This window comes from Aliidongia sp. (genome assembly GCF_035943795.1).
GTDB lineage: Bacteria > Pseudomonadota > Alphaproteobacteria > ATCC43930 > CGMCC-115725 > Aliidongia.
Genome location: NZ_DASZBY010000005.1, coordinates 1 through 57,671, shown reverse-complemented (window position 1 = coordinate 57,671; position 57,671 = coordinate 1). Strand labels below are relative to the sequence as shown.

Here is a 57,671-nt window from a genome sequence, read left to right as displayed (position 1 = left end):
ACCGGTGATGCGGCGCTCGGGCGGCGGCTCCATCATCAACGTCTCGTCGACCGCCGGTCTTACCGCGCACAATGATGCCGCCTATTGTGCCAGCAAATGGGGCCTGCGCGGGCTGACCAAGACCGCCGCGGTCGAGTTCGCGGAATGGGGCGTCCGGGTAAATTCGATTCACCCCGGCGTGATCGGAGGAACGACCTTCAGCAGGAACAGCGCCCCCGGGCATGCCGAGGCAGGACGGCGAGCGGCCCCCCTGCAGCGCGAAGGCGCTCCCGACGAATGCGCGAACGTCGTGCTTTTCCTGGCCAGCGACGAGTCGAGCTACGTCACGGGCGCCGAGATCGCGATCGACGGCGGCTACACGGCCGGCGGAACGTTATGGATGAGATCGAAACTGCGCGACGCGCTCGCGGCCGGCGAGATCGTTTAGGGCGAAACCGTTCGAATTGCAGGCCGGCCCCGTTCAGCCTTCTCGCGGCCCCTGCTCTCCGAGGATCTTGTATATGTACGATCGAGAGATCCCGAGCTCTTCCGCGACGCGCTTCTTGTTCCCTCTCCGCCGCTCCAGCGCTTCGCGAATGAGCTTGAGTTCGAGATTCTCGATTGCCGCCTTCAATGTGGTCGGTTCCGGCTCGGCGCCCCGTGTCCCGGGGAATGCCATGGCATCCGAAGCCGAGGGCGGCACCGAATGGTCGGTCAGCAGGCTCATGGTGATGCGCCCGTTTTCTGCAAAGACCAGCGCGCGCTCGATCTCGTGATAGAGCTGCCGGACGTTGCCCGGCCAGCTCTGCTCCATCAGATAGGACATGGCCTCGTCCGTGATCGCCGAGCGTTGACCATGAAGCGAGGCGTATTCCCGCAGGAAGTGGTCCACCAGCAGGGGAATGTCGTCGAGGCGCTTGCGCAGCGGCGGCACGTCGATGGTAATCGTCGAAATTCGGTAGAACAGATCCAGGCGGAACTTCTCCTCGGAGACGAGCTGCTGCAAATTCCGGTTTGTCGCCGTAATGAGTCGAAAATTGACCTCGATCGCCCGCTCGCTGCCGATCGGCTCGATGACATGATCCTGGAGGACGCGGAGGAGCTTGACCTGCACCTCGATCGGCATATCACCGATCTCATCGAGGAAGATCGAGCCGTCTGACGCCTGCTCGAACTTGCCGCGCCGCCCCTTGCGATCGGCTCCCGTGAAGGCGCCGGCCTCGTAGCCGAACAGCTCCGACTCGACGAGCGTGGAAGGCAGCGCCGCGGCATTGACCATGACCATCTTCTCTTCCCGGCGCGGGCTGAGGCGATGCAGGGAATGGGCCACGAGTTCCTTGCCGGTTCCGCTCTCGCCGCGGATCAGCACGGGAAGTTCGAGCGGGGCGACCTTGATGATCTCGCGCCGCAGGCGCCGCATCTCGGGCGAGTCGCCAATCAGATCGTCCAGCCCGTAGGTCTTGCGACGCAGCGAGGCCGCCTCGCGTTTGTAAAACGCGACCTTGCTCTCGAGCGCATTCACACGGCGGCTCAGCTTCTCAACCTGCTCGGGCCCCTTGAACATGACTCGACCCATCGCCCCGACGATCTTGCCGTCGTGGCGGATCGGCACGCGGGAGACGACCCGTTGAGAGCCCCTCATCTCCTGGATGACGCCGATTTCGGCCTTGCCCGATTTGACCACCATGTCGAGGCGGGTATTCTCGATGACCTCGCGGACCGGACGGCCGTTGGCTTCGCCGTGGCCGAGACCGAAGAACTTCTCGTGCACGGGCGAGAAGTAAACGACCTTCCCGTCGGCATCGACGACCGTCACGGCTTCGAAGGGATCGTTTAGGATGTGATCGAGAATGTCGTAGGCGAAATCCACCGAGCTCAGGAACTCGAGAACGGTCCCGCTCGAGAGACGGCTGAACAGGATCAGTTCACCCTCGGGCGTCTGCGTGATGAGAGCTATCAGTTTCTGGCGATCGATGATGACGGATTGAACGCGCCGCGCACGCGCTTCGCGCAGCCAGGCCTTGTCGCTCACGAGGGCCTGCAGGCGGGGATCGGTGCCGATGCCCTGCGATAGGGTGATCCGTCCCTCGCCGTTTCGAGCGATGATGCCATCGATCGAAGTCCCTGGCCTGTCAGTCACCGGTGTGTTTCCCCGTTGGCATTTTTGTCGTTTCCATGGACATTCGCATGAGGCCCGCACCAGTGGCAACCACGGACCGCCCGGGCGGCAACCGGGTCGAAATCGAGCCGGGAGCCTGCTGGATCCACCCAGGCTGCCAATCTCCGAAAGCGGATCGTGCCCGTTACATCAGCGCCATGCCGCTGGCGGCGCGACGGCGCAGGAAAAGCGACGCCCGGTACCGGTCATCACCATAAGCGGCCTGCAGGGCCTCCAGCGTTTCGAGCACACGTCCGACGCCGATGTCTTGTGCCCAGGCCAAAGGACCTTTGGGATAGTTGAGGCCCAGTTTCATCGCACGGTCGATGTCCGACGGCGTCGCGACCCCGAGATGGGCTGCCTCGGCTGCCTCGTTGGCCAGCATGGCGACGGTGCGCAACACGACGAGCCCCGGGAGATCCCCGATCAATGACACCGTCTTGCCGAGAGACTGGAACAATCCTGCCGCGGTGGCGATGGCGGCATCCGGCGCCTGGTCCGCCTTGGCGATGGCAACGCGCTTGGCAGTGACATAGTCAAGCGCGACGTCGAACAGCACGAGGTCGGCCGCCGCGCCGCCCGCGACCCGTGCCGTCGCGGTTCTGCCATCGGACAAGGCGAGGGTCGCCCCTTCCATCCGTATCAAACCTTCGCCCGGACGACACTCGACGGGAATCCCGGCATTTGCCAGGGCGGCCGCGAGCGGCTCGGCAGGACCCAACACCCCTTCGATCACGACCGACCGAGGTGCCGGTGCCGGCGAACAGGTCCGAACCCGGGGCGGCGCGGCACCCGCCGCGTGATCGTAAAAGCCGCGGCCCGTTTTCCGGCCAAGCCAACCCGCCGCGACAAGCTCCTGTTGCACGAGCGACGGGCGAAAACGCGGATCACAGAAATTCGCCTCGAAGACGGAGCGGGTGACCGCAAAATTGACGTCGTGCCCAATCAGATCCATGAGCTCGAAAGGTCCCATGCGAAAGCCGCCGGCCTCGCGCATGATCGCGTCGAGGGTCGGCACGTCGGACGCCGCCTCTTCGAGCAAGCGCAACCCTTCCGCATAGAAGGGTCTCGCCACCCGATTGACGATGAATCCCGGCGTCGAGGTCGCGCGGACGGGCACTTTGCCCCACGACCGAGCCGTTGCCACGAGAACGTCGAGGACCTCGGCATCGGATGCGAGTCCGGAGACGATCTCGACCAGCGCCATCACGGGCGCGGGATTGAAGAAGTGCAGCCCGCAGACCCGATGAGGATGGCGCAAGCCGGCGGCAATCGCCGTCACCGAGAGCGACGAGGTGTTGGTGGCGAGGATCGTTTCTTCCGCCACCAGATCCTCGATTTCGCCGAACAGCTTGCGCTTGATTGCGAGGTCCTCGACGATCGCTTCCACGACGAGGCGCGCGCCCTTCAGTTCCATCAGCGAGGCTGCGACGGTCAGCCGGGCTGCCGTCGCGGCCGCATCGTCCGGTTCCAACCGGCCCTTCTCGACGAGGCGGCCGAGATTTGCCAGGACACCCTCGCGTCCCTTCTTCGCCGCCCCATCCCGGGCATCATAGAGCAGGACGGGATGGCCGGCCTGCGCGGCCACTTGCGCGATCCCCGAGCCCATGGCGCCCGCACCGATAACCACGACCGTTGCGTTCGTCGACAGGGCGCTCATGCTGCCGGTGTTCCGACGGTGACGACCGCCTTACCCTGGACCTTGCCATCGGCGACGAGCTCCAGTGCCTCAGGCAGCGCCTCGAACGGGAATACCCGCATGATACGCGGCCGGATGGCGCCAGTGCGCCAGAGGCCGAAAAGCTCGCTCTGGACCGCCTGGATCCGCTCCGGTGTCCGGTCGCGATAGTCGCTCCATTGCAGGCCGCTGATCGAAATATTCTTCACGAGCAGGTAATTGACCTTGACGCTCGGAATGTCGCCTGCGGCGAATCCGATCACGACCAATCGACCGCACCAGGCCATGGCGCGCAAGGCAGCGGTGAAGAAATCGGCACCGAGAGGGTCCAGTACGACATCGGCGCCCCGGCCTTCGGTGGCGGCATGCACCTGGGCCCTCAGGTCGTCCCGCAAGTTCTCGACCGCGAGATCGATCGCCGCATCGGCGCCCGCTTCCAGCACCAACGCGGCTTCGTCAGGGGAGCGTACGGCCGCCAGGACCCGGGCGCCCAGCCCCTTGGCAATCTGGATGGCGGCCATGCCGACGCCACCGGCGGCCCCGCCGATCAGGACGGTTTCGCCCTTGCGGAATCGGCCGCGCTCGACGAGGGCGAAATGTGCCGTCTGATAGACGAGCCCCATGGCCGCGCCCGCCTCGAAGCTCATCCCGTCCGGCAGCCTGTATGTTTGTCGCGGTTGAACGACGGCCTGGTCGGCGAAGGCGCCATGCTCGACCTGCGCCATGACGCGGTCGCCGACGGCATACCCCGTGATACCCCGACCGACGCTGCAGACGACACCGGCAAGATCTTTGCCGGGAGTGAACGGGCGGCACGGCAGGATCTGGTACTTGCCGGAAATGACCAGCGTGTCCGGGAAATTGATGCCGGCCGCCTTGACGTCGACCACCATCTCGCCGTGTTGGGGAACGAGGTCGGGTAAGGTATCGATCCGCATGGTCGAGGGGAGCCCATGCTCCCAGACGCGATAACTGCGCATGTGCCGGTCTTTCAGCTCTCGAGGAGCGCCGTAGTCGATGCGCCGAGCGTCGGTGCTACGGAGCGGGAGGCCTCCTCACGGAAGATGGAGGCCAGTGGGATGGGTAAAGCCGGGAGGTCCCGTCCTCCCGCCTGAAGCTTGTGAGCGAACAGGCGGCGCGCCGCGACATGCGGGTCGTTCACCGCTTCTTCGAGGGTGACGACGATGGAGCAGCAGACGTCCTGGCCCGAGAAAACCTGCTGCCATTCGGCCGCCGTGCGGGCACCGATGCGCTCGGACACCGCGGCGATCACGGCCCGCGGCTCGGCTGACGACGCGCAAAACTGGCCGGGAAGTTCGATGATCCGGGTAAAGTTTTCCCAGAACTTGTCTTCGAGCGGGGCCGCAGCAAGGTATCGCCCGTCGCTGGTGCGATAAATCTGGTAGCGGGGCGTGCCGCCGGTGACGAGTTCACGGCCGGGTACCGGCCACCCCGCGCCGGAAAAACCGTTGCCGAGCCCCCAGTAAGTGAAAGCAAACAGATTGTCGCCCATGGCAACGTCGAGATAGGCGCCTTCTCCCGTCAGATCGCGCCGGCGCAACGCCAACAGGATGTTCATCACTGCCGGCAAAGCGCCGCCGGCCACGTCCGCGGCGAGCACCGGCGGCAGGACCGGCGCGCCATCGATGCCGGCACTCAGCCCGAGCACGCCCGTCTCTGCCATGTAGTTGAGGTCATGCGCGGCGACCTTGGCCTTCGGACCGGTCTGGCCCCATCCGCTGATGGAGCAATAGATCAGCTTCGGATTGATGGTGCGCAACGCTTCGTACCCGAGGCCGAGACGGTCCATGACGCCCGGGCGGAACTGTTCGACGACGATGTCGGCCTTCGCGAGCAGCGGCTGCAATCGCGCGGCCGCGTCCGGTGCCTTGAGATCGATGACGACGCTCTGCTTGCCGCGGTTCAGCATGACGAAGTTGGCGCTGTCGTCCCCGATCTTCGGATCGTAAGTCCGCATGTCATCGCCACGCCCCGGACGTTCGACCTTGATGACGTCCGCGCCGGCCTCGGCGAGGATCAGGCTGGCGAGCGGTCCCGGGAGGAGGGTCGAAAAGTCGAGGACCAGGAGTCCTTCCAACGGTCGCACGGGATCAGCCCTCCCGCCGTTGGCCGGCTTTGGCAACCTGCGCGCGGCGTGCCGGAGCGTAGGCAGGGTCGCCAAGCGCCTGATAGACCGCCAGCGTCACGTCGTGATGGTCCGCAAGCCCGGTTCTCTCGAGCAGTTCGATCGGCCCTTCGGGATATCCGAGACCGAGTCTCAAGGTGAGATCCATGTCGGACGCGCTTGCGAGCTTCGAATCCAGCCGGTTGAGAGCGGCATTGTAGTAGGGCCGCACCAGCCTATCGACGATCCGGCCGGGAAAGTCGCCGCATACCGCCGTCTTGAGATCATAGGCTTCGAACAGGCTTCGGGCCGCATCGAGGGCGTCGGGCCTGGTTCTCGGCTGCCGCACGATCTCGACCAGGTCGGACGGGGGCGCCTTGCCAAGGCAGAAGCGGGCGAAGCCCAGGACATTGCTCCCTTCCTCACCGCGCCCTTCGCCGGTATGGACACCCAGGCATTCGGTGCCAAGCTCGACGAGGATCGCCGTATAGCGCGCTTTTTCGGCCAGCGCAGTATAGGCGAGCCCCGCCCCATGGCCGACGAGGACGAGGATGTCGCCGTCCGCGGCTGCCGCATCGAGAAGCGGGTGGGCCGCGGGGAAGGACCGGCTCGGGCCGGATCGGGTCACACTGTGCACCATGGCGTCACGCTCCGAAGATGGCCGCGGTTTCATAGGACAGGAATCCCCGTTTGGTTTTGCGACCGAGACGCTTGGCCGCGACCATACGGCGGAGCAATGGTGGACATGCGGCCCTCGGCTCGTGGGTGACGCCGTGCAGCGCCTCGCACAACAGCACCTGGGTGTCGAGGCCAACCAGATCCAGCAATTCCATCGGACCCATGGCATAGCCAAGCGCACCCTTGATCGCCTTGTCGATCTCCACCGGCTCGGCGACCCGCGCCTCCACGAGGCGGATCGCATCGTTGTTGAACGGAACCAGGAAGTAATTGAGGATGAAGCCGGGCTCGTCTTGCGTCTTGACCGGGCGTTGCCCCATCGCCTCGCACAGCTGCCAAGCCTGCTCGAAGCTCTTCGGCGACGTGTTGAGGCCGGGTGCCATTTCCACCAGCTTCATGAGTTGTGCCGGCAGGCAGAAATGCATGCCGACGAACCGATCGTCGCGGCCGGAGCGGGCGGCAATCTCGGTTATCGACAACGTGGAAGTGTTCGACGCGAACAAGGTCGTCGGCGGGCAAACCTCGTTGAGACTCGAGAAGAGCCGACCCTTGATCTCGAGCTCCTCGAAGATCGCCTCGATGACGAGGCCGCAGCGCGCCATCTGCGCGATGTCGCTGGTGCCGCTGACGCGGCTCATGATTTCGTCGACCTGGTCCGAGGTCAGCTTGCCTCGCTGCACCGACTTACCGAAGAATGCTTTCATCTGGGCGATCGACGCATCGACCCGGCTCCGTTCCACATCGAACACGATAGTCGGGAAACCGCCGCGAGCCGCGACGATGGCGATGCCGGTACCCATGGTGCCGGAGCCGGCGACGCCGACGGTCATTCTTTCGTTCATGCTTTTCTCCTCACCGCTCGATAAAGCTGCGCCCGATGAGCTGTCGGTGGATCTGGTTCGTCCCTTCCCAGATCTGCGTAATCTTCGCGTCGCGCATCAGGCGCTCGACCCGGTAGTCCTTGACGTAGCCGTAGCCGCCGAGCAGCTGTACCGCCTCGGTGGTCATGCGCATGGCGAGGTCGGATGCCCGCAGCTTGAGGATCGATGCTTCTATGCCGATGTCCGTGGCGCCCGCGTCGACCAATCGGCCGACTTGCGTCAGCCAGGATTGGCAAAGCACGAGCTCGCTGGCGAGATCTGCCAGCAGAAACTGAATGCCCTGGAACTCGACGATTCGCTTGCCCGATTGCCGACGCCCGTTGATATACGCGGTCGCGTCCTCGAAGGCGGCGTGAGCGATGCCGAGAGCATGCGCGGCCACGGACGGGCGCGATTTGTTGAGCGACGCAAGAAGCAGCTTCAGGCCTTCGCCTGGACCGCGCAGCAGGTTTGCCTTGGGTACGCGACAATCATCGAACGACAACGCGGCGGTGGACGAGCCGCGATGCCCCATCTTGTCCTCGAGCCGGACGACCGTGAGGCCGGGCGTGCCTTTCTCCAGCATCAGACAGGAGATGGCCGTCCGGGGGTCGGGTGTTTCCGCCCATTTTCCGAACACGACATAAAGGTCGGCGACGTCCCCGTTGGTGATGAACGACTTCGAGCCGCTCACGACGATATCGTCCCCGTCGGGCGTGAACCTGGTGCGCATTCCCGTAGCGTCCGAACCCGCGTCGGCTTCCGTGATGACCAGTGCCGCGAGCCGGCCGGCGGCGATGCGCGGCAGCAAGCGGTGCTTCTGCTCTTCCGAGCCGAAATCGATCAAGGGCTTCACGGCGTGGAAGTTGGTCGCCCAGATGATGCCGGTGGAGGCGCAGGCCGCGGAAATTTCCTTCACGCACTCCAGATAGACGAGGTACGAGAGGCCGGCGCCGCCGTATGCTTCCGGCACGAACATGGCATTGAGGCCGAGCGCGTTGATGCCCTCCACATTCTTCCAGGGGAACTCGGCCGTCTCGTCAGTCTTGGCGGCCCGTGCGGCGATCTCGTTTCGGGCGTAGTCGCGGACGCTGGCGAGCAGCATCCTCTCGTCCTCGGGCAGCCCCAGTTGTTCGTCGAGCCGGGCAATCACGGACATGATCGTTTCCTCAATGGGCCATGCCCTGACCGCCGTCGAGGTAGATCGCCTCGCCGGTCAGGAAGGGAATGTCTTCTTGGAACAGGCTCGCGACGAGCCGGGCGACGTCGTCAGCCTTTGCGGGGCCGCCGACGGGAATACGGGCAGCCAGAAAGGCCCGGATCTTTTCCGACGCGAGGAAATCCTTGTTGAGATCGGTCTCGACATAGCCGGGCGCGACCGTCATGACCCGGATGCCCTTGGAAGCCCATTCGACCGCCAGGCAGCGCGTGATCGCATGAACCGCCGCCTTGGACGCGCAATAAGCCGTATTGCGCCGCACCCCGAGTTTCTCGAAGAACGAACCCATGTTGACGATCAGACCGTTCCCGGTCGCTTTCAGGTAGGGGAATGCGAGCTGGCAGACCGCGAAGGTGGCCACCGCGTTCGTCCGGAGAATCTCCTCGAATTCCGACAGAGGCTGGCTATCGGACGGGCTCTCGACATGCACGCCGGCATTGTTGACGATACCGTCGATCGGGCCGCTCCTGGCATGGAACGCCTCGAGCGCGGCCCCGATCGAGCGCGTGTCCGTGACATCGCCCTTCAGTAGGACCAGCCGCTCCTGCAGATCCGACGGGATGTCCAGGCCTTCGGGCCCAGTCCCTCTGCGCGAAAGGCAGCCGACCGTATTGCCCCGTCGCGCCAGCTCCAGCGCCACGACCGCACCGATCCCGCGACTGGCGCCCGTCAGAAAGATCTTTTTCGAAATCGGCATGTATCCTATCCCGCTGATCGAATGGAAGCCGGTCGCCGGCACGGCGGCTTTGCCTGGCGAGGACCAGATCGAAGGGCAGGCCGAACCGGCCGGTCCTTCGATCTAGGCGTCACGGAATTGCGGTTGGCGCTTTTCGAGGAAGGCACTCATGCCTTCCTCGGCATCCGAGGTCTGGTAAGCGAGCGTCGAGAGGTCGGCCTCGATCCTGAGTCCCTCCTGAAGGGGCACGTCGAGCGCCCGCGTCACGGCCTCCCGTGCCATTGCAAGAGCCGGAAGGCCGAACCCGGTGAACTCACGCGCGAACGCGAGGCCGGCCTCGACCGGGTCACCTTCGACCAGCCGGTTGGCCAGCCCGATGGCCACCGCCTCGTTTGCCGTGACGGTGCGCCCGGTCATGATGATTTCGAGCGCCCGGGCCTCTCCGACCAGCCGTGGCAGGCGCTGCGTTCCGCCATAGCCCGGGATGAGGCCGAGTTTGATTTCCGGCAATCCGAGCTTCGCCTGCGGCAAGACGATCCTGAACGTCGCCGCCAATGCCATTTCCAAGCCGCCGCCGAATGCATAGCCGTTGATGACGGCTATGGATGCGATCGGTAAGGCATTGAGCCTGCTGAAAACACGCTGGCCGAACTCCGCCCCGCGCTTCTGGTCCATCAGCGACCGGTTCCTGAGTTCCGCAATGTCGGCGCCTGCACAGAACGCTTTTGGTCCGGCACCGGTGACGACCAGCGCTCGCGCCGCAGAAGCGGCGACCTCGACAAACGCGTCATCGAGCCGTTTCAGGACCTCGAACGACAACGCGTTCAACGCGGCGGGTCGATCGAGGACGATGACTGCGATCTCTTCGCGGAAGCTCAATGTGACGGTCATGCTGTTTTCGACCTTGCCGCTTCACCGCGGACGAACTGAGGAACCAGTTCGCTTTGGCGCACCATCTCGATGAGCTCCCGCTTCAATATCTTTCCGCTGGCGGTGAGCGGGAAGCCCTCGACCGACACGAAATATTCCGGAAGGTCGTACCTCGACAGCCCTTCCGCGGACAGGTGTGCCAGCAGGTCAGGCGCGTCGAGTTCGCCCACGATGGCGATGCAGGCGCGCTCGCCCAGCCGCTCGTCCGCCACGGGGAAGCATGCCGCCTTAGAGACTTGCGGATGGCGGAGTGCCAGCGCCTCGATGTGCGAGGGATAGATGTTGTGGCCGCCGCGGATGATGAGATCCTTGAGACGCCCCTCGATCCTCAAGGCCCCGTTCGGCATGATCGCGCCGAGATCGCCGGACATGAACCAGCCGTCGTCGTTGAAGCTCTGCTCGGTCACGCTCTGGTTGTCGAAATACCCGAGCATGAGGCAGGCGCCTTTGCCGCCGATCTGTCCGATCTCGCCGATCGGAAGCTGTCTATTCTGATCAGTGGGATCGAAGATCGCGACCTCATAGGCGCGACCACCCCGGCCGCATGTCGCGACGATCGTGTCCGGATCGTCGCTCGGGTTCGTATACTGGTGGGACGAATTCTCCGTCATGCCATACACGTTCTGGGGCTTTATGCCCTGCCGCATGAACGCATCGGCAACCGAGGGCGGAATGGGCGCTCCGGCCATATAGAACACCTGCACCGCCCCGAGCCGCGGCTGTTTCCTCGCCCGCTGCTCCGCCAGAATGTCCATCGCATGGGTCGGCACACCGAGGATGTAGGTCGCCCCGGTCTCGTTGATCCAGTCGAGCCTGGTTTTGCCGGCCGGAACGTCGTCGGTGACGAGCAGGCAGCCGGAGAGCAGCCACTGGCCGACCGCGACCCAGGCAATGTGATGCGACAGCGGCGAGAGCGTCATGATCACCGTGCGTGGGTCGTGCCCCCAATCGGCAACGAGATCCCGCGCGTTGGCCAGCAACGTGTTGTCCGAATGCATGACGCATTTCGGCGTTCCGGTCGTCCCCGAGGTGAACGCCAGGTAGACGAGCTTGTCCGGGTCTGAAGAGGGCGGCGCCGCATGGGGCGCCGGCTTCGGGAAGCTCGAAGGTTGGTAGACCACCTTCAACGACGCAACGCCGTTCAGGACCTGTTCGAGAACCTGTGCCGTGTCCTTGCCGAATCCTGGTTCGGTAAAGAGCGCCTTGGCCGTCAGGCGCGTGAGCAGGGCACCGATTTCCTGTGCCGCATAGGTCTTGTGCAGGGACGGATTGCAGGCGAACCCCTCACGCGAGCAAGCCAGGAAGGTCACGACGGTCTCGACACGATTGGAGGCCCAGATCGAGACCCGATCGCCACCGGTGAGCCCGTAGCTCCGCAGATCCGCGGCAACACCGTCGACCCACCGCTTCAGCTCTGCGAAGGTCAGTTTGACCCGGCTGTCCTGGATCGCGAATGCATCGGGACGGAGGGCCGCGTGATTGGCGAGCAGGGAGTAGAACGTATCTCCCCGCCACGTGCCCGCGGCATAGAAGTCCTTGGCCCGCGCGGGATGATGGAGCGTCAGGAATTGCTTCATGGTCAGCTGCCGAATTTGGAAGGATCTGGCTTGCGCTTTTCCTGGAACGAAGCGTTCAGCTCCGCGCTCTCCTCGCTTTCGAGATAAGAGCGCAGCAACAGATCGTGAGTGACGCGGGAGAGTCCCGAAACGCCGCCGTGACGCGCGTTGAACGCGCCCTTGATCGATGCGAGCGCGAACGAGCCCCGCTCGGCGACCGCGAGCGCCATCTCTCTCGTCGCGTCCTTGAGGTCGTCGTCCGGAACGACCTTATTGATCAATCCGATGTCCAGCGCCTCGCGCGCACTCAGCTTCGGATTGCAGAACCAGATTTCCTTAGCCTTTTTCTTTCCTACCAGATCTTCGAGGTACCAGGTGCCATAGCCGGCATCGAAGGAGCCCACCATGGGCCCGACCTGTCGGAATATCGCGCTTTCCTTGGCGATCGTCAGGTCGCAAACGACCTGAAGGACGTTGCCACCGCCGATGGCATAGCCGTTGACGCTCGCGATGACCGGCTTCTGCAGGCGGTCGATCGCCTCGTACATCTCGAGCGTCGGCAGAGTGCCCGCGTAGAGCGTGGACTTGATCTCGACGTCCTTGCGTCCCCCGATGCAGAAGAACTTGTCGCCGGCGCCGGTAATCACGACGACACGTGTGCGGGTCTCGCGGCGTATCGTTTCGATGACGTCCCGGATTTCATGACACATGGCCTCGGTGAACATGTTGCCGTCGTCGGGCCTGTTCAAGGTAATGGTGCCTACGGGGCCATCTTCTTCGTAGAGAATCGTCGAGTATTCCACCGGTTCCTCCTATTCCGCCATGGCGCCCTGGCTTGGTTTTGATTTAGATGACGTTCTCTGCCAGGAGCCGCTGCACCGTTTCCCGGTCGTATTGCAGAACCTCGTTCAACAATTCGGCCGTATGCTGACCGAGCTCGGGTGGCGCGCTCCTGGGCGAATTGGAGCGCCCGTCGATCATGATACCGGTCCCGACTTGCGGAATGTCGATGTCGCCATCCAGCAGACGGTAGAACAAGCCGCGTTCCTGCAAGTGGAGGTCATCGACGACCTGATCGATCCGATTAATCGGACCGGCCGGGATTCGCGCCTGGCGAAACAGCGTCAGCCAATGTGCGCATGACCGCTGCTTCAAGATCGGCTCGATCAGCGCGACGATCTCGGCACGAAGGGCGCGCCGGTCGGCGTTCGACTGGTAGCGGGGGTCGCGTGCGATCATCGGTTGCCCGATGACGTCCCAGAACCTGCGCCAGATACCGTCGTTACCGAGGCCGAGGGTCAGCGGTTGATCCGCGGTCTGAAATGTCTGGTAGATCGCGATGACGCTATCCTTGCCCGCCGATCGCCGGGGAACTTCACCCGAGCCCATGTACGGGACGATACGGCACATGAGGAACCGGGTCATCGAATCCACGAGCGCAATATCGATGACGCGCCCGCTGCCGGTACGGTTTCGGGCGAGCAGTGCCGTCACCGCGGCGAAGGCCGCATCCTGCCCGGCGAGCATGTCCGCCGCAGGAGCGCCGATCTTCTGGGGATCGCCATCCAACTCGCCGGTGATGTCCATGATGCCGGAATATCCTTCCGCCACCAGGTCGTAACAGGTCTGGTCCGACCGGTCGCCATGGACACCGAAGCCGGTGATGGAAACGTAGATCAGGTCCGGCTTCAAAGCAGTGAGGGTGTCTGCGTCCGTCCCCAGCTTCTTCGCTATGCGCGACGGCTGATTGACGACGACGATATCGGCGGTTCGCACGAAATCATGAAGGACCGCCAGCCCCGCGGCTTTGCTGTAGTCCAGCGAGATGCTCTTCTTGTTGCGATTGACACTCAGGAACCACAGGGAGTCGCCGTGCAGGAACGGCGGCCCCCAGCTTCGGGCGTCGTCGCCGGTCTCGCGGCGCTCAACCTTGATCACCTCGGCACCCATATCCGCCAGCAGCAACGTGCAAACCGGCCCCGCGACCGACGTCGTCAGGTCGATCACTTTGAAGCCCTTGAGCAAGTCGAAGCCTTCCGCCAGTCGGCGCGCGGGCAGACCCTGGTACGGCAATCGATCGGCGGCGGGTTTGAGATCGGCTTCGTTCATTTTGCCTCCTGGTACGACCGCTGAGGAGCAACAGCCGTGCCAATGACGCGCATCCGAGACGTCCCAAGCATTGCCTTGAGAGGGAGCGACGATCCTGTTCCAGCCGTGTTGTTCCCGGCAACAGGGTCCGACGGGAGGTGTCTGTCTCAACGACAGATTGCCTGGCCTGGGGTCCCTCGTCGGGCAAGCAGGTGCTCCCGGTGGCGCGATGGACGCTTCGCGCCAGATCGAGGATCAGGCCAGGCTTCGGCGCCCGAGGACATCAGGCGGCAGGGCTGATGACCGGAACGAAGGCCTCACCCTGGTCGGCAGGGCCTCATTCATTGCGCCCGGTTCTGCAGGATGAGGGAGTGGCGCAGCGATGCCGCCTCTTGCTGGATATGGTCCCACAAGCGATTCGCGATCGGCCCGTGCGGCCGATCGCGACGGCGGGCGACCACCAGTTCCTGGGTTTGGCCCGGAAGATGGCGGCTGGCGATGGATTGCAGGCGTCCATCGCGCATCTCCTGCTCGATCAGGAATCGGGGCATATGGCCCCACCCCAGGCCCTGCACGATAATTTCCTTCTTCATGTTCTGGTCGGCCACCATGCATTGCGGCGCCCCTTCGATCATGAAGTAATCCTGCTGCGTCAGATGACGAGCGGTATCGCGAATGATGCATTGGGTGAATTCCCGCATCTGATCCGGCGTGACCGGCCGTTTAACGGTCTCGGGTAGAAATCCCGGTGCCACGACGGGGATGAACGGGACCTTGCAGAGGTCGAGCCATTCCACGCGAGAATCGCTCTTGTCGATCCAATGCAGGATCAGATCAGCCTCGTCGTCGAAAAGACGCTCCCAGGGCCCTCCCACCGCTTCCAGGTGCAAATGCAGGCGTGTGGCCGGGCAGCGAGCGAAGAACCTTCCGAGCATCCCCAGCACTTGCGGTCGCGGGCACAGGTCGCCGATGACGACATGCATCTCGCTTTCCACGCCCATTGCCAGCTGCGCGGCATGGGTGCGCAGGCCGTCGAGCTCGCGTAGCAGCGATTGTGCGCGGCGATGGAACGAAAGCCCCGCCGCGGTGGCGCGCACGCGATAGCCGCTGCGATCGAACAGGACGAGATCGAGTTGCCGTTCCAGCTTTGCGACGGCGGCGAACACCGACGGATGCGAGCGATGCAGCAATGCCGCAGCGGGCTGGAAGCCGCCGCAGCGGACGACCGCATCAAAGCACTGCAGGTCATGCAAAGTGAATTCGGCCATGTCAGCTTCTGCGACAATGATTGTCCGATCTTTGTAATATCATCACAAACACTCCCTCACTACCAATCGTTCTCCCGTCCCAAGAAGAGGCTCTTCCTATGAGCGAACTGAATTTCGTTACCGTCGGAGATGGCACGCGGATCGCCAACCGCATCGACGGCGATGCGGACAAGCCCGTGCTGGTGCTGGCGAACTCCATCGGCACCACGCTGCACATGTGGGATGGCGAGATCGAGGCTCTGTCCCAGCATTTTCGGGTCTTGCGCTACGATTATCGCGGCCACGGATCGTCGAGCGTTCCGGTCGGCGCCTATTCATTGGACCGTCTCGGTCGCGACGTGATCGAACTGCTCGATGCCCTGAACATCGAACGCGTGCATTTCCTCGGCCTGTCGCTGGGCGGCTTCGTCGGGCAATGGCTTGCCATCCATGCGCCCGAGCGGATCGACCGCCTCGTCCTCAGCAACACCTCGGCCCATCTCGGGCCGGCCAAGGCATTTGACGATCGCATTGCCGCCGTGCTGCAAGCGCCGGACATGTCGGAAATGGCCGAAATGTTCCTGGCCAATTGGTTTCCCGCACAGTGGCTGGCGGCAAATGGGCCGGTCATCGAGAAATTCCGGACCATGTTGCGGACCATAGACCGGCATGGCCTGGCAGGATTGTTCGCGGCCGTCCGCGATATGGACCTGAGCCGGACGATCGCGCTGATTTCGCGGCCGACGCTGGTGATTGCCGGGCAGCACGACACGGTCACGGCCCTCAGCCACAGCGAGCTCATCGCCGCGGCGGTACCCGGCGCGAGGCTCGTCGTCCTGCCCGCGGTTCACCTGTCGAACGTCGAGTACCCGGACGAATTCCTCGATGCGGTCCTTGGCTTTCTTCGTTGATTACAGCCCGGTGAGCGCAGTCGTCGGGATTAATCCCCCTCGGATCGATCACGCCGGTTGCCCGCCGCGCCATCCGGATGTTCAACTCCGCGGCCCCTCTTCGACAGGACATCCCTCCATGCCCCGCAAAGCCTATTCCGCCAAGAGCGCCACCGCCGTCGGTGCCTATTCCCACGCCGTCGAGGCCAACGGCTTCGTCCATCTTTCCGGCCAGACACCACTCGACTCGGCGACGGGCAGATTGGTCGAAGGCGACATCGGCGCGCAAACCGCGCAGTGCATGCGCAACCTCTTCGCCGTGTTGGCAGAGAGCGGGCTCACTCCTGACGACGTCGTTTCGTGTTCGGTCTATCTGACCGACATGAATGATTTCTCGGCGATGAATGCGGTTTACGAACGCCAGTTCTCGAAACCATTCCCGGCCCGCACGACCATAGGGGTCGCCGCCCTGCCGCTGGGGGCCAGCGTCGAGATCGGCCTGATCGCCGCACGCCCGTAGCGATCGGGCACGCGAGCAACGGGTGCTACGGCCGGCGATCCCGCCTCTCTAAGACAGAGCGCAATCGCCGGTCCGGCCTCGTCGTCCCGATGCGGCAGAATTTCTAGGCCGCACGGAGCCGGAACAAACGCTCTTCCGCCTCGGTATCGATGACGGGCGCGAGCGCCCGGGCGATGGCAATCAACCGCGCATCGCTCATGCGCGGCCCCACGAGCTGGATCCCGACCGGCAGGCCCTGCGAGCCCGTCGTCGTCGGGATGGCCAGGCAAGGCACGTGCAGCAGCGTCCAAAACCCGTTGAACACGTAGTCTCCGACGAAATTCACCCCTGCTGGCGCCTCGCCAGCCGCGGCCGGGGTGAGCACGACGTCGAAGTCTCCGAAGAGAGCATCGAATTCACGCCGGCACGAGGCGGCGAGGTCATAGGCGGCGATCATGGATTGCGGCGTCACACCACGCTGACCGGTCGCGGTGAGAAGCAATTCGGACTGAAGGTCGCCCTTCTGGACCAGATACTCCGGCAGGAAAGCCCACCGGCCCTCGCCATGCATCACGGTCATCTGCGCATCGTGCAAGCGGGCGAAAGCCGGCGACAAGCGAAGCGGGATGATCGTCGCCCCTGCCTTCTCGAGGCGGTGAGCGGCGGTCTCCATGGCCTGGTGGGTCGCCGCCTCCGCCTTGTCCCAAAACGGCGTTTCGCAATAGGCGACGCGGAGGCTCGAGGCCTCTGCCGCCACGGTGTCGCCCATGCCCTCCAGTTCGAAGGCCGAGGCCACGAGCGCCAGGTCGTCGACGCCGCGGCCATACCATCCGACCGTGTCGAGCGACACCGAGAATTGCTTGAAGCCTTCGCGGCTGACAATACCCCAAGTCGGCTTGAGGCCGTAGATGCCATTGAAGGAGGCCGGCCGGATGTGCGAACCGGCGGTCTGCGTTCCGAAGGCGAGCGGCACCTGGAAATCGCCGACCGCGGCACCGGAACCCGATGAAGAGCCACCGGGCGTGTGGGCGAGGTTGTACGGGTTCCGCGTCGCCGCCCTGCGGCCGTTCGAGGCGTATTCGACCGTGTCCGTTTTCCCCAGCACGACGGAACCCCGCTGACGCACGATCGCCACACAGGCCGCGTCCTTCGTCGGCCGGTGGCCCTGGTAGAAGCCGGAATTTTGCGTCGTTGGCATATCCGCCGTGTCCATCACGTCCTTCACGCCGAACGGCAGGCCATGGAGAGGATGGGTTGCCGGGCGTTTGTCGATCTCCCGGGCCTGGCGCACAGCGTAATCCGGATCGAGATACAGCCACGCCTTGACATCAGCGTCGCGCGCCGCGATGCGATCGAGACACGAACGGACCAGAGCTTCGCTGGTGAGGGTGCATGCTTTGATCTTCGCTGCCGCCTCGGCTGCGGTAAGGAAGCAGGGTTCCAATTTCGTGGACGTGCTCGTCATGACTTTGAATCCTCGAGGTCCGTGTCTAATCGGTGGTTTGGCAGATGCCCCGAGACGTGGAGGGTTGGCCGGAGCGGGCAAGCACTGTCTTAATCGCGTTCGGCAATATACCCGTTTGAGATCGATACGAACTTTGGCGGCTCAACCGTCCTGGTTGCGCGCGATCTGCTTCGAGGGATGTCCTCGCGGCCGATCACGGCTGCTCTAAGGCAAGGGCCGTGCCACCTGTCGACTGCGAGGGGGCACGACGCCTTTTTCGCCGAGAAAGCGTGCGGCCCATATCGCTGGCGGCGCCCCATCCTCAGCGATGATTCGCATGGCTGTGCCCCTCATCAGTTAGTCTGGCAAAGTGTCGCCAGCAAGGACAGTGTTGTCGGCAGCGACAGCCCCAGGCGTTGCCCCGCTTTGTGCAACTCATTGACAGATATGGTTTGTTCTCGACCTTGGCGTCGTGGTCGGGCTGGCACGAGGCTTGCGGCTGGCCTTGATCGATGCAGGAGAGCAAATCTCAAACGGAGGCGCCGGCTGAAACCGGAAACATCGAGCCGACGCGACGTTGACGAAGCAGACAAAGCCCGACGCCAATAAGGGCAAGACAACCAAAATCAGGGGGAGGAAAAATGAGTTCGAAGCTTGTCAGGAAACTTGCGCTCGCTGTCGTGCTCGGCACGATGCCACTGGCGTCGCCGGCGCTGGCTGAGAAAGTGCTGCGGGTCGCCATGACGGTGGCCGACGTGCCGCTGACGACGGGCCAGCCGAGCCAGGGCACGGAAGGCCTGCGCTTCATGGGCGGGACGGTCTATGACGGGCTGGTCAACTGGGATCTTTCCAGCGCCGACAAGGCGGCGGCGCTCGTTCCGGGGCTGGCCGAAAGCTGGACGGTCGACGCGGCCGACAAGACCAAATGGCTGTTCAAGTTGAGGCGCGGGGTCAAGTTTCATGACGGGTCGGACTTCAATGCCGATGCCGTCGTCTGGAACTTCGACAAGCTGCTGAAGCGCGATGCGCCGCAGTTCGATCAGGCCCAGTCGGTGCAGGCCTCGCAGGACGACGGCGGCATCGCCAGTTGGGCGAAGATCGATGACCTGACCGTCGAGATCAGAACGAAAACGCCGGATTCCGTCCTGCCCTACAATTTGGTGAACCTCTTCTTTTCCAGCCCAAAGCGCTGGGAAGAACTCGGTCATGACTGGAACAAGGTGGCCTTTCAGCCATCGGGAACGGGGCCGTGGAAGGTCGACAAGTTCGTTCCCCACGAGCGTGTCGAACTGGTGCGTAACGCGGACTATTGGAATCCCAAGCGGATCCCGAAGTCCGACAGGCTCGTGCTGCTGCCGATGCCCGATCCGAACACGCGGGTTGCGGCCTTGTTGTCGGGTCAGGTCGATTGGATCGAGGCGCCGCCGCCTGATGCCATTCCGCGCCTGAAGCAGTCCGGGATGAATATCGTCACCAATGTCTACCCGCACGTCTGGCCATTCCAGATCAGCTTGATGGACAATTCGCCGTTCAAGGACGTCCGGGTCCGGAAGGCCGCCAACCTGGCGATCGATCGGGACGGACTGGTGAAGTTGCTCGGCGGTCTCGCGATACCGGCGAAGGGCATGGTGTATCCAGGCCACCCTTGGTTCGGAAAGCCGAGCTTCGACATCAGGTACGATCCGGAAGAGGCGAAGAGACTGCTAGCCGAAGCCGGCTATAGCGAGAAGAACCCGGTCAAGATCAAGTTCGTCATCGCTCCGTCGGGGTCCGGTCAGATGCTGCCGTTGCCGATGAGTGAGTTCATCAAGGAGAACTTCCACGATGTCGGGATAGAGCTCGAGTTCGTGGTGATGGACTGGGAGGCGTTGAGAGCTCGCCGCCGTGCCGGCGCATGGGCGCCGGAAAACAAAGGCATCGATGGCGTGAACAACAGCTGGAGCTTCGGCGACCCCGATTTCGCGCTGATCAAGGCCGCGGCCTCATACGAACCGGTGCCGACGGGTTTCAACTGGGGCCGCTACAACGATCCGAAGTCCGACGAACTCGCAAGAGCCGCGCAGACGACCTTCGATCCGGTGGAGCAGACGAAAATTCTGGCGGAACTCCACAGCCGCATCGTCGATCAAGCGATGTGGATCTGGGTCGTCCATGATCTGGGCCCACGGGCGCTCTCACCGAAGGTGAAGGGTTTCGTCCCGGCGCAAAGCTGGCTGCAGGATCTCACGCCCGTCGAAATCCAGTAGCGGCCCTGGAGAAAGACGATGCTGACTTATTTCCTAAGACGCGTGCTCTACACGATCCCGATCGCGATCGGCGTCTCGCTGGTCTGTTTTGCACTGATCCACCTCGCGCCGGGAGATCCGCTCAGCGCAGTCATGCCGGAGGGGGCCAGCTCGGAGACGATCGCCTCTCTCCGATCGTTCTACGGCTTCGATCGGCCGCTGGCGATCCAGTATCTCACCTGGCTGACCCATGTCGTGACGGGCGATTTCGGCTATTCCATCATGACGCGCCGCGCCGTGCTCGGCGAGATCGGCCCGGCCGTCTTCAATTCCCTGATGCTGGGGGTCGCCGCGGTCCTCATCGGATTTACGGTCGGGCTGCTGCTCGGACTGATCGCGGGATATGCCGCCGGCTCGGCGCGGGATCGCGTCGTGACGTCGCTGGCGGTTGCCGGGGTCAGCGTGCCGCATTACTGGCTCGGCATGGTCCTGATCGTCATCTTCGCCGTCAATCTCGGCGTGCTCCCCGCGACGGGCATGGGGGCCGGCGGTTCGACGAACTTCGCATTCGATTGGGAAAGCCTGAAGTACCTGGTCCTGCCCGCCATCTCGCTATCCGTGATCCCGGCCGGCATCATTGCACGCACGGTGCGCGGTACCGTCGCCGAGGTGCTCAAACAAGATTTCATACAGACACTCTATGCCAAAGGCCTGTCGCCGCGGCGCATTTGCCTCCATGTCGCCAAGAACGCCGCACCGACCGTCCTCGCGATTATCGGCCTCCAACTGGCGCAGCTGCTGGGCGGCTCGATCCTGGTGGAAACCGTGTTCTCCTGGCCGGGCACGGGCTTTCTCCTGAACACGGCGATCTTCACGCGAGACTTGCCGGTATTGCAGGGCACGATCCTGGTCCTCGCGATGTTCTTCGTCTTCATCAACCTGATCGTCGACCTCATTCAGAGCGCCTTCGATCCGCGCATCAAGCGCAACTGAGCGGGTCTGCTCCCATGGCAAATCTATCGTTCGACGTCCTTGATGCGGCACCGACGGGGCGCAGGCCCCGTTCGCGCAGCTTCTGGCATGCGGTGGGGCGGCGGCTTGCGCGCGACCCGATGACCCTGACCTGCGCCGCGATCCTCTCGCTGATCCTGTTCGCGGCAATCTTCGCTCCGTTCGTGGCACCACTGGATCCTTACCGCACCAACATAACGCACCGCCTGCTCGCCGTGGGCGACCGGCACTATTGGCTGGGCACCGACGAACTGGGCCGCGATCTTCTCTCAAGGCTGATCTATGGCGGGCGGATGTCGCTCTTCATGGGGTTCGTACCGGTCTTCCTGGCCACGGTCATCGGCGCCGCGCTCGGCATCGTTGCCGGCTATGCCGGCGGGGCTCTGAACATGGCGATCATGCGGCTCATCGATGTGTTCTACGCCTTTCCCTCGGTCTTGCTCGCCGTCGCGATTTCGGGGGTCCTGGGCGCGGGACTGGTGAATAGCCTGGTGTCGCTGACGCTCGTCTTCGTTCCGCCGCTCGCGCGCGTCGCCGAAAGCGTGACCACGCAGATCCGCAGCCAGGACTATGTCGAGGCCGCGCGCGCGACCGGCGCGACCGGCTGGCGGATCGTGATCGGCCACGTGCTGAGCAATGTCGCCGGTCCGATCCTCATCTACGCCTCCAGCCTGATCAGCGTGTCGATCATCATCGCATCCGGCCTCAGTTTTCTCGGGCTCGGTGTCGTGCCTCCAGAAGCGGAGTGGGGCCTCATGCTCAATACGCTCCGGCAGTCGATCTATATCGCGCCGCTGAATGCCGTGCTTCCCGGCATCATGATTTTCATCACATCGATGTGCTCGAACCTCATCAGCGATGGGTTGCGCAGCGCCATGGACGTTAAGGTGTAAAGTGGCCATGCTGACCAAACTACGGCCCATGCCCGCCCAACCGGACGCGATTGTGCAGCCTCTGCTGCGCGTCGACGGCTTGCGCAAACACTTCCCCATCAGGGGCGGCCTGCTGGGTCGCGTCCAGGGGCACGTAAAAGCGGTAGACGGCGTATCGTTCGAGGTGCATGACGGCGAGACGCTGGGCATCGTCGGCGAATCAGGTTGTGGGAAATCCACCCTGGCGCGGCTGCTGATCAGGCTGATCGAGCCTGACAGCGGCAATTTCGTCCTCGAAGGCAGCGGTTCCGACAATCCATCGGCGCGAGCACTGCGCCGGCGGGTTCAGATGGTGTTTCAGGATTCCTACGCGACACTCAATCCCCGGCTCACCATCGAAGATTCGATCGCTTTCGGCCTGAAGGCCAATGGCAGCGGCCGTACCGAAGCGAAGAGGCGAGTCCATGAGGTACTCGACATGGTCGGGCTTCTGCCGGCGATGTTCGCCGAGCGATATCCGCACGAGCTGTCTGGCGGCCAGCGCCAGCGCGTCAACATCGCACGGGCGCTGGCACTCGGTCCACGGCTGTTGATCCTCGACGAAGCGGTATCCGCCCTCGACAAATCGGTCGAGGCCCAGGTACTCAATCAGCTTCAAGGGCTGAAACGACGCCTCGGCCTGACCTACATCTTCATCTCGCACGATCTCAACGTGGTGCAATACGTCAGCGATCGGGTGCTGGTGATGTATCTCGGCAAAGCGATCGAGGTCGGGCCGGTCGGGCGCATCTACGAGGCGCCCCTGCATCCCTACACGCGCGGCCTGCTATCCTCGCGCCTTCCGATGGATCCGCGCCGGCGCGTCAGCATCGCGCCTCTTTCGGGCGATCCGCCGAACCCGATCGACCCGCCTTCAGGCTGCCGCTTCCGCACGCGTTGCCCAATCGCCGAGACGCTGTGCGCCGAACGGGAGCCGCAACTCGCGCGCGCCGCCGATGGCCATGTCGTGGCCTGCCACGCCTGTCAACCCGGCTCCGGTCATAGCCTCGCGCGCGTGAAGGAGGCCGCCCCATGCTGAACAGTCTTCCGGCCGATCCGCCCGACGGGGCGGCGGCCATGCCGCTCGTCGAGGTGCGCGACCTCACCGTGCGTTTCGTTTCACGCGATCTCGACATCCCCGTCGTCAACGGCGTCAGCTTCCAGCTTGCCCGCGGAGAAGTGCTCTGCCTGCTGGGCGAGTCCGGCTCGGGCAAGAGCGTCACCATGCGTGCCCTGATGCGGCTCTTCCCGTCGACGGCGCGGATCGGTGGCAGCGTCCTCGTCGACGGACACGACATCCTGGCCTTGCCGGAGCGCGGCTTGCGGCAGATCCGCGGCCGGCTGATCTCGATGATCTTCCAGGAGCCGATGACCGCCTTCGATCCGGTTTTCACGATCGGGACCCAGATCGCCGAATCGGTGGCATGCCATGATCGGCTGTCGATGCGAGCGGCGAGGCTGCGCGCCTTGGAACTGCTCGAGCTCGTCCAGATCCCGTCGGCGCGGCGTCGCCTCGATGCCTATCCGCATGAGCTTTCGGGCGGTCTGCGCCAGCGCGCCATGATCGCGCTCGCGCTCGCCTGCCGGCCGAAGCTTCTGCTCGCCGACGAGCCGACGACGGCGCTCGATGCGACCGTGCAGATCCAGATCTTGCTCTTACTGCGCGAGTTGCAGCGCGAGCTGGGCATTGCGACGATTTTCGTTACCCACGATCTTGGCGTTGCCTGCGAGGTCGCCGATCGCATCGCCGTGATGTATGCTGGCCGTTTCGTCGAATCCGGCACGGCCGAAGAGGTGATGGACACGCCGCGGCACCCCTATACGGAAGGTCTGCTGCGCTCGACGGTCCATGCCGGCATGAAAGATCGACGGCTGGACGTCATCCCTGGTTCACCGCCCGATCTCGCCGCCCTGCCGCGTGGCTGCGCATTCGCGCCTCGCTGCGGCAGCGTCGGCGCTGATTGTCTTCGGGCGCCGCCGTCGAATGTCAGGCTCGGCGGCAGCCACGAAGCCTGCTGCATCCGGCTCACTTGAGCCCAGGAAATCAGCGGCGGCGTCCCCGGAATGACTTCTGTTCGTCGGTAAAACAGAATCCAGGAAAGAGTGTCGGCCGCCGCGACAGGAAACCGCGCTTGAGGCCTGTCGCCCCAGGGAATGGCTCGCCTGGCGCGTTGATTGCACCAGTATTGAAAAGGCCGCACCGGACAAACCGGGCGTTTCCGGAGGATACCAATGACTGTCGCTTACGTCGTTCGCTGCAACTTCGATGATCCGGCCCGTGAACAGGCCTGGAACGAATGGTATAACGGCCCAAAGCTGAAGCAGATGCTCGAAAAGCCCTACTTCTTGACCGGGCAGCGCTTCAAGCGCGTCGCCGGCAGCGGGCGCGATTATCTCGCCTTTTGGACCCTCGTCTCCGAAAAAGCATTCCAGACACCTGAATACACGAACGATTGGGGCTTCTTCGAATGGCGCCCCTACATCATCGACTGGAGCCGCGATCTCTTCGCCGGCGAAAGCGACACCGTGGTCGCGGCACCGCGCGTGGACCAGAACCAGTTCATCCGGCTGGTCTCTTTCGAAGGGTCGACGGCTGAGGAGGCCGGCATTGCGCGGGCCGGCGTCGACCAGATCCGTCCAGGCACGAAATGGTATCATTCGGTCGGTCTCGACCGACATACGGAGCTATTCGGCATCTCGATCGAAACCCGCATTGAGCCGACCGCCGCCGTCCTGGGCGCCCATGAGGGATTCTACAGCCCCATCTCGATCCTTGGCGTCAGCGAAACCCCCGCCGAGAAAGCCTAGCGCGCTGCACCAAGGGTCTATGGCCCATACAGCGGGACTCTACCCAGCACCGCCGACCGCGGGGCGGATGCAGGCCCGTGCGGCTCAGCGCAGCAAGGCGGTGCCAGCCGCGCGATGATCCGGGCGCGGCCACGCCGTGCCGCTCGGTAGTTGAACCGTCCCTCGACCCCACACTTACTGTCTCGATCCAGTCAAGGAGCGAACCATGAGCGACTTTCTCTACATCGCGCAACTCGCCATTCCCGCCGAGAAGGAGGAAGAGTTCAACGCGATCTATGATGCCGGCTATATTCCAGCCCTGCTTTCCGTGCCGGGTGTGCTGAAGGCGGATCGTTACAAACTCATCTGGTCTGACGTCGATGAAATGCCGGAATATTTGGCGACCTACGAGCTCGAGGCGCCGGAAATACCAAACTCGCCCGCGTGGAAGGCAGCGTCAGTCAACTGCGGCTGGGCCGAACACATTCGGCCGCATCTGGTGGTGCGCCGCCACGGCATGTTCCGTCGTTTCGGCGGTTGAGCCTGCGCGATAACGGTCGATGGGCTCTTGATGAAGGCGTCGAGGGGGCTCACGTCGTGCTTGCGGCAGAGATCTGCCACAGTCACGCTGGTTTTCCGTATCGTCTGGACCTGGGCGGCCAGGCTGTCGAAACCCCGGCGCATATCGGTGACGCCGCAGGCCAGATAGATGCGGACGTTGCCGGGAATGCCGATCACAACAGCGCCGACAAGACGCGCCGCAGGACCGCTTCGCCGACATCGCCGGTGAGGCGCAGGTTCACGCCGCTTGGCAACTCGATCTCGATCACGCCGATGGCGGCGGGCGCGTTATCCTTCACGTCCGGCATGGCGGCCGGGCCAGGCAGCGCCGCGCCCGCGGTGACCGAAACCGGCACGAACCCGGTCAGTTCGCCCGACCGGAATTGCTTGCGCCAAGTGTAGAGCTGGCCGGTGCTGATGCCGTGCATCCGGCAGACAAGGGATACCGACGAGCCGGGCGCCATGCTCTGCGCCAGAACCCGCAGCTTCTCCTCGGTACTCCAGCGGCGCCGCCGTTCCGGGCCGCTCAAAACCTCACCACGCAGCTCCGAAGCGCTCGTACGAGCACTTCGAAGCACCTCCTTATCGATACCAGACACGTCGTCCATCTGCTCACCGCTCAAGCCGAGCGGACAGCATGCCGATCAAAAGCATCTGAGAAGGCGTGGTCCGGATGACGCTTACGGGCGATCTTGCCGGCATCCTGGCGGTTGCGTTTTTGGTCGAACGGCAGGTGCCAAGGTTGGTCGCATGAACCGGGACACCGTCCTGAACTTCTGAGATGAGCAGCATAGCCGACGCGGAGGTCGGGCGAGCGTCACTCCCGGGCGACGTCGTCGGCGAGCATGCTCAAGAGCGCGCTCATCGCCGCCGCGACCTGTACGCCGTCCCTGGCCCCAGCTGGCCGAGACAAAGCGAACGGCCGCTCTCTCCTCTGGGCGGCGGTTTCCCCCGGCTCGAGCATCCACCATCGCCCGGTCAACTGCGACGAGCCCATTGCGTCCACCGAAAACCTGTCGACAGACACGAACAAGCGTCGTTCGGGCAGGTTCGAAGTCGGTCCCCCGGCCCGCAGGGCCAGATCCTGCGCCAGGATGCGGGGGACGAGCTGGTCGAGCGGTTCCGCCCAGCGGTCGAATTCCCGGATGTCGACGGTCTGCGGACCGGTCGCGACCACCATCTGCTCCCGGTCGGTCACGCCCGGCAGAAGCAGCTTCGCGATCGTGATCCGCCCGGTGCGGGGCGGCGGGGCGGCAGAGGTTGCCGCCGGTTCGACCGATAGGGTGTAGTAGCGGTTTTCCGGGGTCGTGCCGCACGCGGCGAGCAGCGTCAGGGTTCCGACGATCAGGATGGGTACTCTCATCGCGTTGCTCCCGCACTTTTACCCTGGATCAGGGATTCCGGATGTTTTTCGAGATAGTCGGTCAGCGCGTGCAGCGAGCGGGCCGCCTGCTTCAACTCGCTCAGCGTACCGGCGAGATCGCCGCCGGCCTCACCCTCGCCACCGAAAGCGTCGCCGGTGACGGCGAGCGTGGTGGTCGCCTGTTTCAGCATCTGGTCGGCGGAGCTCGAAACCGCCTTCAGGCTGGTTAGCAAGGGGCCGGTCTGAAGGCTCACGTCATGGGTCAGGCGGTCGAGATTCGCGAGCGCACCCTGAAGCGATCGGACCGACTGCTTCACCTCCGGCGAGGTGATTACCTGGTCGAGCGACGTGACCGTCGACTGCAGGCTGCCGAGCAGCGCCTTCGCCGACTGCATGATCGAATCGAGATCATCGGCCTCGATCGTCGGAATTTCGGGATATAGGCCGCCCTCGATCAGGGTCGCCCTGGGTGCGTCGGGCAAGAAATCGAGCGAGATGATCTTCTGCCCGGTCAGCAGGTTGCCGGACGCGAGGCGCGCGCGCAGTCCTTGGGCAACGAAGCTCTTGAAGGCGCCGTAGGACCGCTCCTCGAAACCGGCTTCGGACAGGTCGGCGTGCAGCAGCCTGATGCGCTGCGGTTCCACTTCGAACGTCACCGGCACCGTCATTGCCCCAGACGCGGTATCATATTCCATATGGACGTCGGTGACTTCGCCGACCCGGATGCCGTGCATGCGGACGATATTACCGGCGGACAGCCCCTGGGCACTGCCGGTCAGATGCAGCAGGAACGGCACTTTGCGGGTGAAAAGCGCATCGCGGGCCTTGTCGGCGTCGCCATAGAGCCTGAACGCGGCCTCGGGCTTGGCCGGGGGGCCGAGATCGCCACCGCGGGGCACGTCGAACGCGACGCCACCGGCAAGGATCGCCTGGATGGATTCGGACTCGACCCGCAGTCCTTCGCTGCCGACATCGATTGAGATGCCCGAGGCGTTCCAGAAGCGGGTGCCTTCATGGACGAGCTTGTCATGGGGTGCCCGCACGAAGACCTGGACCGTGGCGGTGCCATCGTCATCCGACAGCTGATAGCCAAGCACCTCGCCGACCTTGACGCCATGGAACGAGACCGGCGCACCTTGGCTGACCGAGCCCAATTGTAAGCCACGGAGGACGTATCTGGTCCCGGGCACGTCGGCCGAGACGACCGGCGGATCCTCGAGGGCCACGAACCGGCGGGCTGGTTCGCCGGGGCCGGGTTCCATTTCAATATAGGAGCCCGAGATCAGCGTGCCGAGGCCGGAGATCCCCTCTGCGGACAAGCGTGGGCGCACGACCCAGAAGCGTGTGCCGGATCCCAGATGCGGTTCGGCATAGCGGTTCATCCGCGCCTGGATCGTGACGGACGAAAGATCGGCGCTCGGCTCCATCGCCTCGACGATGCCCAGTTCGATGTCTCGATGCTTGATCTTGGTCTTACCGGCCTCCAGCCCTTCGGCGCTCTGCAGCGTGATCGCGACCAAGGAGCCTCGTTCGGATAGCGTGCGGTAGCCGAGCCAGCCGGCCGCGGCGAGCGCCACGATCGGCACGATCCAAACCAGCGGGAAGCGATGGCGCTCGTGAGTCGCCAAGCGCGGCGTTTGATGTTCAGGCATCATTGGCTCCCGCCGCGTCCCACATGAGTCTCGGATCGAAATTCTCGGTCGCCAGCATCGTCACGCACACGACGGCGCCGAACGCGAGCACGCCCAGCCCCGGCTCGATGGTCGCAAGATTGCCAAGCGTTACCAGGGCAGTGAGCAGGGCCGCGACGAAAATGTCGACGGAAGACCAGCGACTGACCAGATCGATGAGCCGATAGAGCCGGGTCCGGTCGGCGAGCCGTCTGGTGGCGCCGAAACGTGTCGAGATCAGCAGCCCGGCGAGTCCGATCAGCTTCAACAGCGGCACGGCGACGCTGGCGGCGAAGACGATCAGTGCCAGCGGCCAATCGCTGCCGTTCATCAATTCCACGACGCCGCCCAAAATCGTGGCGGGTGCCCCGCGACCGAACGAGATAACGGTCAGAACCGGATAGAGGTTGGCCGGAAGATAGAGAATGATGCCCGTCATGACCAGCGCCGCCGCGCGATGCAGGCTGTCCCGCTTGCGGCGGTGCAGCCGCGCGTTGCAGCGGCCACAGCGCGCGGAGATCGATTGGACCAACCCGCATTCCCGGCATCCGATCCAGCTGCCCGGCGCCGGCGGCGCGGTGGCGTGAAGGGGTGGGCTCACGACATCCCAGAGCGCGTGCCGATCGATCGATGCGTCGAACCCGGCGAGGCAGATGACGAGCAGACCCAACGCCCAGAAGCCGATGCCGAGGTCGACCGACGCCAAATCATGCAGCTTGGTCAACGCGATCAGGGTACCGACCAGGAAGACGTCGATCATGACCCAAGGCCTCATGCGCTCGGCAAGACGGAGGATCGCGGCCAGACGCGGTCGATGCTCATTTCGATGGCGCCCGAGCAGGACATAACCCAGCGCCGCGATCCGACCGAGTGGTGCAAGGATCGAAATCGCCAGAACGAATAGGGCCAAAGGCAGCAGGTCATGATCCGCGAGCCCGATCACGCCGGAGCCGAGGCGAACGCTCTGGCTCTCGCCGCCAAGGCTGATTGCCATCAGCGGGAAGAGCGTCGCCAAGGGGAACAGCACGAGCGCCGTCGCAGCAAGAGCTGGCGCGGCGGCGGTCCGAATCACCCCATGACCGAAGGAGGCGTTGCATCGGCAGCAGTGGCGGCGATGTCCGCCGATCGGGACCGGCAGGATCTGCAACAGCCCGCAATCCGGGCATTCGATCCAGTGACCGTCCGGCCCCTGCGCCGCTGGCGCGAGGACGGGTTCGTCGCTCATCGCGCTACGGGGCCGATATCATGCTTGAACACTGCTCGTCGCTCGCTCGATTTCATCCACCACATCTCGGTCAGAACCTTGGTCGCGTAGCCGTTAGAATTGAGTATCGCCTCGGCATCGTCGATCTGCTTCGGCGGGACAGAAGAGCGATGATGAGCTCCGTCGGTTTGCCGGGGGGCCAATCGGCGGAACCACCTGTCTATGCTGCCTCGTCCTCCGCATCAATTTCTGCGCCATTCGCGTGGGTCGCTCCTCCTTCCCTCGTCAGGTCGAGGGTGGACGCCCGTCACGGTCGGGATGCGATTGAAGCGGCCGGGCATGAGCGGACCGGAATAGTCCCAAAGCTTTCCGTCCTTCAGCACGGCCGCGTGTCCTGCCGCGTCGTCGTTCCGAACGATCACGGCGATGTCTCCGCCGATCACCTGTCGAGGAGCCTGTGCGGCGATCGGACATCCACCGACATCACAGGGCCGGAAACCGATAAATTGGGGCCATAGAATTGATAACTATCGGGCTGTTCACGGTGCGCTATAAGCCGCGTTACTTCGCTTTTATCGTCAGATGGCTGATTCTATCCGCCCGAAGAAGATCCTCTCAGGGGAGCGACATCTTGTTGTACCGTGCCGGAAGGCTGCTGCTGTTGGCGATGCTTGCCGGTGGGTCGGCCCAGGCGGCCGGACTACGGCTGGTCACCGGTACGGACTACCCTCCTTATGCCGGCCCCGAGCTTCCGGCGGGCGGCATGGCGACGGAGCTGGCCGTGACCGCGTTCGGTGCTGCTGGGGTCGCCGTCGAGCCCGTCGAGTTCTTGCCGTGGAAGCGCGGCTATCAAGAGGTGCTCAATGGTGAATTCGACCTAACTTTTCCCTATGTCGCAGCACCGGACCGCAACCAGGAGATGGTTTTCTCCGCTCCGCTCTACGATCTCAGAATCTGGCCGGTGTTCCGAGCGGACCGGATGCGTTCCTATACGGGCCCTCAGAGCCTCGTTGGCCTCACGCTCTGCCAACCGGTCGGGTACGCGCAGCCCGAGGTACTGCATCGCATCCTCGCATCAGGCGCTTTGCATCTGGTCCAGCCGGCGTCGATGCAGCTCTGTGCGCGTCAGCTCCTGGCAGGTCGTGTCGATCTGCTCATCGATTCTGTGCCCTTATTCAATACGATGGTCATGTCGGAATGGAAGGAAGGGCCGCCGCCAAAACTGGGCGACCGCCCCGTAGAGAGCAACCCACTGTTTGCGCTGGCGGCGCTGTCCAATCCGAAGGCGCCCGAAATCGTGGCAGCCTTAAACAAGGGCATTGCCATTCTGTTCGCGGATGGCCGGTACGATGCGATCGTTCGGCGTCACATGGGCGGCGGGGAGGCCACCGAGACTGCGCCCGAACCCCCGCGCTGAGCGACGGAAAGCGGGTCTTCCACCGGGGTCTGGACTACGATCGACGACGAGATGTTGTTCGCAAACGCAATGTTCGCCTCGGCGAAAGCCTGCTCAATCCGTCGATAGGCTTCGCTGCGGATCTCGAACTGCTTGCCGGGGGGCGTCTGGATCTTGCAGCGGAAGATCTTGGCGCCGGGCTGGATGCGATAGAGCTTGGCTTTCAAAGGCGCCATGATCAGGGACGCGATATCTTCCGCCTCCAGCATGTCGAGACCGATCTGTTTCACGATCCTGCGCACCGTCTCGCTATCGACCTCGATGGCCAAGGGTATCTCGAACTTGTCGATCACCCAGTCGCGTGAATTGTTGCGCACGCTGCCGAGCGAGCCGTAGGGCACGAAATGCAATGGACCGTTCTGGTGACGGAGCGCCACGGTGCGGAAGGTGATCTTCTCAACCGTGCCTTTGGCGGGGCCGGCTTCGATATAATCGCCGATGCGGAACGCGTCCTCGATCAGTAAGAAGGCACCGGAGAATAGGTCTTTGACCAGAGTCTGGGCACCGAAACCCACGGCAATGCCGACCACACCGGCCGACGCCAACAGCGGGGCGATATTGAAGCCCAGCGCCGACAGCGACCACATCAGCGCGACGGCCGCGATCACGATCATACCAATGGAGCGCAGCAGCGGCTGCACCGTGCTGGCGCGGCTGTGGGTGCCGCCGTCCTCGCGGCCCAGCGCCACGGCCAAACCCGTTTCGAACAGGCGCCAGACGTACCAGCCGATCAGCAGAGCGATGCCGGCATCGAACAGGATGCCGATGAACGTGCGGGCCTCGCGCGCGCCCAGCACGCGCATGAAATCGAGCGACCAGACCCGAGCCAGGATCGCGCCAGCGATCAGCAAGAACAGCCACGAGGCGGCGGAGTACAAAACCTCAGCGAAGGCATCGATCACCTGTTCCAGGCCGGCTGCCGCATGCGGTTCTGCCGGTTGCGCCACCGGCTGCAGCGGCTCGCCTTCATCCCCCGGAACGAAGATCATCCTGTCAGTGCCGTTGCCGCGCAACAGCCGCTGCTTCAGCTTCCGCAGCATCAAGGCCAGCATGTTCTCGAACGCAGGCATGACAACAAGCACGAGCAAGGTGCCCAGCACCTTGTCGAACGGGGGGAGCGGCTGCAGCAACACGCCCAGAATCCAGGTGATGCCGAGGCCGAACACGCTCAGCACGGCCAACGAGTGCCAATAGCGGGCGAAGCCGCGCAGAGCGGGGCGAACGCGACGGAGCGCGCGCAGGCACATGATGCCCACGACGATCGTAGACGTGATGATGATCAGATGCGGCAGCCCGTCGCCGAACCAGAGATAGTAGAGGCTTTCGGCGAGAACCCACGGGGCCATCGCGGCCGCGATAATGCGCGCCAACATCCGACGCGCCTGGCGCGCTTCTCCGTCGTCGAGTGGCATGAGCCGAAGGTTGGGGCGTTCGGCGGCGAATGGCTGACTGAGAATGATGTAGCTCGCCCAACCGATCGTCGAGCTTTGCACGAAGGCGTTCGTCAGGCCCTGGAACACGTCGGTTCCGATGAAGATCAGGCCATGCTGCGAGAACAGCAGATTATAGAGGATGCCACAGCCCAGAAGATAAGCGGCGAGCGGGAGCAGATCGACGATCAGCCCTTCGAGACCATGCAATATCGCCACCGTCGGTCGTGCGATCGGCATTTGAGCGAGCCGCCGCCGTTCGCCCGCCAACAGCCGATGCACTAGGGCGGCGGCGCTTAAAGCCGCCATAACCATGAGCGCCAGGCACACGAATATCCAGCTGACGGGCCCCAATTCTCCGTTGCCCGTCAGGAGAGTCGCCGCCTGACGTGTCAGATGAGGTGCGCGGGCAGCATCGCCAAGCATGCCTTGGACAGCGCTCCACAGCTCGTTCGATGAGCCGCTGAGATGGTTCATGAGGCTGTCGAGCGGCTGCCCTCCGAACCCATGGGCTTCGGTGCCCGACAACGGTGCTGGATGATTGATCGCGGCTGCTGGATCGGCGACCGGCGCTGGGGATGAATCCGTCATGGCATTCTTCAGCCGACGACGGAAACCGGCCCGATACCGCGGGGTGCGGGCCAGGAGTAATGCTGGACGGCACCGGCAAACGCCTTGACCGGTGGCGATGCGCGGCGGCCGGCCATAGTAACGAGGCAGATCTCGCGTTGCACCGATGGCGCGACGACCGGGCAGCCAATCACGCCAGGAAAGGTCGCGGTGTATTCCGGCAGAAAACAGACGCCGAGACCGGCGGCGACCATTGTGAGGATCCAATCCTCCCGCTCGCTCCCGTAGGATCTCAGCAGATTGATGCCTTGATCGCGAACCATCTCGCCGAGCGTATCGTTGAACTCGCAGTTGATGCGGGAAAAATAGAATTCCCCGTCGAGTTCGCTCATAAGCACCGCAGGTCGCGACGCGAAACGGTGACCGGCGGAACAGGCGACGACGAAGCGCTCCGAATAGAGCTTCGTAGCTTGAAACGGCGCCTGAAAGCCTTCCGGACGCGCCATCAACGCCACGTCCAACTCGCCTTTCACGAGCATATCGCACAGCTTCTCGGGGACGGCCTCGCGGAGCGTAATCTCGACGCCCGGATTGTCGGCCCTGAAGCGCCCCAGGAAGCCCACGAACTGCATCGGGGCAATGGTGCACATCACGCCGACCGAGAGATGTGCCTGCTCAAGCTTGAGGAAACGTGCCGCGGTCTGTTCGGCGGCACCGGCACGGGCAATGATTTCGGCCAGGTGCGGCAGGATCAGTTGGCCCAGCTCGGTCAAATGCGTGTTGTTGCGCTCGCGCGCGAACAGGAGACCGCCAAGCGTGTCCTCCATCTTACGGATGGCGCGGGTCAAAGCCGGCTGGCTGACGTTGCATACCTCCGCTGCCTTCGTGAAGTTGAGGACCCGGCTCAACGCAAGAAAATAGCGGATCTCGTTGAGTTCCATGCGCATCGCCTCCCGAGGTGCCTGCGGGCACCTAAATGATTATTTCGTGCCGCGTCCGCATAGCAGTGAAATTTGTCGGTGGACGACAGCCGGGACGCGGGGCCGCGCCAGCGCCTTGACCGACACGATTAGCCGTCAGATCTTCTCGCCGCAACACTACGTCGTCTATCGAACCCATAATACAAAAGTATTGGGTTTGATGGTTGGTTCCGGTCTCTCGGAATCATCGCTATGAGCATTGAAACGATAAGTAAAAAGTATTGGCTTTGCATCGGCCTGCTTGCTGTTGTTAGGCGTCACAACGAGGCGCGCCCTGCGGCTTCCTCGTCAGAAACTTTGCGCGGTGGGCTAACCCCGCCTCGCTCCGCGCATAGCCCTGACCGCAGGACTCCATGTCCCTGCTTACAGTCTTGGTAATCGAGCGAAGGAGGGTAAACGATGCTCAAGGCAGTAACGCGGCGTACGGCGCTGGGCGCTTGCGCCGGGGCCATGGCTCTGGGATCTGCGCGCCTGTCATTGGCGGCGCCCGGAGCGCCGACGAAGGCAGAGCTCTTTGTCTTCCAGGCCCCTGCAACCGATCATCTAGTTCTGGCGGTAATCAGCGTGTCGTCCGGCGACAGGGTTTGCGGATCCGCGTCGGACGTGCGGATGCACGCCGGCACCCATAGTTGGAAGATCGATCGAAAACGCGCCTCGCAGTCGAGCATCATGTCCGATGGTACTGGCGTTCGGGTTTTCGCCGGGATGGTGCACGGGGCGTCGGCCAACGGCCTGACGTATGACGCGACCGTCCTGGAAACGCCCCAACTCGCCGCCGCCGCGACACGCGAAGGCTTACCCGTTTGGGCGGAGATTCGAACTGCGGACGGTTCGCGCATTCGGGTTGGAAATCCTCTCGTTGCCGAGTTGCTGGCGGGCGATCCGGCGCTATCAAGGATCTATCACGCCGCTACGCCGGCCGAGGATCGCGCGCTCTTCACGAACGCGATAGCGGATCTTGTCGCGCGCAGGACCAAAGTGCGGATGTTGGGCGCGGACGCTCACGCGAAGCGGCTGGCGGATCTATTGCTCCCTGACGTCATCACATATCGATCGAACCTGCCGGCGGGCTTCAATTTCGCGGGGCGGAACGGGCGACACCCTGGGGATCGCACGGCCGCCGTTCAGGAGACGTTGCTGAATGGTGCCGTCGCCCCCGGAATATCCTCGACAGCTTTTGTCCTTACCTCCGCATTCCCCTATTTTTCGCGACCGGTCGTCCTTTGAACCGTCGTCCCCAACAAAGCGGTGAGTGCTAGCGATGTCCCACCATTTCGATACCCCCACAGCGCAAGAAGATCCACGGATCAACGTTTGCGACTTCTATCTGTTTCGCGGGCGTCCGGGGTTCACCGTCATGGCGATGACCGTGAACCCCGATGCCGGGATTTCCGGCCCCGACACGTTCCGGGACGAGGGTCTCTATGCGTTCCGCTTCGACCTGAACAACGATGCGCGGGAAGAACTGACCTTCAAATTCCGATTCAGCGCCCCGACGCATGCCGAGGGCGACGAGCATCGGCATGTTCAGACCTTCGAACTCCGCCGGGCGACGGGAGCGGCCGCGCTCAAGGGGGCTGATGGGGAGCTGTTGCTTTCCGGACGGACGGGCGAGATCGCCCAGGGCGCGCATGGCGTCATGGTCTATGCCGGCTTGGCTCCTGATCTGTTCGCCGGCGATGCGGCGGCCCTGGGCGCCTTTCGAAACGCGCTGTTCAAGGATAACAAGTTCGACCCGGCGGCCTTTCAGAACCACAAGAACTTCTTCGCCAGGCGAAACGTCACGGCCATCGTTCTCGAAGTGCCCAGCCATTCGATCGGCCGGGGGCATGTTCACGCCTGGGCGACCGCGTCGCTCTACGGCCATGCCCCCGAAGTTCAGGTTTCGCGATGGGGGCTGCCGCTCATCACGAATATCTTCATGCCCGACCTGGGCATGAGGGAGGATTTCAACCGCGCCGGCCCGCACGAGGATCTGAAGCGTTTCGCTCCCCAGATCGGCCAGGTCGCCGAAAAGGTGACAGCCCTTGCCAGTTCGGCCAGCAGCCCGGCCGACTATGCGAAGCAACTGGTTGCCCGGCTCTGCCCGACAACGCTGCCGTACGAGCTGGATACGGCTGCGGCATTCGATTTTGCCGGCTTCAACGGCCGCGGTCTGACCGACGACGCGATGGACGTCATGCTGACGCTCACCACGAACACGGCGCTGGGCGATGGTGTGGCACCCGACCCGACGCGCACGAAGGCAGAGTTCCCCTATTTCGGCGTGCCCTATACCGCCGCCGAGCAAGCGGACGTGACCCCGGCACGACCGCCCGCCAAGAAGTAGCGGGCGTTGGAATTCGACATACCCGTCCGCCGCACGGCGAGCGCAAGACAGGGGCCGCGTGAGGAAGCCACCGTCCCTATCGGGACCGGCTACGTTCAGACCGACCATGATATGGCATCGGCAGAGTGAGGGAGGAAACTAAGCGCTTCCCGAATGCGCCGGGCAGCAAAAGGTACTTCAGTTTCGGCCGTAGGCCGCCACCCTACGACCCAGCCTTTGCGCCGCGTGTGAACAAACAGTGCGAGGCCTGCCGTGTCTCACTTGCCGCCGACACAGACTGTGATCGTGCGGGCTCATCTTGGATTGGCCGAGGAAAGCTCGGGGTAGACGCCTGCTATGCCAGCGCCCGGCCTCTCGATAGACATCGACGCGATTTAAAGCGATGACGGAAAATCCTGTTATCTCGGCGCTTGAACCCGTGATTTTGCTGCTGGCTTTGGGCGTCGGGGCTGCCGTACTCAGCCGTGCCAGCCGTCTCAGCCCGATCGTTGGATATCTCGTGCTGGGGATTGCCCTTAAGGCAGCCGGCATCACAGTGCTGTCGGGCAGCGGAACCGTGCGCCTATTGGCCGAGCTTGGCGTCGTGTTCTTGCTTTTCGACATCGGCCTCCATTTTTCCCTGCATCATGTCCGCCAGCAGGCGGGGGATATTTTCGGCTTCGGGCCCGTTCAAATCCTGTTCGGTACCTTGATGATCGGTCTTTTGGCACTGGCCTTTGGCTTGGCCCCGCTGCCTGCGTTCCTCTTGGGTGCCATCCTGGCATTGAGTTCGACTGCCGTCGTGGCCCCGCTGATCGCCGAGCGGCATCAGCAGAATTGCCCAGTCGGCCTCACGGCGACCGCGATTCTCGTCTTTCAGGACGTCGCGGCGATTTTCCTGCTCATCGTCACCGGCGCGCTTGGCGGTGAGGCTATCCTGCCAATCGCCGCTCTTGCTCTCGCGAAGGCCGTCGGGGCGTTTGCCGTGGCGGTTCTCTTCGCCCGTATCATCGTCCGGCCGCTGTTCAATCTCATCGCACGTGGCCGCCAGGAAGAAGTGTTCACGGCGACGGCGCTGCTCATCGCCCTTTCAGCAGGCTGGGCGACCGGACAGATCGGCCTCTCCTTGACGCTCGGGGCTTTCCTCGGGGGCATGACAATCGCGGAGACGCCCTACCGGGCGATCGTCGAGTCGGAAGTCAAGCCGTTCCGGGGATTGTTGCTGGGATTTTTCTTCATCTCCGTCGGATTGTCGCTCGATCTCGCCACGCTGCTGCAGCATTGGCTCGCTGTAATCGTCGTCACATTTGTCCTGATCGCGGCCAAGATCCTGTCCAACGCCGCCGCCAGCCTCGTGTTTCGTTGGTCTATACCGGGATCGCTCCAACTGGGGTTTCTGCTGGCGCAGGGTTCGGAGTTTGCGTTCGTCGTCCTCAGCCTGCCCACGGTTCGCGATCTGATCGGCTCAGCGCGGATCTCCATCGTGGCCGCCGCCGTGGCGCTCAGCCTTGCCGTGACGCCTACCCTGGCAATCTCGGGGCGGACGCTTGCGGGACGGCTTCGGCTCCGTGCCGCCGTCGTCGAAGATCCGGAACTCAAGATGGCCGAGCTTGCGGCACCCGTGCTGATCATTGGCATGGGACGGGTGGGGCGGACGGTGGCGGATGCTCTTCGCGCGTTCGACATCGGCTACAGCGCCGTCGAACGCGATCAGCGCCGTTTGAACGAAGCGGTCGCAGACGGCTATGCGGTGGTTTTCGGCGATATGGCGGATCCACGCCTCTGGGATCCGATTGCGCTGCAGGGACGTCGGATCAGTGCGCTCACCGCCCCACGGCTCGATGTCTCGAGCGATCTGACACCGATTGCACAGCACTATTACCCGGGCGTGCTGCGATTCGCTGCGGTGGCCGATCATGGCGAGGCAGAGTGCTTTCATAAGCTTGGCGTGCGAACGGTCATGAATCGAGAAATCGTGCCGGGGTTGGACCTTGCCGCGGCGATTTTGGGCGAACTGGGTATCGACAGCGCCGCCCTGGCGGACTGGGTGCGGCGTCAGCGGGAACGAGCGTCGCGCGGTACAGGCGGAGTGACCGCCCCCTCGTCGGAGAGACACCCATGACCACGTTGCCCGGCCTGTCGATGGATGATGTGACGGGTGGCATCGCGCATGTCATTCAGACGGCGCTGACGCCGGTGTTCTTTCTGTCGGGCATCGGCGCCCTGCTCAACCTGTTCAATGCGCGTCTGGCGCGGGTCTCCGATCATCTAGCGCATGCAGCCGATCTCCTCAGAAATTGTCCGGATGGCGGTGATGAGACGCGACTGCATCGTCAACTGCGGCGACTTGCCCGCCGGACTTGGCTGCTGGACGCAGCCATCGCGCTGGGCGCGGTCGGAGGTGCATCGACCTGTGGTGCTGCGCTCTCGCTGTTCCTGCAAAGCTATGGGAGTTCCGCCGTCGGCGGATGGACCATCGCGCTGTTTGCCTCGGCGCTGGGCTGCACAGTGAGCGCACTGGTCGTCTTTCTGGGCGACAGCGTTCTGGCCTGGCACGGGCTTCGCCGCGAAGGACCGTTGCCGCGATCCCTTGAAGCTTCCAAAACCGATCCACGGCATTAGCGGAGCGACGATGAGACGCGTTTTCTTCAGAATTCTCCGCAAAGACGACGGTGGCCTTCGGCAGCGGATCGCCGCGCTTTACGCGGTGTTGATCGTCGCCAATCTAGGTGCCTGGGCCTGGGCACTCATCGCGTTCCGCGACCATCCCGTGCTGCTTGGCGCAGCTTTTCTCGCCTACGGGTTTGGTCTGCGCCACGCCGTCGATGCCGACCATATCGCGGCCATCGACAATGTGACCCGCAAGCTCATGCAGGAAGGCAAGCGGCCGGTCGCCATCGGCTTTTTCTTTTCGCTCGGCCATTCGACCATCGTGGTCCTGGCGTCCGTAGCCATCGCGTTGACGGCAACTGCCTTCAAAGACCGCTTCGACGATTTCAAGGACGTCGGCGGCGTGGTCGGGACGCTTGTCTCGGCGGGCTTCCTCATGACGATCGCAGCCATGAATATGGTGATCCTGACCTCTATCTACCGCACTTTCCGGCGCGTAAAAGCGGGTGCCGCCTATGTCGAGGAGGATCTCGACATGATCCTGGCCGGCCGGGGCCTGTTTGCACGGCTGTTCAGCCCTATGTTCCGGTTGATCCGGACCAGCTGGCACATGTATCCGCTGGGCTTCCTGTTTGGTCTCGGGTTCGACACCGCAACGGAAGTGGGACTTCTCGGTATTTCCGCGGCGCAGGCATCCCAGGGGCTGTCGATCTGGTCGATCCTGGTATTTCCGGCACTGTTCACGGCGGGCATGTCACTGGTGGATACCACGGACAGCATTCTCATGCTGGGCGCCTACGGCTGGGCCTTCGTGAAGCCGATCCGCAAGCTCTACTACAACATGACGATCACGCTCATTTCTGTGATCGTCGCCATCCTGATCGGCGGGATCGAGGCGCTGGGGCTTGCCGTCGAGCAGTTTGGCCTCGATGGCAGGTTCTGGAGGGTCATCGGCCTGCTCAACGACAATTTCGGCACGATTGGCTATCTGGTCATCGCCATTTTTGTCGTCAGCTGGATCGTCTCGGCGGTGATCTATCGTGCGCGAGGCTACCACCGGTTGGAACTGGATGCCGAGGCGTGAACGGCCATGGGCCGGCACATTGGCAGGCTCGATCTGTAGCGCGCCGGAATCCTCGCCCAATGTTCATGCGAGCCTCTACGCGCATGCCATCGCGATCTCTGATCGGTGTTTGTTGGGGCGGGTGCAGGCAATGGATGCAACGAGCCGACGATGGATGCTTCGTGGAAAAGAGCCGAACGGGCCGTCGGGCAAGCGAAGACGACGGATGGGACGGTGCGGAGTTTGGCGGAATCCGCGCAAAAGATCGGCGCGATCGTCAGCTTGATCAACAATATCGCGAGCCGGACCAACTTGCTGGCGCTCAATGCGACGATCGAAGCCGCGCTGGCAGTCGATGCAGGAAAGGGCTTCGCGCTGCTCGCGGCGGAGGTTAGATCATTGGGCGACCCAGCCCGCGAAAGCGACGTGCGATATCGAACTGCAGGTCCAGGCGATTCAAATGAGACTGCACCGGCGGTGAACGCCGCTGGATGCTTCGAACGACCTTGCGCGGCAAGCAACCTCGCTTCGAAGCGAAGTCGTTGGGCTTATCCGTGGTCTGGTGCCGCCTAGGCTTGGTGTCGGAGTGTGAAGATTTCACCGGCCACGCTAAAGCCGCTCCCTTGAACCTAAATCTCGATATCCGTGCATGTGGTTGAAATCTGCTCGCGGGCGTCATGCTCGCCGGCGGCGATGTATTTCCGCATGATGAAAATTCCAAAACCTAAATAAGAACAATAGAACTGATATCCGAGAATGCCCGGCTCGGGGGAGCCGCGGCTTCAATTCTTCGTTATCTACGGAATATTCGGAAGCTCTCAGGGGTTTTTAAGGCCAGAGTGCTGTGTTTCCTGCGATGAAGCGGGATGAAGCGTTTCTGAAAATGTATGACAATGCTTCATTGGCGTGAATTGGTGACGGCATGACGGGAGAGGGGCTGTCTTTCAGGTTCGGACGCTATGTTCTGACGCCCGCGCTGCGGCTGTTGGTGGCAGACGGTGTGCCGGTTCCGCTTGGGCAACGCACCTTGGATATTTTGGCCGCTCTAGTTGAGCAATGGCCGGCGGTGGTGAGCAAGGACGCGCTGATGCAGCGGATCTGGGGCGCCCAGATCGTCGAGGAAAACACGCTGGCCGTCCATGTCTCGGCCTTGCGCAAGGCTTTGGAGGATGGTCGCGACGGAGTCCATCTGATCGGAACGGTGCCGCGGCGCGGCTACCAGCTTCTGACGGCGGTCTTGACCGAGGCGGCGCAGATCCCGCCGCAGCTTCCGGTCTCGGGCAATTTGCCGCGGGTCGAAACGCCGATCGTCGGCCGGGACGCCGAGGTTGAGGAAATCGCCAACCTGCTCGGAACTCAGTCGCTAGTTACAGTGGCCGGGCCAGGTGGGATCGGCAAGACGCGGCTGGCGCTAGCCGTCGCCGCGCATCTGGCGGGAGCCTTTTCAGAGGGCATCTGGTGGGTCGATCTGGCGGCCACGACCGATCCCGACCGCGTGGCGGAAGCGGTGGCGCGTGCCTTGGGGTTGGTGCTGACCGATGAACAACCCCTGGTCCGCCTGGTGGCGGGATTGAAGGGGGCGCGACGCCTGTTGATCCTGGACAATTGCGAGTATGTCGCCGATGGGGTCGCGCCCCTGGCAGTAGCGTTGCGGGAGGCGAGCGGATGCCGGCTGCTGGTCACGTCGCTGGAGCCGCTGGGTGTGGCCTGTGAACAGGTGAAGCGACTGGAACCGCTCGCGGTGCCGTTGGCCGGCGTCACGACAGCTGCCGAAGCGCTGCGGGCGCCCGCGGTGGAACTGTTCATGGCTTGCGTCCACCGGACGGCGCCAGACTTCGTGTTCGGCGACGATAATGCCGAGGCCGTGGTGCTGGTGTGCCGTCGGTTGGATGGTATTCCGCTGGCTTTGGAACTGGCCGCGGCGCGTGCGGCGCTGCTGGGCGCGCGAGCCTTGGCGCGGCGGCTTGACGAACGGCTGCTGGACCTGTCTGGCGACCGCCGCGATGCGTTGGCGAAGCATCGGACGCTCCGGGCCCTGCTCGACTGGAGCTACGGGCTGTTGAACCCGACGGAACAGGTGGTGCTGCGCCGGCTTGGCGTGTTCGCCGGCGGTTGCACGCTCGAAGCGGCCGAGAATGTCGTCGCTGACGCGACGCTGCCGGACTGGCAGGTGGCGCCGCATGTCGCAAGCCTGATCGCCAAGTCGCTGGTCATCGCGCAGCGAACTGCTCAGGGCGCGCGCTACAAGCTCTTGGAAACTACCCGGGCCTACGCGCGCGAACGCCTGGCGGAAGCCGGCGAGGTCGCCGACGTGTCGCGGCTCCATGCCGAATATCTTCTCCGTCTGTTCGAACAGGCGGATATAGCCTCGGAGAAACTTGGACCCGAAATAGCACTGAAGCCCCTCGGACCGGAACTGGACAACCTGCGGGCTGCGCTCGACTGGTGCTTTGGTCCATCGAAGTCGATTGGGCTCGGTCTTGCGCTCACCGCGGCGTCGGTCGAGTACTGGCTCCACACCGGTCGCGAAGCCTTCACGCGCGTGGAAACAGCCTTCGCGCATCTCGATGATACCGCGCCGCCTGGAGTAGCGTCAGCCCTTTGGTACGGGAAAGCGTTCGTCGAATACTCAACCAAGGTGGGAGGCGGCGGCGGGCAAATTGCTAATGACCGCGCCCTTCACTTTGCCCGTCTTTCACAGGAGCCCTACAGAATCATTCGGGCGGGATTGCATTGGGCCGATCCTGTTAAGCGCGATTACGCGACAGTCTATGATGTGCTGGAGGAAGTTAGACAGCTCTGTATAGAATTTGGATTTTATCGATCCATAACCGAGGTGCTCGCAACGCTTGCGGGCAAGTTGGTCAACGATGGCCGCTTGGATGACGCGGCGACTGTCCTTCAGAAATTGCGAGATTCCCCGGAAACAAAAAGCGACCATGATCTGGAAAACAAAGTTAAAATTGCATATGCGAAATTCTATGCTGCGAAGGGAGATTTCGAAAATTGCATCCTGATAGTAAAAATGATGTATTTTGAAAACAGAGAAGATTTAGACTATTTAATTGTAAGACAGGCCGAGGCAGTCTTGGTCAGCTTGCTGATATTGGAAAAAAGATATGATGAAGCATGTGAGATTCTGACTAGCTCTGATTTTGGCGGAAGTGACCAGGACGTTCCGGTTTACGCGTTCAGTTTACAACTACAAATGAATTTTGCGCTAGGAAATTACATGCGTTCGGCGAAAATTCTGGGCTTTTTGAAAAATAATCTTTCCGAATATCGGCATAAAAATACCCTAAATGGCATCATAATTTCTCGATCCGAGGATTTGTTAAATGGATTTGACAATTTAGAATTATTTGAGGAATGGAAATGTGAGGGAGAGAAGTATTCTATAGATGAAATTCGATATCTTTTGAAAAATACACGTCAAGATTTTCTTCTTTATATGCAAGGGCGGCGAGTGCTGACGAATTCCGTCTGCAAGGCCGTGAGCTCATGAGGCCTGCCAGCCCAGCGGAAGCCCGATCTTAAAATTCGTGATAGAGCTTCAATAAGATGAACCACGCCAAAGGGACGATGGACCGCAGGCGGTCTTTTGCATTCGGACGATTTGTCCTGAGACCCGCACTACGGCTGCTGGTCGCCGACGGTGTGCCGGTGCCGCTTGGACAGCGTGCCTTCGATGTTCTGGTCGTTCTGGCCGAACATTGGCCGGAAGTGGTGAGCAAGGACGAGTTCATGCAGCGAATCTGGGGTGGCCAGGCCGTGGAAGAAAACACCCTCGCGGTCCATATCTCTGCGTTGCGCAAGGCGTTGGAGGAAGGCCGCGACGGTGTGCGCCATATCGGCACGATGACACGGCGCGGCTATCAGTTGCTGACGCCGGTATCGATGGAATCGGAGGCGCCTCGGTCGGACGATACCGTGGTATCCGGCAATCTGCCGCGGTCGGACACGTCGATCATCGGCCGAGAGGTCGAAGTTGCGGCGATTGCCAAATGCCTTGAGGCGCAGTCGCTGGTTACGCTGGCGGGCTCCGGCGGGATCGGCAAGACGCGCCTTGCCCTGGCAGTGGGCGAGCACCTGTTCCCGCTGTTTCCAGATGGCGTCTGGTGGGTCGATCTCACCACGGCAAAAGATCCGGCTCGGATCCCGGAAATCGTGGCGCGCGTGCTAGGGCTGCCGTCCGACGCCGAGAAACCTCTCCCGCAACTGGTGGCGAGCCTGCGGGCAGGGCAGCGCCTGCTGGTCTTGGACAATTGCGAGTATGTAGTCGAAGGGGTGGCGGCCTTCGCATCGGCGATGGCGGGTGTGTTCGGGTGCCGGCTGCTGATCACGTCGACGGAGCCGCTAGGGGTCGCCGGCGAGCAGGTGCAGCGCCTTGGGCCGTTGGGCCTGCCGGCGGTAGGCGTGGCGACACCCGAAGCGGCGCAGCGGGCGCCGGCCGTGCAGCTGTTCCTCGAACGGGTCCGGAAGGCTGCGCAAGGTTTCGTGCTTGATCATGACAACCTGGCGGCTGTCGTGCAGGTGTGCCGGCAGCTCGAAGGCGTCCCGCTGGCGCTCGAACTGGCGGCTGCGCGCGTGGCATTGCTGGGCGCGCGCTCCGTGGCACTCCGCCTTGACGAGCAGTTGCTCGACCTGTCGTCGAAGCGCCGCGATGTGGCACCGAAGCATCGAACCCTGCGTGCGCTGATGGAGTGGAGCTACGGCCTATTGAGCGCCAGGGAGCAGCTGGTGTTGCGGCGACTGAGCGTCTTCGCCGGCGGCTGCACATTGGATGCGGCTGAGGCGGTGGTTGCAGACACGGTGGTTTCGGATTGGCAGGTAGCATCGCATCTAGCGAGCTTGATCGCGAAATCCCTGTTGATTGCGGAGCGAACGGCGCAAGGCGCCCGCTACCGGATGCTGGAGACGACGCGGGCTTTCGCGCGCGAACGTCTGGCGGAAGCCGAAGAGGTGGCGACGGTGTCGGGGCTGCATGCGGCGTTTTTTCACCAAGTCTTTGCGGCGGCGGATCTCGACCACGGCAAAATTGCGACCGACGACTGGCTCGCTCGAATCTTGCCGGAGCTGGACAACCTGCGTACAGCCCTCGACTGGTGCTTTGGTGGCGGCGTTCTGATCGCTCTGGGGCTGGAGTTGACGGCCGTGTCCGCCCAATTGTGGCTCTACCAGGGGAACGAAGGCTTGAGGCGCCTCGATCTAGCCTTTTCCCATCTGGACGATGCCACCCCGCCGGCGACGGCGGCGGCATTGTGTCGTGGGAAGGGATGGGTCGAGTTCGCGACCAATGCATCTGATCAGGCGATCCTGGACAACTCCGATCGTACCCTGCATTTGGCCCGCCTGTCAGGCGATCCGCTGACGCTGATCCGCACAGGGCTGAGTTGGGCCAGCGCTCACCGATTCGACGGCGCGCGTGCTCGCGCGATGCTGGACGAGGTCCGGCAGCTCAGCATCCTGCACGGATTCTACAAATATACGGCCGAGGTCGCGATCGACAGCGCCCGGCTGAACATTATCGAGGGCCGCTTCGATGAGGCGGCCCTTCTGATCGACCAGACCTACGATCTGATCGAACAGAATGGCGGGAATGATCTGCATCGAACGGAGCTGGATGTCGCCTCTGCCCAACTCAGTTCCGTAAAGGGGGACCTTGCGGCCTCCCTGTCGAAGCTGAGGGAAATTCTGGCTGCTTCGCTGAAGCGGAAGGATTTCATGCTCGGTAAGCAGACCGAGAACCAAATCATATCGTTCTTGATATTGATAGGGCGGAACCACGAGGCAGCCGCCGTTATGGCCGAATCCGACTTTCGGGTGGAGCAGCGCGATCTGCCGCTCAACGAGGTCTATGCCCGTCTGTTGCTCGTCCTCGCGCTCGATCATCGCGCGCTTGCGGCGCGGATCTGGGGCTTCATGGCGAAGACATGGCCAAGCTATATCGGCAGCCGCACGATCAGCGGGACTATCATCGAGTTGGCCAGACGCAAGATACGTGAACTCGCCGACGATGATCTAATCGACGGGTGGATCCTCGAGGGCGACAGCATCTCCTCCAGCGAGGCGAATTTCCTGCTGCAAAACGCCGGGGCGGAGTTCTCGACGCTGTTCGGCCCAAAAAAATGCGAGACCTTGGCATTTCCGAAGCGACCGCGCCAACACAAGATTTGAGGAGAACGGAGCCCAGCTTCAACGGGGCCGAAACAGCCAGGCAAACCGCCTCGCCGATCGCGGCCTCCGCCACGTCAAGTGTGAGCGCCATGGCCAAAGATGGTGACTGCCAGACTTTCCAGCCCGATGCTGATGACCTGGACACCCACGCATATTTTTTCCAATCTTCTTTGACTATCGATTTGATTTATTGAAATAGATTTCGCCATCGAAGTATTGTCTCGGCCTCTATTGTGCCCGATGAAAACGTCGGGTGCCGGGTGACGAAACGGGCGGAATCGGTCGGGTTGTGAGCAGAATGGCGACGTTGATCTTTTCCATTATCTGCGCGGCCACCTTCGGATATGCATCCCAACGCGGCGGATTTTGTGTGACGAGCGCCGTCACAGCCGTGATGGAGAATCGATCGGGGCGCCTCTTCCTGTCGTTTCTCCGGTGCAGCCTTTGGGCGGCCTTATCGATCACGCTAATGTTCTGGGTGGGTGCCGGCGCCGTTCCGATGGCCAGCTATCCACCCACATTTTGGTCGGTGGCAGGTGGGGTCCTGTTCGGTGCCGGTGCCGCGATCAATGGCGGTTGTACGTTCGGCACGCTGAACCGGCTGGCGGCAGGCAATCTCAGCTTTCTCGTCAGCATTCTCGGAATGCTGTTCGGGGCCTGGGCATCGCATGAATTACCAATCCCCGGGATAATTCCGCTTGCGAGCGGGACCAGCATCCTCGTCGAACCCTCCAGAGAAAGCGTGCTCCTGCTTGCTTTGATCTCGGTAGGCTGTCTTCGGGAACTGGCGCTCATCTGGCGCAAGAGCGGGCGCGAGCGCGGTACGCCCGAACAGGCGGCGGTCGTACTCGGGGTGTGCGGTGGCCTGCTCTATGCCCTGGACGAGACATGGGCCTATCCACTCAACCTCGACCGGCTCGCCGAAGCGCTGAAAAGCGCACAAGCGCGGGATATCGCGCTTTGCGCCGTCTCAGTGGCGGCGCTGGCCGGCGCTGCGATTTGCGCTTGGCAGGATGGGAAATTCCAGCTGCGGCTGCCGTGGCGTCCGATACCGCGCAGGCTGTTTGGCGGCGTCGCGATGGGCATCGGAACGACGCTTATTCCCGGCGGAAACGGGACACTGTTGCTCCAGTGGCTTCCGGCACTCTCCCCCCATGCGCCCATCGCTTATGCGGCCCTTGTCTTCGGTGCCGCAGCCTCGCTCGGCTGCTTTCGCTCCCTGCGAAAACCTTGATGCTGCGGCAAAGTCGCGGTCGCATCCAGGCTCGTGGCGGAAGCGATCTGGCCGGACTGCGGGTTATGGGCGCAACTCGCCGAGTACCGTCGGGATCAGTTCAGACACCGTCGGGTGGATATGGACCGTTTGCTGCAGCGTTCGGTACGAGGCATTCGCGGCCATCGTGTCGAGAATGCTGTGCACAGCTTCGTCGCCGCCAACACCCAGGATGGCGGCCCCCAATATTTTGTCGGTGGCGGCATCGACCACGATCTTCATGAAGCCCTGGGTCTCGCCCTTTTCGACCGCGCGCCCAACGCGCGTCATTGGCCGCATGCCGACGCGGATCGAGCGGCCGGCTTTTCGCGCTTCGCCTTCGCTCATACCGACGCGGCCCAGCGGCGGGTCGATGAATAGGCCGTAGCATGGGATCCGGTCGCTGACCTTGCGCGACGCGCCATCGAGCAGGTTTGCCGCAACGATCTCGAAGTCGTTGTAGGCGGTGTGGGTAAATGCGCCCTTTCCATTGCAGTCGCCCATCGCCCAAATGCCGGGCGCGCTGGTCCGCAGTTCGTCATCGACGACGATGAAGCCGCGCGCATCGGTCGCCACACCGGCCTTGTCCGTCGCAAGATCGTCGGTGTTCGGGCTCCGGCCAACCGCAAGCAGGACATGCGATCCTACAATCTCCGGCGGTCCGGCCGTGCAGTTGACGCCGACGGCGACGTCAGCGCCGCGGGGCTCAAACCTGATGCATTCGGCCCCGGTACGGACCGTGATATCTTCGGCCTCGAGGATAGCCTTTATCGCGGCAGAGATATCCTCATCCTCGCGCTGAACCAGTCGAGGCCCCCGTTCGATGACGGTCACGGCGCTGCCGAAGCGCCGGTACATCTGGGCGAATTCGAGGCCAATATAGCTGCCGCCGACGACGACGAGATGACGGGGCAACCGATCGAGTTCCAGAATCGAAGTGTTGGTCAGATAGGGCACGTGATTGATGCCTGGAAAATCCGGTACCGTCGCCCGACCGCCGACATTGATGAAGATCCGGTCGGCCGAGATCAGTGCATCGCCGACCCGGACTCTGTGGCGGGACTCGAACTGGGCCTGCCCTTCGATGACGGTGCAACGATCCATGCCTTTCAGCCATGTTTCGATGTTGTGTCGTGCCGTCGCCGTGACGACATCCTTGCGCTCCTTCACCGCGGCCATATCGACCGCGACCCGGCCGCCGATATCGATGCCATACTCAGTCGCTCGACGCGCCTGATGGGCGACCTTGGCGCTGGCGACTAGCGCCTTGGTCGGCATGCAGCCGTTGTTGACGCAGGTGCCGCCGAAGAATTTGCGCTCGATCAGGGCTACGGTCATGCCGGCAGCGGTCAGCCGGCCCGCGAGTGCGGGACCGGCCTGGCCGGCACCGATGACGATGGCATCGAAGTGCCGGATCATGGCTTCGGCACTTGCGCCGCGAGTTCGTGCCAGACGCGCCCATCGCGCGCGAGCAACTCGTCTGCAGAGTCGGGACCCAGACTCCCCGGTGCATAGAGATCGGGCTTGCCGCTGGCGGCCCAGAGATCCAGGAACGGCTGCACCGCAGCCCAGCCGGCCTCGATCGCGTCGGCACGCTGAAATAACGTCTGGTCGCCGATGAATAGATCGTAGAGCAGGGATTCGTACCCGACTTGATGGGCAATGTCGAAGCGGTCGGCGTAGTGGAAATCCAGGTTCACCGGCACCGCATCGACCGCCAGGCCCGGCCGCTTGATCAGGATGTCCATGCTCAAGCCCTCGTCGGGCTGGATGTGGATGATCAGCCGGTTCGCCGGCAGGCTGCCAGCCGGCGTCTTGCCGAATTGGGCGAAGGGCACCGGCTTGAAGGCGATGACCACCTCGGTGTTGCGGGCCGCCATTACCTTGCCCGTGCGCAGATAGAACGGCACGCCGGCCCAGCGCCAGGTATCGATCAACAGCTTGAGCGCGACGTAGGTCTCGGTGCTGCTGTCGCCCGCGACGTTCGGCACCTCCGTGTAGGCCGGCACGGCGGTGCCGTCGAGCTTACCGGCGGCGTAGGCGCCCCGAACCCCGCTTCGGGCCGCTTCCTCTGGCGAGTAGGTGCGGATTGCCCGCAGCACCTTGCCCTTCTCGTCGCGGATCGCCTCGGCGTCGAAGCTGTTGGGCGGCTCCATCGCCACCATGGCCAGCAGTTGGAACAGATGATTCGGCACCATGTCGCGCAGCGCACCGGTGCTGTCGTAGAACTTGCCGCGCGTGCCGACGTCGACCGTCTCGGCGGCAGTGATCTGAACATGATCGATGCAGTCGTTGGTCCAGAGCCGCTCGATCATCATGTTGGCGAAGCGCGCCGTCATGATATTCTGGACAGTCTCTTTGCCCAGGAAATGATCGATCCGGTAGACTTGGCTCTCCGACACCCGCTTCAGGATTCGCGCGTTCAGCGCGCGGGCAGACGGCAGGTCTTGGCCGAACGGCTTCTCGATCGCAATCCGGCGAAATGCCGTTGGCGTCTCGTCCAGCAGCTTGTTGTCGGCCAGTTTGTCGACGATGTCGCCGAAGAAGCGCGGCTGAACCGCCAGATAGAAAGCAGCATTGCCGGTCGACGCATGGGCAATCCACTCGGCGATCTGCCGATAGACCGCGTCTGCGGTGAAGTCACCCTGGATATAGTCGATGCGGCTACGCAGCTGTTTCCACGCTTCGCCCTTCTCGACCGCGCCTTCGCCGCCGGCCTCCGGGGTGAAATCGTCGAGCGCCTTGCGTAGCGTCGCCCCATCTCCCGGCTCGATACCAACCCCCAAGATACGCAGACCGTCTTTTGCGAGCCCCAGCCGCGTCATGTTGATCATCGCCGGCACAAGGAGCCGTCGGGTCAGATCGCCCGATGCGCCGAAGAGGACGAGCGTAACCGGCGGTGCCGGCGGGACCTGGACGGGGTTCATGAGATAGCTCCCATAAGTGGGTAAGTAGACAAGCGAGGCCGGAACATCGGGCGCCTCAAACGGAAAACAGAACGAGAGATGATCACGACGCTAGCGGTCTGGGGTACATCGATTGCGGGCTACTCATGGGGCTCTCCCGATGTATAGGGATGTGCCACGGTGCCGGTGAAGCCAAAGATCTTGTCCAACGCGCTGAATGGCAGGAACAGCAGGACAAGACAACATCGGACAGCCAAAGTGGCGATTGCTGTAGTACTCATGATGTCGATAGTGTCCGAAGCCTGATCGCTCGAACAACGAACCCGATCAGGACCAACGCTAAAACAGGGTAGATCACCGAAGCCCGGTAGAGCTGCTCCAGTGACAGCACGTCGCGCAGCCCGCCGATGACGAACGATGCAATGCCGACCCCGACCATCAGTGCCGCCGTCAGCATCGACGCGATGAAGGCGACTGCCTGCGGGAAGCGTGCGGAGGCTGTCGCGACCGTCAATGGAAAAAACGCAGAGCAAGCCAAGCCAGCCAGGGCGAACCCAAGGATCGCGGATGTTGGCGTCGCCACAATCGGCAGCATCAGAAACGCTCCGATCATCAATATCGGTAACAGCGCCCAAGGCACCATCGGCGCTATGCGCAGCAGCAGGGCGGACACCAGCAACCGGCCAACGACCAACGCGGCCCAGAAGGCCGCCAGCGACGAGGTGGCGACACCATCGGAGAAGCCCCGGGATTCATGGACGTAGATCACGGCCCAGTTCGAGAATGTGCCCTCGGCGAAGGCATAGACAGCGGCGATGCCGAGGAAGAGCCAGAATTCGGGGGCCGAGGTCGGCTTGATCGTGGCGGCTCGGGCTGCGGCCAGTGGTGGCGCGTCTTCTGGGAAGCCCACGCCGGCCGAGAGTCCCAAGAGCGCGAGGCAGGCGACCGTCAGTCCCAGTGGAAAGGCTAGCCAATAGCCTCGCATCGCCAGGTATCCGACCAGCAGCGGGCCGAGGGTAAGCCCGATGCCCATCACCGAGTGCAGTGCCAAAATCGCGCTTCCGCCGCGGGTTGGGAACAGCAGCCGGGGATAGCTGTTGAGAGGACCGCCGCCCAACCCGAAGCCGAGGCCAAGCGCCGCGGTGCCCAGCAAAATTAGGGGATAAGCTAATCCGATTGGGACCGCAGCACTTACCGCGAGCAACAATTGGGAAAGGCCGTTCGCTAGCAGGGTAACGACGAAGATCGTAACCAACCCCAGCCGGTTGACCAGGGATCCGCCGGCGAGTGCGCCCAACACGGCGCAGGCGACCTGAGGCAGGAAGATGGCACCGTACTGGCTATCGGATAGGCCGTTCATCTGCTTTAGAATGGCGCTGCTCGCCGGAAAGCTGACCAGGGTCAATCCCTGAAACAGCGCCGCCGCATAGACGACGGCGACCGCGGCCTTGCCGCCCCGCGCGGAATGCCGGTTGCGCAAGACCGCATGCGTGAGGATGTCATACATGCTCGCGCTCCTTGTCGGCGGACGGCTCGGTCTCCGCCGGCTCGTCCAGCGCCGGCGCTTGTGGATAGGCTTGCAGCAGCAGTGCGACCAACGCGGTCCAGCCGGTCTGATGGGAGGCGCCGACGCCGCGTCCGGTATCTCCGTGGAAATATTCATAAAACAGGACATGGTCACGGAAGGCGGGGTCGGCCTGGATGGTGCTGTTGTCACCCAGCACCGGGCGCCGACCGTCCTCGCCGCGAAGGAACAGCCGGCTGAGGCGGACGGCCAGTTCCTCTGCGATTTGGCCCAAATGCAGGAGGTTGCCCGACCCAGCAGGGCATTCGACGCGGAAGTCGTCGCCATAGTAGCTATGGAAGGACCGCAGGGACTCGATCAGCAGGTAGTTGACCGGCATCCAAATCGGCCCGCGCCAGTTCGAATTGCCGCCAAACAGGCCGGAGGTTGATTCACCCGGCGTATAGCTCACACCGAAATGTTGGCCGTTGTGCTCGAACTCCAGCGGATGCCCCTCGTGATACTTCGACACCGCGCGGATGCCGTGGTCGGACAGGAATTCGGTTTCGTCGAGCATGCGGCGGAGCAATGCTTTCAGCCGATGACCGCGCAGCAGAGACAGCAACCGACGCTCGCCCATGCCGGGCTCGGTCCAGCGTGAGACGAGTGCAGCCAGATCCGGACGGTGGTTGAGGAACCAGCGCAGGCGCCGCGAGAACGCCGGCAGCTTCTCGAAGATCGAGGAATCGATGACTTCTACCGCATAGATCGGGATCAACCCGACCATGGAGCGGACGCGAAGCGGGACGCTGGCCCCACCCGGCAGCTTCAGGACGTCATAGAAGAACTGGTCCTGCTCGTCCCACAGCCCCATGCCGTCGCCGCCGATGTTGGTCATGGCCTCGGCGATGTAGAGGAAATGCTCGAAGAACTTGGTCGCGATATCCTCGTAGACGTGGTTGTCCTCGGCAAGCTCGATTGCGATGCGCATCAGGTTGAGCGAATACATCGCCATCCAGGCGGTCCCGTCCGACTGATTGATGGTACCGCCTGTCGGAAGCGGAGCCGAACGGTCGAACAGCCCAATATTGTCGAGCCCGAGGAAGCCGCCCTGGAAGATGTTGCGGCCGCCGGCGTCCTTGCGGTTCACCCACCAGGTAAAATTCAGCATCAGCTTGTGAAAGACGCGTTCCAGGAAGGCGCGGTCGCCGACACCCTGCTGCGCCTTGTCCATCTCGTAGACCCGCCACGCCGCCCAGGCATGAACCGGCGGGTTCACGTCGCCGAAGGCCCATTCATAGGCCGGTAGCTGGCCATTCGGATGCATGTACCATTCGCGGGTCAAGAGAACGAGTTGGCTCTTGGCGAATTCGGGATCGATCAGCGCGAAGGTGACGCAGTGAAAGGCGAGGTCCCAGGCCGCGTACCAGGGGTATTCCCATTTGTCCGGCATCGAGACGATGTCGGCGTTGTTGAGATGCATCCACTCACTGTTACGGCCGTGCTTGCGTTCGGCTGGCGGGGCGGGTTGGGTCGGGTCGCCCGCCAACCATCGGGGCACGTCGATGTGATAGAATTGCTTCGACCAGAGAAGGCCGGCGAGCGCTTGACGCTGGACGAGCCGGGCGTCGGGATCGGCGATCCCGCTCTGCAGCGCCTCGTAGAATTCATCGGCTTCGACCTTCCGCTTCGCGAACAGGCGGGCGAAATCCTTGAACGGATCCTTCGCTTGGCCTTCGGGCCGCAGTCGCAGGCGCACTCGTCTGGCGCCCAGTGCCGGCACGGTGAGCTTCGTCAGAGCTGCGCATTTGGTACCCTGGCGCAACGGATTGATGGCGCCGCGGTCGCCCGACACCACGTAGTCGTTGATACCGTCCTTGAAGAAGCCCTGAGCGTCGGTGCCGAACAGCCGGCGGGTGTTGGTCTCGTTCTCGCAGAACAACAGCTCGTCGACCTGGTCGATGCTGAGCCGCAGCGACGTGGACTTCGGGTAATGTGCTGCTACCGACCCGTCCGGCATGGCCATCAGCACCGGGCGCTCGCTGCCGGCGCTCCAGGACCATGTGTTGCGCGCCCAAAGATGCGGCAGCACCGAGAGTGTCGCCGGCACATCCGCTCGGTTCTCGATCGTGATCTGCATCAGGATGTCATCGACGTCGGCCTTGGCGTATTCGATCGTGACGTCGAAATAGCAGCGATCGGCGAACACGCCCGTATCGATCAACTCGTACTCGGGCGCTCCATTGCCGCGCCGGCGATTTTCCGCGACCAGGTCGCCATAGGGGAAAGCTCGCTGCGGATATTTATAGAGCATCCGCATGTAAGAATGGGTCGGCGTCCCGTCCAAATAATAATAGAGTTCTTTGACGTCCTCGCCGTGATTGCCTTCCGAATTGGTCAACCCGAACAGACGCTCCTTCAGAATAGGGTCCTGCCCGTTCCACAGCGCCAGGCCCAAACACCAATGCAGCTTTTCGTCGCCGAACCCCGCCAACCCGTCTTCGCCCCAGCGATAGGCGTGACTTCGGGCATGGTCATGGGGCAGATAGTCCCAGGCGGTGCCGCCCGAACTATAGTCCTCCCGGACGGTGCCCCATTGACGCTCGCTGACATAAGGTCCCCAGCGCCGCCATTTGGCTTCGCCGCGTACGGCCGCATCGAGCCGATCTTGTTCCGCTGTCATTGCGCCGATTTCCGCTGTGATGGACCGGAGGGTTTTTGTTCTTCTTCATTCGCGGCCCGCTCCAGGCGCAACCACGCATCGAGCACGCAGGCGACCGACCATGCTTGGGCGGGACAGCCGCGCGGCAGGTGCGGTTCAGCCCCGTCCAGGATCTCGCTGACGGTTCCGAGGCCGGCGTCGAACAGATGGTCGCGGATCGGCGACAAGCGCTGCTGCGCGGTTCGCGCATCGACACCGGTCCGATGTTCAGCCAGGGCATAGTGGCCCAGCAGCCAGACCCAGACCGGGCCCTGGTGGTACGATCCGTCGCGTTCCAAGACGCCGCCCTGATAGTGCGGCTTATAGGCGGGGTCCGCCGGGTCCAAGGAACGCAACCCGTATGAGGTAAGCAGACGGTCGCCGACCGTGCCAACCACCGCCCGTTGCGCCGGTTTGTCGAGGGGCGAATGCTGCAGGCTGACGGCGAAGATCTGGTTCGGCCGGATGGTCGCATCGATGCCGGCCGGTGTGTCGAGCACGTCATGAAGCCCGGCACCGTCCGTCCGCACAAAGCGCTGAAAACCTTCGCGAGTCCCCTTGGCCAGCGTGCGATAAGGGGCGGAGTCATACCCCCCCTTGTCGGCAAAATCGGCCATGATACAGAGCGCGTTGTACCAGAGTGCCGCGATCTCGACCGGCTTGCCCTGGCGCGGCGTTACGACCCAATCGCCGACCTTGGCGTCCATCCAGGTCAATTGCACGCCGGACTCTCCGGCGTAGATCAGCCCGTCGGCCGGATCCATGTGGATGCCGTAGCGCGTGCCGTCGCGATAGGCGTTGATGATCCCGGCCAAGGTCGGAAATACCTCTGCGACCGCTGCCCAGTCGTTGGTCGCCTCGACGTAGGCGCGCCAGGCCTCGACGTACCAAAGGGCGGCATCGACGGTGTTATATTCTGGTGTATCGCCGGCGCCGGGAAAGACGTTCGGCAACATGCCGCGATCGACGAACTCGGCGAAAGTCGCGAGGATCTTTCGGGCGCTCTCGAACTGACCGCAGGCGATCGTCAGCCCAGGCAAGGCGATCATCGTGTCCCGGCCCCAATCGCCGAACCAGGGGTATCCGGCGATAATGGACCGCCCGTCGGTCACTCCCTCCACCGTCCGCTTGAAGACGAAATCGTCGGCGGACAGGATCAGCCGGCGGACCCAGTCCGGTGCGCCGACGAACGCCGTATGGCTCTGTTCGGCCACGGCAAGCAGGCCTAGGTCCCGGTCGAGCGCGCGCTGCATCGATTGCGATAGCTTCGCTACCGGCTTCTCTCCCAGGCTCGCCGTGACACCGACCCATTCGCCGGGTTTCAACTGCAGCAGCGCCTCGCCGACGCACAGATGATTGTCGCGGTCGGGCAGACCGCGTTCCCGTTCCGTCGGCAGATCGAAATTCGCGATCCAGCTCGTCCGCGGTTCGATGGCCCCGCCATCCGTCAGAAAATGCAGTGCGAACCAGCTTGGGAAACCGACGGTGAGGCGCGCGCCTTCACCGGTGACGGCGGGCGCGAATTCGCCGGCCTCGGCAGACGCGTGATGGTCCCGCGCGTTGGCTAGCAATCGGATACGCAGCTGTAGCGGGTTCCCCGACGGCGATGGGTCCGACAGCCGATAGGCAAGGCAGGTCGTGTGCTCGCCCCGTTCCATCCAGATCCGGGCTTCGAGCGTTCGGTGCCCGATCGCGTAGCGCCACACCGGCATGCGCCCGTCGAGGTGAAAGGATTCCAGGTGTAAATACCCAGATGGATCGACCACGCCGCCGTCCCAGCGGTTGGTATAGAGCGGGGTCTCGCGTTGATCTTCGACCAGGCTGGCGTCGGCCTTGGCAAACACCAGATGCCGACCAAGCGGGGGATTGACCGGAGCAATCAGCAGGCCGTGATAGCGCCGAGTCAATGTCCCCGCGACGGTCCCGGCGGCGTAGCCGCCCATGCCATTGGCCAGCCACCATTCACGCCGCTCGGCCTGGGCAAGATCGCCGCAGATTTCTCGGCCGAACCGGATCGGGTTCGGTTGATCGCGATCGGCCTTGGAAGCGCGCTTTGCCATGCTCAGCTCTCGCGCCTCAGCCGGGCTTGCAGATGATCGCTCAGCCTCAACCCCCAGGCATAAATCGTCAGCGCCGGATTAACCCGCCCGGACCTCGGCATAACCGAGCCGTCGGCGACGTAAAGGTTGGCCATGCCGTGAACCTTGCCGTTGCGATCGACCACTGAGAATGTCGGATCACTCCCCGCCATCAACGTGCCGCAGGCGTGGGCCGTGTTATCGACCGGCATGCGCTTCACGAAGCCGGCGTAGCCGCTGCGCAGCAGCTGATGCTCCAATGTCCGGATCAGGCGCTTGTGCTCCGTCTCTGCCGGCGGCAACCGATCCCGGTCGTAGTCGATCACGCCATAGCGCGCGTCCGATCCCGACGGTGCGAGGCGGTTCTCCGGATGGGAACCGTCCTCGGTGGTGATCCAGAAGCCATAGGCATGACGTCCAGCGAAGTCGGCGACCCAATGGGGTGCCGCACGCGGGAGCTCCGGCGCGATCAATTCGCCATCGAGCCAGCCGAGGTTCTGGACCGAACTATGTGGGAAGCCGTCATGAAACAGGATCGTGGTTTTGCGCAGCAGGTCCGTGATCGGGCCAGCGGAGAAGACGATCAAGGCGCTGTTCAGGTGGCATTTGTAGTTGCGCCCGATGTTCAGCGCGGCCGGAAGCTGGGCCGTCAGATTGGCTTCATCGAAATAAGCTTGCAGCATTCGCGGGGAATTGAGCGCGCCCCCCGCCAGAACGACGATGCGGGCGCTATAAGTCGCGCCGTCGGCACAGACGACGCCGGAGACTTCCTCCGGATTGCCCGGTGCGCCCGTAAGTCCGGTCACGACGGTGTCGGTCAGAAGCTTCAGGTTTTCGCAAGACTGCACGCGATGCAGCAGGCAGAATTCGGCATCCG

General features: G+C 63.2%; 46 protein-coding genes (1 of these 46 running past the window's edge). 20 read left to right on the top strand and 26 right to left on the bottom strand.

Translation table 11 applies throughout. From position 1 onward, the window contains the following. On the top strand, window positions 1–427 hold the 3' portion of the coding sequence (locus tag VGV37_RS00820) for a glucose 1-dehydrogenase (protein WP_326877692.1). 377 nt of this gene lie to the left of the window's left edge; the window shows 427 of its 804 coding nt (coding positions 378–804); the start codon falls outside the window, past its left edge; its stop codon occupies window positions 425–427. Window positions 428–460: 33 nt separating this feature from the next. On the opposite strand, the gene VGV37_RS00815 is transcribed toward VGV37_RS00820, so the two are convergent. From VGV37_RS00815 to VGV37_RS00755, 13 genes are all read right to left on the bottom strand, one after another. Beyond that, window positions 461–2,119 carry a sigma-54 interaction domain-containing protein gene (locus VGV37_RS00815; protein WP_326877691.1) on the bottom strand — a complete coding sequence of 553 codons (1,659 nt, stop codon included), beginning with the start codon at window positions 2,117–2,119 and terminating at the stop codon, window positions 461–463. 163 nt (window positions 2,120–2,282) lie between these two features. Beyond that, the gene (gene paaH, locus VGV37_RS00810; RefSeq protein WP_326877689.1) at window positions 2,283–3,797 is read right to left on the bottom strand and encodes a 3-hydroxyacyl-CoA dehydrogenase PaaH; all 1,515 of its coding nucleotides are present in this window, start codon (window positions 3,795–3,797) and stop codon (window positions 2,283–2,285) included. Beyond that, window positions 3,794–4,795 (bottom strand): NADPH:quinone oxidoreductase family protein, encoded by a 1,002-nt coding sequence (locus VGV37_RS00805; protein WP_326877688.1) that lies wholly within the window; start codon window positions 4,793–4,795, stop codon window positions 3,794–3,796. Before VGV37_RS00805 ends, paaH begins: the two co-directional genes overlap by 4 nt. An 11-nt stretch (window positions 4,796–4,806) precedes the next feature. Next, window positions 4,807–5,922, bottom strand: coding sequence for a CaiB/BaiF CoA-transferase family protein (locus VGV37_RS00800; RefSeq protein ID WP_326877687.1), 1,116 nt, complete (start codon window positions 5,920–5,922; stop codon window positions 4,807–4,809). Between the two features lie 4 nt (window positions 5,923–5,926). Beyond that, window positions 5,927–6,580 (bottom strand): 3-hydroxyacyl-CoA dehydrogenase family protein, encoded by a 654-nt coding sequence (locus VGV37_RS00795; RefSeq protein WP_326877686.1) that lies wholly within the window; start codon window positions 6,578–6,580, stop codon window positions 5,927–5,929. Window positions 6,581–6,584: 4 nt separating this feature from the next. After that, on the bottom strand, window positions 6,585–7,460 hold the full coding sequence (locus VGV37_RS00790) for a 3-hydroxyacyl-CoA dehydrogenase family protein (protein ID WP_326877685.1): 876 nt from the start codon (window positions 7,458–7,460) through the stop codon (window positions 6,585–6,587). 10 nt (window positions 7,461–7,470) lie between these two features. Beyond that, entirely contained in the window at window positions 7,471–8,637 is a 1,167-nt protein-coding gene (locus VGV37_RS00785; protein ID WP_326877684.1) for an acyl-CoA dehydrogenase family protein, read from the bottom strand. Between the two features lie 10 nt (window positions 8,638–8,647). Beyond that, window positions 8,648–9,394: an SDR family oxidoreductase gene (locus VGV37_RS00780; RefSeq protein WP_326877683.1), complete on the bottom strand. Its 747-nt coding sequence runs from the start codon at window positions 9,392–9,394 to the stop codon at window positions 8,648–8,650. A gap of 102 nt (window positions 9,395–9,496) precedes the next feature. After that, window positions 9,497–10,264, bottom strand: a complete 768-nt coding sequence (locus tag VGV37_RS00775; RefSeq protein WP_326877682.1) for an enoyl-CoA hydratase/isomerase family protein — start codon at window positions 10,262–10,264, stop codon at window positions 9,497–9,499. After that, window positions 10,261–11,880, bottom strand: a complete 1,620-nt coding sequence (locus VGV37_RS00770) for a class I adenylate-forming enzyme family protein (RefSeq protein WP_326877681.1) — start codon at window positions 11,878–11,880, stop codon at window positions 10,261–10,263. Before VGV37_RS00770 ends, VGV37_RS00775 begins: the two co-directional genes overlap by 4 nt. 2 nt (window positions 11,881–11,882) lie before the next feature. Next, complete coding sequence (locus VGV37_RS00765) at window positions 11,883–12,662, bottom strand: enoyl-CoA hydratase-related protein (protein ID WP_326877679.1); 780 nt, start codon at window positions 12,660–12,662, stop codon at window positions 11,883–11,885. A 43-nt stretch (window positions 12,663–12,705) separates the two neighbouring features. After that, on the bottom strand, window positions 12,706–13,968 hold the full coding sequence (locus VGV37_RS00760; protein WP_326877678.1) for a CoA transferase: 1,263 nt from the start codon (window positions 13,966–13,968) through the stop codon (window positions 12,706–12,708). A gap of 320 nt (window positions 13,969–14,288) precedes the next feature. Further along, window positions 14,289–15,215 carry a LysR family transcriptional regulator gene (locus VGV37_RS00755; protein WP_326877677.1) on the bottom strand — a complete coding sequence of 309 codons (927 nt, stop codon included), beginning with the start codon at window positions 15,213–15,215 and terminating at the stop codon, window positions 14,289–14,291. A gap of 98 nt (window positions 15,216–15,313) precedes the next feature. On the opposite strand from VGV37_RS00755, the gene pcaD reads away from it, so the two are divergent. Both pcaD and VGV37_RS00745 read left to right on the top strand, forming a co-directional pair. After that, complete coding sequence (gene pcaD / locus VGV37_RS00750; protein ID WP_326877676.1) at window positions 15,314–16,105, top strand: 3-oxoadipate enol-lactonase; 792 nt, start codon at window positions 15,314–15,316, stop codon at window positions 16,103–16,105. After that, window positions 16,089–16,604 (top strand): Rid family detoxifying hydrolase, encoded by a 516-nt coding sequence (locus tag VGV37_RS00745; protein WP_326877675.1) that lies wholly within the window; start codon window positions 16,089–16,091, stop codon window positions 16,602–16,604. Before pcaD ends, VGV37_RS00745 begins: the two co-directional genes overlap by 17 nt. Before the next feature lie 103 nt (window positions 16,605–16,707). Here the strand turns inward: VGV37_RS00745 and VGV37_RS00740 are convergent, their stop codons facing one another. Beyond that, window positions 16,708–18,048, bottom strand: coding sequence for an amidase (locus tag VGV37_RS00740; protein ID WP_326877674.1), 1,341 nt, complete (start codon window positions 18,046–18,048; stop codon window positions 16,708–16,710). Window positions 18,049–18,707: 659 nt separating this feature from the next. Here VGV37_RS00740 and VGV37_RS00735 point away from each other — a divergent pair. The 7 genes from VGV37_RS00735 (at window position 18,708) to VGV37_RS00705 (ending at window position 25,502) form a co-directional block, all read left to right on the top strand. Next, on the top strand, window positions 18,708–20,273 hold the full coding sequence (locus tag VGV37_RS00735; RefSeq protein ID WP_326877673.1) for an ABC transporter substrate-binding protein: 1,566 nt from the start codon (window positions 18,708–18,710) through the stop codon (window positions 20,271–20,273). Between the two features lie 18 nt (window positions 20,274–20,291). Continuing rightward, window positions 20,292–21,245: an ABC transporter permease gene (locus VGV37_RS00730; protein ID WP_326877672.1), complete on the top strand. Its 954-nt coding sequence runs from the start codon at window positions 20,292–20,294 to the stop codon at window positions 21,243–21,245. Window positions 21,246–21,259: 14 nt separating this feature from the next. Beyond that, complete coding sequence (locus tag VGV37_RS00725) at window positions 21,260–22,156, top strand: ABC transporter permease (protein WP_326877671.1); 897 nt, start codon at window positions 21,260–21,262, stop codon at window positions 22,154–22,156. 7 nt (window positions 22,157–22,163) lie between these two features. Further along, window positions 22,164–23,213, top strand: a complete 1,050-nt coding sequence (locus tag VGV37_RS00720) for an oligopeptide/dipeptide ABC transporter ATP-binding protein (RefSeq protein ID WP_326877670.1) — start codon at window positions 22,164–22,166, stop codon at window positions 23,211–23,213. A gap of 38 nt (window positions 23,214–23,251) precedes the next feature. Continuing rightward, window positions 23,252–24,208, top strand: a complete 957-nt coding sequence (locus VGV37_RS00715; RefSeq protein WP_326877669.1) for an ABC transporter ATP-binding protein — start codon at window positions 23,252–23,254, stop codon at window positions 24,206–24,208. Window positions 24,209–24,406: 198 nt separating this feature from the next. Continuing rightward, window positions 24,407–24,982: a hypothetical protein gene (locus VGV37_RS00710; RefSeq protein WP_326877668.1), complete on the top strand. Its 576-nt coding sequence runs from the start codon at window positions 24,407–24,409 to the stop codon at window positions 24,980–24,982. 205 nt (window positions 24,983–25,187) lie between these two features. Then, complete coding sequence (locus VGV37_RS00705) at window positions 25,188–25,502, top strand: hypothetical protein (RefSeq protein ID WP_326877667.1); 315 nt, start codon at window positions 25,188–25,190, stop codon at window positions 25,500–25,502. A gap of 193 nt (window positions 25,503–25,695) precedes the next feature. Here VGV37_RS00705 and tnpA read toward each other — a convergent pair whose 3' ends face one another. The 4 genes from tnpA to VGV37_RS00685 all read right to left on the bottom strand — a co-directional run bounded on the left by tnpA (window position 25,696) and on the right by VGV37_RS00685 (window position 29,780). Beyond that, on the bottom strand, window positions 25,696–26,130 hold the full coding sequence (gene tnpA, locus VGV37_RS00700; RefSeq protein WP_326877666.1) for an IS66-like element accessory protein TnpA: 435 nt from the start codon (window positions 26,128–26,130) through the stop codon (window positions 25,696–25,698). 209 nt (window positions 26,131–26,339) lie between these two features. Further along, entirely contained in the window at window positions 26,340–26,885 is a 546-nt protein-coding gene (locus tag VGV37_RS00695; protein WP_326877665.1) for a PqiC family protein, read from the bottom strand. Beyond that, a complete protein-coding gene (locus VGV37_RS00690) occupies window positions 26,882–28,537 on the bottom strand; it encodes an intermembrane transport protein PqiB (protein WP_326877664.1) in 1,656 nt (551 codons plus the stop codon). Before VGV37_RS00690 ends, VGV37_RS00695 begins: the two co-directional genes overlap by 4 nt. Beyond that, on the bottom strand, window positions 28,530–29,780 hold the full coding sequence (locus tag VGV37_RS00685) for a PqiA/YebS family transporter subunit (RefSeq protein ID WP_326877663.1): 1,251 nt from the start codon (window positions 29,778–29,780) through the stop codon (window positions 28,530–28,532). The genes VGV37_RS00690 and VGV37_RS00685 overlap by 8 nt, the downstream gene beginning before the upstream one ends. A 610-nt stretch (window positions 29,781–30,390) precedes the next feature. Here VGV37_RS00685 and VGV37_RS00680 point away from each other — a divergent pair. Then, complete coding sequence (locus tag VGV37_RS00680; RefSeq protein ID WP_326877662.1) at window positions 30,391–31,176, top strand: substrate-binding periplasmic protein; 786 nt, start codon at window positions 30,391–30,393, stop codon at window positions 31,174–31,176. Here the strand turns inward: VGV37_RS00680 and VGV37_RS00675 are convergent. Next, entirely contained in the window at window positions 31,125–33,122 is a 1,998-nt protein-coding gene (locus VGV37_RS00675) for a mechanosensitive ion channel family protein (RefSeq protein WP_326877661.1), read from the bottom strand. The genes VGV37_RS00680 and VGV37_RS00675 overlap by 52 nt on opposite strands. A 122-nt stretch (window positions 33,123–33,244) precedes the next feature. Further along, complete coding sequence (locus tag VGV37_RS00670; protein WP_326877659.1) at window positions 33,245–34,156, bottom strand: LysR family transcriptional regulator; 912 nt, start codon at window positions 34,154–34,156, stop codon at window positions 33,245–33,247. A gap of 438 nt (window positions 34,157–34,594) precedes the next feature. Here VGV37_RS00670 and VGV37_RS00665 point away from each other — a divergent pair, with 438 nt between their 5' ends. The 9 genes from VGV37_RS00665 (at window position 34,595) to VGV37_RS00625 (ending at window position 47,587) form a co-directional block, all read left to right on the top strand. After that, window positions 34,595–35,422 carry a hypothetical protein gene (locus VGV37_RS00665; protein WP_326877658.1) on the top strand — a complete coding sequence of 276 codons (828 nt, stop codon included), beginning with the start codon at window positions 34,595–34,597 and terminating at the stop codon, window positions 35,420–35,422. A gap of 34 nt (window positions 35,423–35,456) precedes the next feature. Beyond that, window positions 35,457–36,524, top strand: coding sequence for a DUF4331 family protein (locus VGV37_RS00660; RefSeq protein WP_326877656.1), 1,068 nt, complete (start codon window positions 35,457–35,459; stop codon window positions 36,522–36,524). Window positions 36,525–36,906: 382 nt separating this feature from the next. After that, complete coding sequence (locus tag VGV37_RS00655; RefSeq protein WP_326877655.1) at window positions 36,907–38,625, top strand: cation:proton antiporter; 1,719 nt, start codon at window positions 36,907–36,909, stop codon at window positions 38,623–38,625. After that, window positions 38,622–39,125 carry a DUF2721 domain-containing protein gene (locus VGV37_RS00650; protein WP_326877654.1) on the top strand — a complete coding sequence of 168 codons (504 nt, stop codon included), beginning with the start codon at window positions 38,622–38,624 and terminating at the stop codon, window positions 39,123–39,125. The genes VGV37_RS00655 and VGV37_RS00650 overlap by 4 nt, the downstream gene beginning before the upstream one ends. Then, on the top strand, window positions 39,094–40,197 hold the full coding sequence (locus VGV37_RS00645; protein ID WP_326877653.1) for a HoxN/HupN/NixA family nickel/cobalt transporter: 1,104 nt from the start codon (window positions 39,094–39,096) through the stop codon (window positions 40,195–40,197). The genes VGV37_RS00650 and VGV37_RS00645 overlap by 32 nt, the downstream gene beginning before the upstream one ends. 150 nt (window positions 40,198–40,347) lie before the next feature. Continuing rightward, complete coding sequence (locus VGV37_RS00640; RefSeq protein WP_414637892.1) at window positions 40,348–40,749, top strand: methyl-accepting chemotaxis protein; 402 nt, start codon at window positions 40,348–40,350, stop codon at window positions 40,747–40,749. Window positions 40,750–41,098: 349 nt separating this feature from the next. Next, window positions 41,099–43,681: an ATP-binding protein gene (locus VGV37_RS00635; RefSeq protein ID WP_326877652.1), complete on the top strand. Its 2,583-nt coding sequence runs from the start codon at window positions 41,099–41,101 to the stop codon at window positions 43,679–43,681. Window positions 43,682–43,737: 56 nt separating this feature from the next. Further along, a complete protein-coding gene (locus VGV37_RS00630) occupies window positions 43,738–46,353 on the top strand; it encodes an ATP-binding protein (protein WP_326877651.1) in 2,616 nt (871 codons plus the stop codon). A gap of 298 nt (window positions 46,354–46,651) precedes the next feature. Continuing rightward, window positions 46,652–47,587 carry a YeeE/YedE thiosulfate transporter family protein gene (locus VGV37_RS00625; protein WP_326877650.1) on the top strand — a complete coding sequence of 312 codons (936 nt, stop codon included), beginning with the start codon at window positions 46,652–46,654 and terminating at the stop codon, window positions 47,585–47,587. Window positions 47,588–47,650: 63 nt separating this feature from the next. Here VGV37_RS00625 and VGV37_RS00620 read toward each other — a convergent pair whose 3' ends face one another. The 6 genes from VGV37_RS00620 to VGV37_RS00595 form a co-directional block, all read right to left on the bottom strand. Further along, window positions 47,651–49,024 (bottom strand): FAD-containing oxidoreductase, encoded by a 1,374-nt coding sequence (locus VGV37_RS00620; protein ID WP_326877649.1) that lies wholly within the window; start codon window positions 49,022–49,024, stop codon window positions 47,651–47,653. Further along, window positions 49,021–50,532: a glucose-6-phosphate dehydrogenase gene (zwf, locus tag VGV37_RS00615; protein ID WP_326877648.1), complete on the bottom strand. Its 1,512-nt coding sequence runs from the start codon at window positions 50,530–50,532 to the stop codon at window positions 49,021–49,023. Before zwf ends, VGV37_RS00620 begins: the two co-directional genes overlap by 4 nt. A gap of 256 nt (window positions 50,533–50,788) precedes the next feature. Beyond that, window positions 50,789–52,018: an MFS transporter gene (locus VGV37_RS00610; RefSeq protein WP_326877647.1), complete on the bottom strand. Its 1,230-nt coding sequence runs from the start codon at window positions 52,016–52,018 to the stop codon at window positions 50,789–50,791. Next, window positions 52,011–54,698, bottom strand: coding sequence for an MGH1-like glycoside hydrolase domain-containing protein (locus tag VGV37_RS00605; RefSeq protein ID WP_326877646.1), 2,688 nt, complete (start codon window positions 54,696–54,698; stop codon window positions 52,011–52,013). The genes VGV37_RS00610 and VGV37_RS00605 overlap by 8 nt, the downstream gene beginning before the upstream one ends. After that, window positions 54,695–56,776 (bottom strand): amylo-alpha-1,6-glucosidase, encoded by a 2,082-nt coding sequence (locus VGV37_RS00600; RefSeq protein WP_326877645.1) that lies wholly within the window; start codon window positions 56,774–56,776, stop codon window positions 54,695–54,697. The genes VGV37_RS00605 and VGV37_RS00600 overlap by 4 nt, the downstream gene beginning before the upstream one ends. 2 nt (window positions 56,777–56,778) lie before the next feature. Then, a partial coding sequence (locus VGV37_RS00595; protein ID WP_326877644.1) for a GMC oxidoreductase occupies window positions 56,779–57,671 on the bottom strand: 893 nt, incomplete at its 5' end.

What these genes read in the sequence shown, in the direction of transcription:
- VGV37_RS00690 (WP_326877664.1), bottom strand. Translation starts at nt 28,537, where the DNA reads ATGCCTGAACATCAAACGCCGCGCTTGGCGACTCACGAGCGCCATCGC.
- VGV37_RS00610 (WP_326877647.1), bottom strand. Translation starts at nt 52,018, where the DNA reads ATGTATGACATCCTCACGCATGCGGTCTTGCGCAACCGGCATTCCGCG.
- VGV37_RS00740 (WP_326877674.1), bottom strand. Translation starts at nt 18,048, where the DNA reads ATGACGAGCACGTCCACGAAATTGGAACCCTGCTTCCTTACCGCAGCC.
- VGV37_RS00805 (WP_326877688.1), bottom strand. Translation starts at nt 4,795, where the DNA reads ATGCGCAGTTATCGCGTCTGGGAGCATGGGCTCCCCTCGACCATGCGG.
- VGV37_RS00725 (WP_326877671.1), top strand. Translation starts at nt 21,260, where the DNA reads ATGGCAAATCTATCGTTCGACGTCCTTGATGCGGCACCGACGGGGCGC.
- VGV37_RS00695 (WP_326877665.1), bottom strand. Translation starts at nt 26,885, where the DNA reads ATGAGAGTACCCATCCTGATCGTCGGAACCCTGACGCTGCTCGCCGCG.
- VGV37_RS00670 (WP_326877659.1), bottom strand. Translation starts at nt 34,156, where the DNA reads ATGGAACTCAACGAGATCCGCTATTTTCTTGCGTTGAGCCGGGTCCTC.
- VGV37_RS00685 (WP_326877663.1), bottom strand. Translation starts at nt 29,780, where the DNA reads ATGAGCGACGAACCCGTCCTCGCGCCAGCGGCGCAGGGGCCGGACGGT.
- VGV37_RS00715 (WP_326877669.1), top strand. Translation starts at nt 23,252, where the DNA reads ATGCCGCTCGTCGAGGTGCGCGACCTCACCGTGCGTTTCGTTTCACGC.
- VGV37_RS00660 (WP_326877656.1), top strand. Translation starts at nt 35,457, where the DNA reads ATGTCCCACCATTTCGATACCCCCACAGCGCAAGAAGATCCACGGATC.
- VGV37_RS00655 (WP_326877655.1), top strand. Translation starts at nt 36,907, where the DNA reads ATGACGGAAAATCCTGTTATCTCGGCGCTTGAACCCGTGATTTTGCTG.
- VGV37_RS00755 (WP_326877677.1), bottom strand. Translation starts at nt 15,215, where the DNA reads ATGGCCGAATTCACTTTGCATGACCTGCAGTGCTTTGATGCGGTCGTC.
- VGV37_RS00635 (WP_326877652.1), top strand. Translation starts at nt 41,099, where the DNA reads ATGACGGGAGAGGGGCTGTCTTTCAGGTTCGGACGCTATGTTCTGACG.
- VGV37_RS00775 (WP_326877682.1), bottom strand. Translation starts at nt 10,264, where the DNA reads ATGACCGTCACATTGAGCTTCCGCGAAGAGATCGCAGTCATCGTCCTC.
- VGV37_RS00650 (WP_326877654.1), top strand. Translation starts at nt 38,622, where the DNA reads ATGACCACGTTGCCCGGCCTGTCGATGGATGATGTGACGGGTGGCATC.
- tnpA (WP_326877666.1), bottom strand. Translation starts at nt 26,130, where the DNA reads ATGGACGACGTGTCTGGTATCGATAAGGAGGTGCTTCGAAGTGCTCGT.
- VGV37_RS00720 (WP_326877670.1), top strand. Translation starts at nt 22,164, where the DNA reads ATGCTGACCAAACTACGGCCCATGCCCGCCCAACCGGACGCGATTGTG.
- VGV37_RS00640 (WP_414637892.1), top strand. Translation starts at nt 40,348, where the DNA reads ATGGATGCTTCGTGGAAAAGAGCCGAACGGGCCGTCGGGCAAGCGAAG.
- VGV37_RS00730 (WP_326877672.1), top strand. Translation starts at nt 20,292, where the DNA reads ATGCTGACTTATTTCCTAAGACGCGTGCTCTACACGATCCCGATCGCG.
- VGV37_RS00785 (WP_326877684.1), bottom strand. Translation starts at nt 8,637, where the DNA reads ATGTCCGTGATTGCCCGGCTCGACGAACAACTGGGGCTGCCCGAGGAC.
- VGV37_RS00705 (WP_326877667.1), top strand. Translation starts at nt 25,188, where the DNA reads ATGAGCGACTTTCTCTACATCGCGCAACTCGCCATTCCCGCCGAGAAG.
- VGV37_RS00790 (WP_326877685.1), bottom strand. Translation starts at nt 7,460, where the DNA reads ATGAACGAAAGAATGACCGTCGGCGTCGCCGGCTCCGGCACCATGGGT.
- VGV37_RS00770 (WP_326877681.1), bottom strand. Translation starts at nt 11,880, where the DNA reads ATGAAGCAATTCCTGACGCTCCATCATCCCGCGCGGGCCAAGGACTTC.
- VGV37_RS00760 (WP_326877678.1), bottom strand. Translation starts at nt 13,968, where the DNA reads ATGAACGAAGCCGATCTCAAACCCGCCGCCGATCGATTGCCGTACCAG.
- VGV37_RS00780 (WP_326877683.1), bottom strand. Translation starts at nt 9,394, where the DNA reads ATGCCGATTTCGAAAAAGATCTTTCTGACGGGCGCCAGTCGCGGGATC.
- VGV37_RS00710 (WP_326877668.1), top strand. Translation starts at nt 24,407, where the DNA reads ATGACTGTCGCTTACGTCGTTCGCTGCAACTTCGATGATCCGGCCCGT.
- VGV37_RS00795 (WP_326877686.1), bottom strand. Translation starts at nt 6,580, where the DNA reads ATGGTGCACAGTGTGACCCGATCCGGCCCGAGCCGGTCCTTCCCCGCG.
- pcaD (WP_326877676.1), top strand. Translation starts at nt 15,314, where the DNA reads ATGAGCGAACTGAATTTCGTTACCGTCGGAGATGGCACGCGGATCGCC.
- VGV37_RS00665 (WP_326877658.1), top strand. Translation starts at nt 34,595, where the DNA reads ATGCTCAAGGCAGTAACGCGGCGTACGGCGCTGGGCGCTTGCGCCGGG.
- zwf (WP_326877648.1), bottom strand. Translation starts at nt 50,532, where the DNA reads ATGAACCCCGTCCAGGTCCCGCCGGCACCGCCGGTTACGCTCGTCCTC.
- VGV37_RS00675 (WP_326877661.1), bottom strand. Translation starts at nt 33,122, where the DNA reads ATGAACCATCTCAGCGGCTCATCGAACGAGCTGTGGAGCGCTGTCCAA.
- VGV37_RS00625 (WP_326877650.1), top strand. Translation starts at nt 46,652, where the DNA reads ATGGCGACGTTGATCTTTTCCATTATCTGCGCGGCCACCTTCGGATAT.
- VGV37_RS00620 (WP_326877649.1), bottom strand. Translation starts at nt 49,024, where the DNA reads ATGATCCGGCACTTCGATGCCATCGTCATCGGTGCCGGCCAGGCCGGT.
- VGV37_RS00605 (WP_326877646.1), bottom strand. Translation starts at nt 54,698, where the DNA reads ATGACAGCGGAACAAGATCGGCTCGATGCGGCCGTACGCGGCGAAGCC.
- VGV37_RS00600 (WP_326877645.1), bottom strand. Translation starts at nt 56,776, where the DNA reads ATGGCAAAGCGCGCTTCCAAGGCCGATCGCGATCAACCGAACCCGATC.
- VGV37_RS00630 (WP_326877651.1), top strand. Translation starts at nt 43,738, where the DNA reads ATGAACCACGCCAAAGGGACGATGGACCGCAGGCGGTCTTTTGCATTC.
- paaH (WP_326877689.1), bottom strand. Translation starts at nt 3,797, where the DNA reads ATGAGCGCCCTGTCGACGAACGCAACGGTCGTGGTTATCGGTGCGGGC.